Below are 56,615 nucleotides of genomic sequence, written 5' to 3'. Positions count from 1 at the left end.
GGCAATCTCGAAACCATGGTCGATGATCGAATCGTGCAGCGCGCGATGCTCGCTGTCGGTATTGCCCACATCGATCGCCGCGAGGATCACGCCACCGCTCCACGGGGTGGAGGTTTTCACCAGCAGCACCGGCGTTGGGCAGTAGCGCAGCAGTTTCCAGTCCGCCGGGGTCAGCAGGGCCTTTTTCAGTGGGCTGTCGGGCATGTGCTGCTTGATCACCAGACCGCAGCCCTCGGCCTGCTGCACGTCGATGATGGTTTCATGCAGGCTGTCATTCCACGCCTGTTCGGTGGTGACGCTGTAGCCGTCCTCGCGCAAGCCGGCCTTGAGCTGGCTCAGCAACGCTGAATGCTCGTGCCGCCTGTCGCACACCAGCAAGTGCAGGTGCGCGTCGGTCACGCCGGCGATCAGCCTGGCGCGCTTGAGGGCCAGGCTGTCGGCCTGTTCGGGCTCGATAACCACCAGGATGCTGCGGATGGCTTGCATGGTTGGCACCTCCAGGAACGTGGACTGCAACAACTATAGTCGCTGCCCGGTATTCGTCATCTTGATGCACATCAAGGTAGGCGGCTGGTGGTCTGCGGCGCGCTCGGTATAATCGGCGCCCTTTTGTGATCCTTTGCCCGTGAGCCCGATGAACCTGCCCGACATCCACCAATTCCTCGGTTGCCGCACCCCCGATGCCTGGGTCCAGGCCGCGCTGGCCGATCAGGACACCCTGCTGATCGACCACAAGAACTGTGAGTTCAAGGCGGCCAGTACCGCCCTCAGCCTGATCGCCAAGTACCATGGCCATGTGGACCTGATCAACATGATGTCGCGCCTGGCCCGCGAAGAACTGGTGCACCACGAACAGGTGATGCGCCTGATCAAGAAGCGCAAGGTCGAGCTGCGCCAATTGTCGGCCGGCCGTTACGCCTCGGCGTTGCGCAAGGTGGTACGCAACCACGAGCCGGTCAAGCTGGTGGATACGCTGGTGGTCGGCGCCTTTATCGAAGCGCGCAGTTGCGAGCGTTTCGAAGCCCTGGTGCCGCACCTGGACGAAGAACTCGGCACGTTCTACTTCGGTTTGCTGAAAAGCGAGGCGCGGCATTTCCAGGGTTATCTGAAACTGGCGTATCAGTACGGCGACGCCGCTGACATCGCCCAGGTCATCGAACGGGTGAGGGCGGCGGAACAGGAGTTGATCGAGTCAGCCGATGTCGAGTTCCGCTTTCACAGTGGCGTGCCGGCCTGAGGCGACGGCCACGCCAATCCGGTGATCAAGGGTTGAGCGCGTTCAGGATTGAATGGGCGACTTTTACCCGTTCGGCGTTCGGATAGTTTTTATTCGCCAGAATCACCACGCCCATGCGCGCGCTTGGTACGTAGGCCACATACGCACCGAAGCCATTGGTGGAACCGGTCTTGTTCACCAGTGTGTCCCCATGGGGGGCTCGCGCGGGTGTCAGCCAATCGACCTTGTGCGGCTCGATGGCCATCTGTGTGGAGTTGCCGTCAATCAGGGCGTTCAGTTGGATCGGGTACGGGTACATTTCCCAGCCCAGACCCTGGGTCATGCCATTGACGGTGTAGTAGCCGGTATGGGTGAGCGCAATGGCCTGCCGGACGAGTTTTTCCTGGCCAGCGGGGTTCATGTTGACGTTGACGTAGTGCAGCAGGTCCGCCGCACTGGTCTTGATGCCATAGGCTTCACTGTCCATCGCGCCCGGGCCAACCCGTACAGGTTTTCCTTTGCTGTCATAGCCTTGGGCGTACAGGCTCATCTGATTTCGAGGTATTTTCAGGAAGGTATGCGAGAGCCCAAGCGTTGGGAGCAAGGTCTTTTCCATCAATTGATCGAACGGCTGACCCAGGCTTTGCGCCGCCAGATAGCCAAACAGGCCCAGGCTCGGATTGGAATACAGGCGCTGGGTGCCAGGGGCGAACGCGGGCTGCCACTGCTGGAAATAGTCGATCATGCGCTGGCCGTTATCCGCCTCCTGAGGAAATTGCAGCGGCAGGCCGCCAGCGGTGTACGTGCCCAGGTTGAGTACGCTGATGTGATCGAACCGGCCGCCCTTGAGTGCCGGCAGGTAGTGGCTGGCCGGCTGGTCGAGGGTAAGTTTGCCCGAGGCCACGGCGTAGCCGGCGAGGGTGGCGGTGAAGGTTTTGCTCACCGAACCGACTTCAAACAGGGTGTTCTCGCTGACCGGTTGCCCGCTTTGCTTGTCCGCTACGCCGTAGCTGAAATACTGCGCTTTGCCGTCCTGCAGCACCCCAACGACCAGACCGGGGATGGCTTGCTGTTGCATCAGCGGCTTGACGCTGGCGTCCACCACGGCGCGCAGATCGGTGGCGGCCAGGCAGTGGCTGGCGCCAATGAGCAGCGCAAGGGCCGTGACAGAGGGGATGAATCGAGGCATGGGTCGCTTCCATGGCAGATAAGAGGGTGGGCAAGTTTCGCAAATACCGGGTGTTTACCCCAGCCCTCGGGTAAAACCTTTTACGAAACATAATGAAACATTTGCCGGCCCGCGCAGCTCTATCGCTACACCCGTATCGAGTCCGTCAATGAAAACGCCGCGTCCTTCCGCCCGCATGCCGCACCTGACCCAACTGCGTAACCTCAAGATGGCCCGTTCGGCCCATGCCTACGTACGCGGCAGTACCGTCCAATTCTACGAGTGGCTGCACAGCCTGCCCGGTCGACGCTTGCCCAGCGGGCCGCCGATCTGGATCTGTGGCGATTGCCACGCGGGCAACCTGGGGCCGACCGGCGACAACAATGGCCGCATCGACATGCATATCCGCGATCTCGACCAGACGGTGATCGGCAACCCGGCCCATGACCTGGTGCGCTTGGCGTTATCCCTGGCCACTGCCGCGCGGGGCTCGGACCTGCCCGGGGTGACCACGGCCCGCATGCTCGAAGAAATGATGCTGGGCTACGCGCAGGCCTTCAAGGACAAGCCGGATGAAGTGCCGCCACGGCCGTCCCAGGTCAAGGCCGGGATGCGCAGCGCGGTGGAACGCACCTGGAAGCACCTGGCCCGCGAGCGCATCGATGACGTACGCCCGACGATCCCTTTGGGCAAGCACTTCTGGGCATTGTCCCGTGCGGAAAAAAGCGCCCTGCAGGCCTTGTGCGGCTCCGATGAGCTGCATCACCTGGTGACCTCGCTCAAGGGACGGCCCAAGGACGCCAAGGTCGAATTGATGGACTCGGCCTATTGGGTCAAGGGTTGCAGCTCGCTCGGCCTGCTGCGTTACGCGGCGCTGTTGCGCGTTGGCGACAAGGACGATCAGGAATACTGCCTGATCGACATCAAGGAGGCGGTCGGCGCAGCGGCACCGCGCGCAGCCCGCGCAAAAATGCCACGGGACAACGGCCGGCGCGTGGTGGAGGGCGCCCGTCAGCTGTCACCGGGGTTGGGTGAGCGCATGTTGGCGACGCGTTTTCTGGACCATGGTTTTTTCATCCGCGAGCTGCTGCCCCAGGACATGAAGCTGGAGCTGGACGAATTGAGTGAGATCGACGCCATGCACGCCGCCGGTTACCTGGCGCGCGTGGTCGGCATCGCCCATGCCCGGCAAATGGATCGGGCGACGCGCAGGGACTGGATGGCCATGTTGCAAGAGAACCGCTCACGGCAGCTGGATGCACCGTCCTGGTTATGGACCAGCGTGGTGCAACTGGTGGGCAGCCACGAGCAGGGCTACCTCGACCATTGCCGGCGGTATGCGCTGGAACACTGATCAGGCCAGGTATTTATTGAACCAGCCCAGGGTGCGCTCCCACGCCAGGTTCGCCGCCGCTTCGTCGTACCGTGGCGTCGAGTCGTTGTGAAAGCCGTGGTTGGCGCCCTTGTAGATGAACGCCTCGTAATGCGTGCCGGCCGCTTTGAGCGCCTGTTCATAGGCCGGCCAGCCTTCGTTGATCCGCGTATCCAGCTCGCCGTAATGCAGCATGAGCGGCGCCTTGATGCGCGGCACATCCCTGGCCTCGGGCTGGCGTCCGTAGAACGACACGGCGGCGCCCAGTTCCGGGTAGGCCACTGCCGCCGCGTTGGTCACGCCGCCGCCGTAGCAGAAGCCGGTGATGCCGACCTTGCCGGTGCTGCTGTCGTGGTGCATCAGCCATTCGATGGCGGCGAAGAAGTCGTTCATCAGCTTGGTCGGATCGACGGTTTGTTGCAGCGCCACGCCTTTTTCATCGTTGCCGGGGTAGCCGCCCACGGAGGTCAGGCCATCGGGCGCCAGGGCGATAAAACCGGCCTTGGCCAGACGTCGGGCGACGTCTTCGATGTAGGGGTTGAGGCCTCGGTTTTCGTGAACCACCACCACCGCCGGCAACTTGCCTGCAGCTTTCGCAGGGCGCACCAGGTAGCCGCGCACCGTGCCGTTGCCCTTGGGTGAGGGGTAGGTGATGTAGTCGGCCACAATGTCCGGGTCGGTGAATTTCACCTGCTCGGCCAACGCATAGTTGGGGCTCAGCGCCGCGAGCAGCGCCGAAGCGGTCAGGCCGCCGAAGGTGAACAGCGCGGCGCGGTCGAGAAACTCGCGCCGGTTGAGCTTGCCATGGGCGTAGCCGTCGTAGAGTTCCAGCAGTTCGGGGGCAAAGTCTTTGGCGGTGAGACGAGTCATCGGTGCACTCCTCGATTGGCGATGGCAAGCACTGTAGACCACTGCGGGTAGTGCCTGCGTTAACGCGCAAACTTTTTCGCCCCGGCCACGCAGCCGATCACGGCGACCGTTACCAGCAACATGCCCAGGCTGACCTGCTCGTGCAGCAGGCCCGCCGCCAGCGCCAGGCCAAAAAAAGGTTGCAGCAGTTGCAACTGGCCGACCGCCGTGATGCCGCCTTGGGCCAGCCCGCGATACCAGAACACAAAGCCGATCAGCATGCTGAACAGCGCAACATAGCCCAGGCTCAGCCAGGCCGGCAGGCTGATACCGCTGAACGTGGCGGGTGCCAGAATCAGGCTCAACGGTGCCACCACCGGCAGCGACAGCACCAGTGCCCAGCAGATCACCTGCCAGCCGCCCAGGCTGCGCGAAAGTTGGGCGCCTTCGGCGTAGCCCAGGCCGCACACCAGCACCGCCAGCAGCATCAGCAAATCCCCGAAGGGCGCGGCGCTCAAGCCTTGGGCAAACGCGTAGCTCACCACCAGCAGGCTGCCCAACAGCGAAAACAGCCAGAACACTAACCTCGGACGCTCACCGCCACGCAGCACGCCAAACACTGCCGTCGCCAGCGGCAACAAGCCGATAAACACGATGGAGTGGGCGGAGGTAACGTATTGCAGCGCCAGCGCGGTCAGCAATGGAAAGCCGATGACCACGCCAAGCGCGACGATCACCAGCGGTACCCATTGCGTGCGCGCCGGACGTTTTTCCCTGAACAGCCACAGCAGGGCCAACCCTAGCAGGCCGGCGAGCGCGGCGCGGGTGACGGTCAGGAACACCGGGTCGAATTCCATCACCGCCACGCGCGTGGCCGGCAGTGAACCGCTGAAAATCACCACGCCGATAAAACCGTTGATCCAGCCTCGGGTGTTGTTGGGAGACGTGCGTTGCATGAGTGGCTGTCCGAAAAAAGCAAAGGTTGCGTTGTAGCCATCCTAGGCAGCAGCATTGAGACAATCAAAAAATTGTCATGGATACATCGCTCATGCCCCGTGCGCGCTACAAGTCGCTGGTCGACAGCTTTGCTCAGGCTATCCGCTCTGGCCGGATGCCGGCGGGAACACGTCTGCCCACCCATCGCCAGTTGGCCGCCGACCACCGTCTGGCGCTGGCCACGGCGAGCCGCGTGTACAGCGAACTCGAAGCCATGGGCCTGGTCAGCGGCGAAACCGGGCGCGGCACCTTCGTGCGTGAGATCGCCCTGCCGCCGGGGCAGGGCAGTGGGCAGATGCCGGTCGCGAGCGACCTGCTCGACCTGAACTTCAACTATCCGTCGCTGCCGGGTCAGGCGGACCTGCTGCGCACGGCGTTACGCCAGTTGGCGCTGTCCGGCGACCTGGAGGCGCTGCTGCGCTACCAGCCCCATGCCGGGCGCCTGCATGAACGTGCAGCGGTAGCGCGCCACTTGCTGAGCCGGGGCCTGTCGGTAGCGGCCGAGCAGGTGCTGGTGGTCAGCGGCGCGCAGCATGGGTTGGCCGTCAGCCTGATGGCGTTGCTCAAGCCCGGCGATGTGATCGCGGTGGATGCCCTGACGTACTCGGGCTTCAAGGTGCTGGCCGAAACCTTGCATCTGGACATCGTCGCGATGCCGGTCACCACCAGCGGGCCAGACCTGGACTACTTGCAAGGTCTCTGTCAAAGGCGCCTGGTCAAGGCCGTGTACAGCATGCCGACCCTTCACAACCCGCTGGGTTGGGTGATGGACATGGCGCAACGCGAGCGACTGGTGGCGATTGCCCGCCAGCACAATCTGATGATCATCGAGGATGCGGCCTACGCCTTTCTGGCTGAACAAGCGCCGCCGCCGCTGGCGACCCTGGCCCCGGAGCGCACGCTGTATGTGGGCGGGCTGTCCAAAAGCGTCGCCACCGGTTTGCGTGTGGGTTTCATCGCGGCGCCTGCGGCTTGGGTGAGAGGATTGGAGCGTACCCTCATGGCTACCACCTGGAACGTACCCGGGGTGATGAGTGCGATTGCCGTGGCCTGGCTCGAAGACGGCACGGTGGCGCAACTGGAAGCGCAAAAGCGCGAGGATGCTCGGGCGCGACAGGCCGTGGCCGCGCAGGTGTTCAAAGGGCTGGTGACGGTAAGCCACGCCTCGTCGTATTTCCTGTGGCTGCCCCTGGCGGACAACCTGCGCGCCGATCAGGTGGCAATGACGCTGCAGGGCAAAGGTGTGTCCGTGTCCACCGCCGAACCGTTTGCCGTTTCGGCGCAAGTGCCTCACGCATTGCGCCTGGCCCTGGGCTCGGTGCCCATGCCGGCGCTGCGTGATGCGCTGATGACGGTGCGTAAGGCTGTAGCGTGGTGAGCCCAATCAGTACTTGTAAGCCTGACGACCGATCAACAGCCACTTGCCTTTCTGCTTCTGCCAGACCTGGAAGTTGTCGATATCGGTCGGCACGTCGACGCCGCTGTTCACTGCCAGGGCGTGAAAGTGATTGCGCACCAGGGCGGTGTCACCGTTCAGGGTGATGGTCTGGTTCTGCATTTCGAGGGTTTTGAACGCGCTGACGTGGTTTTCCAGGTCGGCGATAAATTGCGCCTTGGTCTGCACCTTGCCGCTGGAGTGGCCGTAGGTGAGGTTATCGGAGGTCAGCGCGTTGAGCTGCTTGAGGTCCAGGTGCAGCATGGCCTGGGTCAGTTGATCGACGGCCTGGGCAACCTCTTTTTCGGCAGGGGCTGGCGCAGCGGCGACGTAGCCGGCGAACAGGCACAGAAAACCGATCAGCACTTTGAATTTTTGCATGGGGGTTCCTTATTGTTGTGGGGGCGCACGCTCACCAGGTGAGTTGTCGTACAACCATGCAATAGATTCGAAAGCGAAGGAAAGTGAATTTTTGAAATATCTTGAAAGGACTATGCTGATGCCCAATCACCCGACGCCTGCGAGAGCCTGAATGGAATTTAACTGGCACAGCGACCGACTTACCCGCGCCACGCCTGTCACCTCAGGCTACAAGAACACGCAGAACGTACGCCGGTTCATGCTTGAGCAGTGTGGTACGGCGTTCAAGTTTGATCGGCCGTTCATGGCCTGGATCCGCAACGGCACGCCCAAGACACTGGGGGATGCGGTGGACGAGTGGCAACGCCGGCAAGCCGACGTTTAAACCTCTGCAAACAGGGCTCTTGTGGCGAGCGGGCTTGCTTGTGGCGAGCGGGCTTGCCCCGCGTTGGGCTGCGAAGCAGCCCCAGTAAAGACGAATGCGCTGTATCAGGCACTCCTTGGCCTGGTTTTGGGGCTGCTCCGCAGCCCAACGCGGGGCAAGCCCGCTCGCCACGGGGCGTTTCGCGATCCTCGAATTTGCATTTAGCCTGTCATTCAGTCGCCAACGGCGGGGTACGCGGCGGCACCGGGCGACGGCTGCCGGTGGCTTAATACGCCGCAGCAAAGCGCAGCAGCTAAACCCTGGTAAACAGGGCTCTTGTGGCGAGCGGGCTTGCCCCGCGTTGGGCTGCGAAGCAGCCCCAGTAAAGACGAATGCGCTGTATCAGGCACTCCCTGGGGTTGGTTTTGGGGCTGCTCCGCAGCCCAACGCGGGGCAAGCCCGCTCGCCACGGGGCGTTTCGCGATCCTCGAATTTGCATTTAGCCTGTCATTCACTCGCCAGCGGCGGGGTACGTGGCGGCACCAGGCGACGGCTGCCGGTGGCTTCATACGCCGCAGCAAAGCGCAGCAGCGCCGAGTCGTCGTAGGCGCGGCCGGCAAAGGTCAGGCCGACCGGCATGCCGATGTCCGCCATCACGCCCATCGGCACGGTGACGGTGGGCACGCCCAGGTGGCGGATGGCAAGGTTGCCGTTGGCCACCCACACGCCGTTGCTCCAGGCGAGATCGGCGGACGCTTCGTTCACGTCGGCATCCGCCGGGCCCACGTCGGCCACGGTGGGGAACAGCACGGCGTCGAGTCCGCGTGCGTCCATCCAGTCTTCCAGGTCTACCCGGCGCGTGTGTTCCAGACCGCGCAGGCCATCGGGCAAGGTCGCGATTTCGTTCCAGGGCGTGATGCCGCGCTGGGCCATGCGCACGTATTCGTCCATGCCGGCGGCCAGGTCGTCTTCGCGGTTGGGCAGCGTGCCTGGGTCGTGGGGGAAAATCTGCGGGCCGTCCACATCGGCCAGGCGGTTGAGCGCCGGATCGCCGTTGGCACGCAGGAAGTCATCAAAGGCCCAGGCCGACAGTTCCCACAACTCATCGTGCAGAAATGCCTCGGATACCAGGCCACGGGTAAACACGGTCGGCGCGCCGGGGCGGTCGCCTTCGCAGTTGGACACCAGCGGGAAATCTACATCGATCACTTCGGCTCCAGCCGCTTCCAGCGCCTGGCGTGCGGCGTGCCACAGGTCGATCACCGATGCGCGGGTGTTGATCTTCTGCCCGGTCGGGCCGCCGATGCCGGGTTTTTCACTGGTGCCGGCCTCGGGGTCGGCATTGATGTACATGCGCGGCACGCCAAAGCGTTTGCCGGCGAGGGCGGCGCTGTCGGTAGCGAGTGCCGCGTAGGACGCCGGGCGCACCGCGCTGACGCTTGGGATCGGTACCCACGGTTGCAGACGCCACAGGTCGCCACGGGTGTCGGGGTCTTCGGCCACCACCACGTCGAGCACTTCCAGCAGGTCGGCCATGGTGCGCGCGAACGGCACCACCACGTCCATGGTCGGGGTCAGCGGCCAGTTGCCGCGCACCGAAATCACCCCGCGCGACGGCGTGTAGGCGCACAGGCCATTGTTCGACGCCGGGCCACGCCCGCTCGACCAGGTTTCCTCGGCCAGCCCGAACGCTGCAAAGCTCGCCGCCGTGGCCGTGCCGGCACCGTTGGACGAGCCGGACGCAAAAGGCGCCGTCAGGTAATCGGCGTTGTACGGGCTCTCGGCACGGCCATACACGCCGCGCTGCATACCGCCATTGGCCATCGGCGGCATGTTGGTCTTGCCCAGGCAGATGGCGCCACCGCCACGCAGCCGTTCAATGGTAAAGGCGTCACGCTGGGCGACCAGCCTGGCAAACGCCGGGCTGCCGGATGCAGCGGTCAGGCCCTTGACCAGATAACTGTCTTTGGCGGTATAGGGAATGCCATCCAGCGGCCCGAGTGTTTCACCCCTGGCCCGGCGCGCATCGGACGCCTTGGCTTCGTCGAGCGCATCAGGGTTGCGCACCACCACGGCGTTCAACGCGGTGGCGGTGTGCGGGCCGTCATAGGCATCGATCCGCGCCAGGTACGCCTTGACCAGTTCAACGGCAGTGGTCTGGCCGGACTCAAGCGCAGCGCGCAATTGGGCAATCGAGACTTCGGTAACTTGCATCAGATTTTTTTCGCCGCCTTCACGTGGGGGTATGGCGGCAGTCTACGTACAGATATTTCACAGTGCCAGCTTGCTGCTAAGGTGAGCGCTTTGATGATTCACGCTCCAAGGAGGAGAAGATGCCAAGACCCTATATTGCCCTGATCGCTCTGGTCGGGTTTTCGTTGTACACCGTGGCGACGATGTTAACCGCCGAGCAATCGCTGCTGGCCTTCGGGCGCGAGTTGATGTCGCGCCCCGACACCGCCCAGGTGGTGATTGACCTGTACCTGATGGCGGCGCTGGCCTGTGTGTGGATGTACCGCGATGCCAAAGGGCGAGGGCGCTCGGTTGTCTCACTGCTGCCGTACTTTTTGCTGACGGCACTGTTCGTGTCGGTGGGGCCGTTGCTCTACATCGTCGTAAATGGATTTTCACGACGCTAGCGCAGGCCGCCCGCGCCGGTGCGGTCTACCAGTTGCAGGCTGTCACGCCCGCCGCGCTTGGTTTCGTAAAGCGCGGTGTCGCCCAGTTCGATCACCGCCGCCAGCGAGGCAGGTGGCTGGTCGAACAGGTTGGCGCCGATGCTCAAGGTGACCGGTGCGGGCGTGGTGAAGGCTTGCGCGGCGCGTTGCTGGAATTGCTCGCGCAGGTGACTGCCCAGTTCGATGATCTGCTGCGTGGAGGTGTTGCTCAGCAGGATTACGAACTCATCGCCGCCCAGGCGTGCCGACAGCGCGCCCTGGGGCGTCGCGCTGCGGATCAGTTCGCTAAGGTCGATCAGCAGGCGGTCGCCGGCGGTATGGCCGTAGAGGTCGTTGACCAGCTTGAAGTTGTCGATGTCGATCAGCAGCAGCGCCCCGGGTTGCGTGGACGACACCTTGGCCAGCAGACGCGGTGCCCGCAGTTCCAGGGCGCGGCGATTGTAGAGGGCGGTCAGCGGGTCACGGGCGGCGAGCCGGGCGATCTGCTGTTCGCGGCGATGGCGCTCGGAGCCGGTCATCGACAGCGCAATCAGCATGATCGCCATGGCGCCTTCCACCAGTGAAATCTGGATGATCTCGCCCTTGAACGAAGCCAGGTCGATCAGCGCGCCCGGTATCAACACCGACAGCGCTTTGACCACATAAAAGCCGCCGTGAAACCGCAGCACGTAGCGCAGCTGTACCGCGCCGATGCTCAGCGAGCTGCCGTGGGGCCGCAGCAGGTAGCTCGCCCGTAGCGTCGGCAACGCCACCAGCAGCGACTGCACGCCCAGCATGGCCTTGGACCATGGCAGGTCGGCGGGCAGCGTCAGCATGCCGAACCACACCACAAGCATCAGCAACCAGGCCCGCGAAAGCTTTACCTGAGTAAACCGTGCAACGCCAAGCAGAAACAGCACGTGCGCGCTCACCAGCATGCCATTGGCGAGCCAGATGCCGATCATTAAAAAACCGTTGATGCGCAGCAAGGCCAGGGTGGAACCGACGCCGATGGTGGCGAAACCGCTGGCCCAGAACAACAGCGAGGGTTCGCGCACGCTGTGCCATTCAATCGCAAGGTAAAGGGCGGCAGCGGCTGCCAGGGCAACGGTCAGTGCCAGAATCGTAGGAGGGTCGAGCGTCATGTTGGTGCCGGGGTTGCCTGGGTGTGCGTTTAAAAACGCGATTGTAAGCGCACACGCAGGGTTTTCGGAGCTTTCAGAGTGATGGCGCAGTGATATCAGATAGCCGGTTCATCAAACGCCTTTGGTCGACGGCAACAGGATCGTCAGGATGCCCACCAACGGCAGGAACGAGCAGATCTTGTACACGTACTCGATACCGTGATTGTCCGCGAGCAAGCCCAGCAACGCCGCGCCGATCCCGCTGAAACCAAACATCAGCCCGAAGAACACCCCCGCGATCATGCCCACATTGCCCGGCACCAGTTCCTGGGCGAACACCACGATGGCCGAAAAGGCCGAGGCGAGCACGAAACCGATCACCACGCTGAGCACGGCAGTCCAGAACAGGTCGACGTAGGGCAGGGCGAGGGTGAACGGCGCCGCGCCGAGGATCGAGAACCAGATGACTTTCTTGCGGCCGATCCGGTCGCCAATCGGGCCGCCGGCGAAGGTGCCCACGGCGACGGCGCCGAGGAACAGAAACAGGTACATCTGCGAGCTGGACACCGACAGCTGGAATTTTTCGATGAGGTAAAAGGTGAAGTAGCTGGTCAGGCTGGTCATGTAGAAGTATTTGGAAAACACCAGCACCGCCAGCACCACCAGGGCAAAGGTCACGCGGCCTTTGGACAGGCCGTGGGTGGCCTTGCCGCCTTGCTTGAGCTTGAACAGGTTGAGGTGGTTGCGGTACCAGCGGCTCAGGCCGTACAGCACCAGAATGGCGAACACGGCAAACAGGCCGAACCAGGCGATATGGGTCTGGCCGTAGGGAATGATGATCGCCGCCGCCAGCAACGGGCCGAAGGCGCTGCCGGTGTTGCCGCCCACCTGGAAGGTCGATTGCGCCAGGCCGTAGCGTCCGCCCGAGGCCAGGCGCGCGACGCGGGACGTTTCCGGGTGGAAGGTCGACGAGCCCACGCCCACCAGCGCCGCCGCCATCAGGATGGCGGGGAAGCTGCCGACAAACGCCAGCATCAGGATACCGACCAGGGTGCACACCATGCCGGCCGGCAGCAGCCAGGGCTTGGGGTGACGGTCGGTGTGGTAGCCGATCCAGGGTTGCAGCAGCGAGGCGGTGAGCTGGAACGTAAGGGTGATCAGGCCGACCTGGGTGAAGCTCAGCCCGTAGTTGGCCTTGAGCATCGGGTAGATCGACGGCAGCACGGCCTGGATCAGGTCGTTGATCAGGTGAGCGAGGGCGCAGGCGCCCAACACGCGCATGACCAACGGGCTTATCTGGGGCGCAGGGGCGGCAGCGGAGGGTGTGGCGGTAACGGTCGACATGCAGGCATTCCATACAAGGCAGCTAACAGGGGCTGACAGTACTTCAGCTGGCAGCTCATTTCTAATTGTTTCGAGACCTGTGCTGCAGGCATTCCGTTACTGCTCGGACACCGACAGGTTTGCGTAGAAAATGCAGCCGATCAAGCGTGCGAACAGGCTCAGGGTTTCCGGCAGGTTGGGGTCTTCAAACAGCATTGCGCGCGAATCCAGGGCGCACAGGGCACCGTAGAGACGGCCATCGGGGAGGAAGATCGGCGCGCCGGCGTAGCTTTCAATGTCGAACTGTTTGACCACCGGGCGTACCGCGAAACGGCCGCTCTTGCTCACTTGCGGGATGAACAGGGTCGTGGGGTTGACGCAGAATTCGCTGCACAGGGTGGTTTCCAGGTCCAGCACGTCGTTGGCGTTGATGCCCATTCCCGAAGGGTCGTAGACCGAACAGACCACCCACTCGACGTCGGTGAACTTGGCGATCCCGGCAAAGCGCATGCCGGTCAGGCGGGTGACCAGTTGCAGGATGCTGGTGGTGGCTTCGATTTCGGCAATGGCAGCGCGCTCGTCCGCGCTGAGCAATGATTGTGGGGCGATGACGCTTGGAACCATTTGGAACACTCCAAAGACGTGGCGACCGAGGCCGCCACGTGCAGGCAGGTACTAGTTGATGCGTGGATGCTGTTGTACCAGATTGTTGCGCTTGGCTTCCAGTGCGGCGATCTCGGCATCGATATCTTCGATCTTCTGCTCGATATTATCGTGATGTTCCTGCAACAGTTCCTTGGCTTCTTCCATGTCCGAAGCCGCGGGCGCCGCGCCGCGCAGGGGCTTGTTGGCGGTTTCCTTCATGGTCAGACCGGTGATCAGGCCGATTACCGCGAACACCATCAGGTAGTACGCGGGCATGAACAGGTTGTTGGTGCTTTCCACCAGCCAGGCCACCGCCGTCGGGGTAACCCCCGCGATCAGTACCGACACGTTGAACGCACTGGCCAGGGCGCTGTAGCGCAGGTGAGTGGGGAACATCGCCGGCAAGGTGGAAGCCATCACGCCGATAAAGAAGTTCAGCACCACCGCGAGGATCAACAGGCCGGCGAAAATCAGCCCGGTCTTGCCGCTGGTGATCAGCATGAACGCGGGGATCGACAGCAACAGCAGGCCGATGCTGCCGGCGATGATGAAGGGCTTGCGGCCGATCTTGTCGCTGACAAAGCCGATGAACGGCTGCACGAACAGCATGCCCACCATGATTGCGATGATGATCAGCACGCCGCTGTTTTCGGCGTAGTGCAGGTTATGCGACAGGTAGCTGGGCATGTAGGTGAGCAGCATGTAGTACGTCACGTTGGTGGCCGCGACGATACCGATGCAGGTCAGCAGGCTGCGCCAGTGCTTGGTGGCGATCTCCTTGAATGACACTTTGGGGCCATGGGTCAGGCCTTCGCGGTCGCCCTGTTCGAGCTTGTCGACGTGCTGTTGAAAGGCCGGGGTTTCTTCCAGCGCATGGCGCAGGTAGAGGCCGATCATGCCCAGGGGCAGGGCCAGGAAGAACGGCAGACGCCAGCCCCAGGCTTCGAAGTCCGCCTCACCCAGCACGGTGGAAATCAACACCACCACGCCCGCGCCCAGCACGAAACCGGCAATCGAGCCGAAGTCCAGCCAGCTGCCGAGGAAGCCACGCTTGCGGTCAGGAGCATATTCGGCGACGAAGATCGACGCGCCGGTGTATTCACCGCCTACCGAGAAGCCCTGGGCCATTTTGCAGAGCAGCAGCAGGATCGGTGCCCAGATGCCGATGGAGGCATAGCCGGGAATCAGGCCGATGGCGAACGTGCTCAGGGACATGATCACGATGGTGGCGGCGAGGACTTTCTGTCGCCCGTATTTGTCACCCAGTGCGCCGAAGAACAGGCCACCCAGTGGACGAATCAGGAAGGGAACGGAGAACGTGGCCAGGGCTGCGATCATTTGCACGCTGGGGGAGGCATCCGGGAAGAACACCTTGCCGAGCACATAGGCGACGAACCCATACACGCCAAAGTCGAACCATTCCATGGCGTTACCCAGTGCGGCGGCGGTGATCGCCTTGCGCATCTTGGCATCGTCGACAATGGTGATGTCTTTCAAACCGATGGGTTTGACGCTTTTCTTACGTAGTTTCATGCAGGCCACTCTAAACAGAACAGGGGGAGTGCCATCGTTGCAGTGGCACCGCTGTGCTGCTTCAGATACACGCGGACACGAAATAATTCACCTTGTTGCATATTTTTTTGCCTTTTCCGCCTGCAGGCGAGAAGGCCATCGAGTGAAGCGCGGCTGTCATCCTACAACCTGTTGCGGCTGCCGTTTTTCATACCCCTTTAAATCCTTGCCCAATCGGCAATATTTCAGATTGACACCCTGTAGCCGTCCCGATATAAAAGCCATAGTTGTACGACGACATATGACGTTACATATGTCCTACCTAACAAAAATAAAAAAAGTGATGCCATGAATCTGAACGAGCCCATCAGTGCCCATCGTGTCGGCCAGGCGGTCGGCAATTACCGCTGGACCATCTGTGCGATGCTGTTCTTCGCCACCACCGTCAACTACCTCGACCGCCAGGTGCTCAGCCTGTTGGCGCCGCAGTTGTCGACGCAATTTGGCTGGAGCAACACCGACTACGCCAACATCGCGGCGGTGTTCCAGTTTGTCTACGCGATTTCCATGCTGTTTGCCGGGCGTTTTGTCGACAGGATCGGCACCAAGGCTGCTTACGTCATCGCCATCGGCATCTGGTCCAGCGGTGCCATCCTGCACGCGTTCGCGGTGCCGATGGGTGAGGGGATTGCGGCGGTCAGCGGCGCAATCGGTCTGGCGGTGATCCCGGTGTCGATTGCCGGTTTCATGCTGGCGCGTGCGGTGCTGGCGATTGGCGAGGCGGGTAACTTCCCGATCGCCATCAAGGCCACCGCCGAATACTTTCCGAAAAAGGAGCGCTCGTTCGCCACCGGTATCTTCAACTCGGGTGCCAACGTGGGCGCGATCCTGGCGCCGATCTGCGTGCCACTGATTGCCGGCATGTGGGGCTGGGAGGCGGCCTTCATGGTGATCGGCATGCTCGGCTTCGTGTGGGTGGCGATCTGGGCCGCCGTGTATGAAAAGCCGGACCAACAAAAACGCCTGTCGGCCGAAGAGCTGGCCTACATCCGCAGTGACCAGACCGCACAGCCGCTCACCCCGGCGCCTGCCGGCAGCGTCGCAAAGAAAGTCTCCTGGTTCAAATTGCTCACCTACCGCCAGACCTGGGCCTTCGCCTTCGGCAAGTTCATGACCGACGGCGTGTGGTGGTTCTTCCTGTTCTGGTTGCCCACCTACCTGTCGGCGCAGTACGGCATGAAAGGTGCGGATATCGTGATGCCTCTGGCCGTGCTGTACAGCATGACCATGGTCGGCAGCATCGGCGGCGGCTGGTTCCCCAGCTACTTCATGGCCCGAGGCGACGCACCTTACGACGGCCGCATGAAAGCCATGCTGGTGATCGCACTGTTTCCGCTGGTGGTATTGCTGGCGCAGCCGCTGGGCTACATCAGCTTCTGGATACCGGTATTGCTGATTGGCGTGGGCGCGTCGGCGCACCAGGCGTGGTCGTGCAACATCTTCACCACCGTGTCCGACATGTTCCCGCAGAAGACCGTGGCCTCGGTGGTCGGCATCGGCGGCATGGCCGGCGGCCTGGGCGGTGTGGTGATGACCAAGATCGGCGGCTGGGTGTTCGACTATTACAAGTCGATCAACGACATCCACACCGGCTACATGATCATGTTCGCGATCTGCGCCCTGGCGTACCTGGTGGCATGGAGCGTGATGAAGACGCTGGTGCCGCGCCACAAGGAAATCACGGACCTCTAAAAGCGGCGGCGATCAAGTGTGGAAGGGGGCTTGCTCCCGATGGCGGTGGGTCAGTCAATGCAGATGTTGACTGAAACACTGCCATCGGGAGCAAGCCCCCTCCCACATTTCGATCGCCGTTTATCAGACTAGGTTACGGGTTGCGCGTGATTCGCCAAATGGTATTGGCCAGGTCATCGGCAATGATCAGCGCGCCTTTGGGGTCAACTGTCACGCCCACCGGGCGGCCGCGGGTCTTGCCGTCATCGCCGCGAAAGCCGGTGGCGAAATCAATCGGCTCGCCAGCCGGCTTGCCATTGCTGAACGGCACGAAGATCACTTTGTAGCCCACCGGGTTGGGACGGTTCCAACTGCCGTGTTCGCCCACGAATACGCCGTCGGCAAACCTGGCGCCCATGGCCGGGATGGAAAAGTCCACGCCCAGCGCCGCCACGTGGGAGCCGAGGCTGTAATCCGGCTTGATCGCAGCGGCCACCTTGGCCGGGTTTTGCGGTTGCGCACGTGGGTCGACGTTCTGCCCCCAATAGCTGTAGGGCCAGCCGTAGAAGGCGCCTTCACGCACCGAAGTCAGGTAGTCCGGCACCAGGTCCGGGCCCAGTTCGTCGCGCTCGTTGACCACCGTCCACAATTGCCCGGACCCCGGTTGAATGGTCAGCGCGGTCGGGTTGCGCAGGCCGGTGGCGTAAGGCTTGTGCGCGCCAGTGGCGGCGTCGATCTGCCAGACCATCGCGCGGTCGATCTCCACTTCCATGCCACGTTCGGTCACATTGCTGTTGGAGCCGATGCCCACGTAGAGCTGGCGCCCGTCCTCGCTCACGGCCAGGGACTTGGTCCAGTGATGATTGATCTGCGCCGGCAGGTCGGTGACCTTGGTCGGTGCGCCGCTGGCTTTGGTCTGGCCGTCGGCATAGTCGAAGCTCACCAGCGCATCCTGATTGGCCACATAGAGCTTGCCGTTGGCGAAGGCCAGGCCGTAGGGCGCGTTGAGGTTGTCGGCAAACACGGTCTTGAGTTCGTACTTGCCATCGCCGTCTGCATCGCGCAGCAGGGTGATGCGGTTGCCGCTCTTCACCTTGGTGTTGCCTTCGGCCTTGATCAGGCTGGCGATCACGTCCTTGGGCTTGAGCTTGGCGGCGCTGCCACCGCGACCTTCGGCCACCAGAATGTCACCGTTGGGCAGCACCAGGGTCTGGCGCGGGATCGCCAGGTCGGTGGCAATGGCGGTCACACTGAAGCCTTCGGGCACCGTGGGCTTGCGGTCGCCCCAGGGGGTCGGCTCGGCAATCTTCATGCTCGGCAGCAGGCTGCTTTGCTGTTCCGGCAACTTGGGATCCGGGCCACGGGCCTGGGTCTTGTCGCCTTCGCCACCGCAGGCAGCCAGCAGCAGTGCGGCGCTCAATAAGGTGAGGGTGTGGGACGTTTTCATTTGCCACCTCCGGCGCGCAGGCCAGTCCAGGTTGCCGCCAGGGTCAGCAGCAGCACGATGGCCGACAGCACCAGGCCGGCGGGCATGGCGGCGTAGGCATCCTTGGCGTGTTGGAAGGCATTGACCAGGCCCAGGACCCAGGTGGCCAGCAACAGCAAAACGTACAGCAGCGGTGCCCCGGCCTTGCGCTCGGCGCGTACCAGGTTGACCAGCGCGCACAACAGCGCCAAACCGCAGAACACCAGCGCACCGGCGATCAGCCAGGAGGCAAAGTTGGCCCACTGAATCTGGAAAGTCTGGGTGTAGGCGATGTCACTGAGCAGGGCGCCGAGAAACAGCGGCACGGTGCCGGCGAGCAAGGTCGCATGCAGCGGCCCGGGGGTGATGCGTTGATACGCGGGAAGGGTAGTCATGGGGGAACGGCTCCTTGTTGTACAACGCCCCAGGTTCGGGGCAGCGCATAGGAAAGGAACGCAGCGTTTGTCAGAAAGTTCAGCGCATCTCGTGTCTAAATATTATGAACCGCCAGGGTCAGCCGCCGGCCCAACACCTTACAATCCTGCTCAATACTTCCACGCCAGGCCCTTCCATGACCCACCCTCGCATCGGTTTTGCGTGCCAGTACCGGCACCCAGAACGCCTGCTGTCCAACAGCGCCCTCAAGTTGATCGAAGGCCCGTACAACCCGCGTACCACCACGTTGCGCTGGATGGACGGGGTGGCGCCAGAGGTCGCCCGCGCCAAGCTGGTCGAGGTAGTCACCCATAACCTGGCGGCCCAACTGCGTCTGCTGGCCTACGTTGCCGACCTGCCACCGACCCTGCGCATGCTGCGCTTGAGCAGCGACCTGCTGCCGTTCTACAGCCACCCGAAAGTCGCCGTCTTCTACCAGGACCCGGCCATTGCCAGCCAATTGCTCGAAGGTTTTGCCGCCATCGGCGACCTGGCGCGCGCGTCTGACATTCGTTTGTCATTCCATCCCGGCCAGTACTGCGTGCTCGGCTCGGAAAACCCCGGCGTGGTGGAAAACAGCCTGGCCGAATTCGAATACCACGCCGACATGATCCGCATGATGGGCTATGGCCGGCGCTTCCAGGACCTCAAATGCAACGTGCACATCGCCGGTCGCCTGGGCGTGGCGGGCACGCGCGCGGTGTGGTCGCGTTTATCGGAAGTGGCGCGCAACTGCATTACGTTCGAAAACGACGAAAAGACCTACGGCCTCGATCACTGCCTGCAAGTGGCCGACCTGGCGCCCGTGGTGCTGGATATTCACCACTGCTGGATCAACGAAAACGACTACATCGACCCCGATTCGCCACGGGTTGCCCGCGTGATCGAAAGCTGGCGCGGCGTGCGCCCGACCCTGCATTACTCCCAGCCTCAGGAGGTATTGCAGGAAATGGGCTTTGACGCCGAGCACAAACTGGAAATGGATGCCTTGCTGAAGGTGGTCTCCAAGCGCGACCTGTACGCCCACAGCGCGCAAATGTGGAACCGCTGGACCAACGATTACGCGCTGCAGTTTTTTGATCGTTTCGACATCATGCTCGAAGCCAAGGACAAGAATGTGGCTGCGCTGGCGTTTTACGAGCATTTCAAAAAAAGCTCAGCGGCCTGCAGCTGACACAGCTTCTCCGTGAGGAGCGGGCGTGTTGTGGCTAGCGAGCTTGCCCTAATGCCGTTCAGTTAAGCCAACGTGATGCTCGAAGCAACGAGCGGTGCGACTTTTCGGTGTACATATCGGTTGTGCGGTAACGGCGGCTTAGGGTTCCGCCCTTACGGCGGCTCACTTTTGAAAAGCGCAAAAGTAAGCAAAACGCTCTTGCCCCAACACTCGGCACCTCGCCCAGGCTCGGTGTGCCCGAACGCTGTAAAAAATGTGGGAGGGGGCTTGCTCCCGATGGCGTCGGCCCAGCAAACATTGATGTTGAAGACCCACCGCTTTCGCGGGCAAGTCGAATCGTCGCACCGCAGCTCTTATCAAACACAAAATAACTTATTGATTTTAAACCTGAAGTTTCAGGCGGCCACAAGGGTTCGCTCTATACAAACGGTTAATCAGTCCCTAGGACTTGAACCGTCCCACCAACCCATTCAACTCGTCCGACAGTTGCGACAACCGCCCCGAGTCGTCCTGCGCCGAATGGGCCAGGCTTTCCACCAGCCGTGCTTCGTCGTAGATCTGCTGGATATGCCGATTGATCTCTTCGGCCACGCTGTGTTGTTCTTCGGCGGCGGCGGAGATCTGCAGGTTCTGGTCGCGGATTTCGTTGACCGAGGTCTGGATGCCTTCGAAGCTGTCGCGCGCGCTTTCGATGGATGACACGCTGGCGCGGGACAAGTCCATGCAGCTGTTCATCTTCTGCGTGACTTCCTCGGTCTTGCTGCCGAGGGAGCCCAGCAGGTGCTCGATTTCGCCGGTGGAGTCGGACGTGCGCTTGGCCAGCGCGCGCACTTCATCGGCCACCACCGCAAAACCACGGCCCTGGTCACCGGCCCGGGCGGCTTCGATGGCGGCGTTGAGCGCCAGCAGGTTGGTCTGTTCGGCAATCGCGCGGATGGTGCCGAGGATCTGGTTGATGCTGCGGCTGCCGGCTTCCAGCTCGACCATGGCCTGGGACGATTCGCTCAGGCGCCGGCCCAGGCGGTTGACGTTGTCGGTGGTCACTTCGATCTGCTGTTTGCCCTCGGCGACACGACGGTGACCGTTTTCGGCCGACTCGGCCGCGCCGCTGCAGGAACGCGCCACCTCGTTGGCGGTGGCGACCATTTCATTGAACGCGGTCGATACCAGCTCCACAGCCTCGCGCTGGCGCCCGGCCGCTTCGTTCATGTTGTGCGCCACTTCGCTGTTGACCCGTGAGGCGTCCTGCAAATTGGTCGATGCCGACCCGATGCGCTGGATCAGATGGCGAATCGCGGCAAGAAACTTGTTGAACCAGCCGGCCAGTTCCGCGGTTTCATCCTTGCCCTGCACGTGCAGGTCATGGCGCAGGTCGCCTTCGCCCTCGGCGATTGACTGCAAGCCACTGCTGACCTGGCCGATCGGCTTGACGATCACCTTGGAAAACGCCGCCGCGAGCAGCCCGAAGATCAGCACCAGCACCACCACGATCACGGCCGTGATGTAAGTCATGCGGGTCGCGGCTGCCATCACTTCGTTGTATTCAATCAGTCCCACATAACGCCAGCCCAGACCTGGCGAGGTCCAGATGTTGGCCATGTAGCGCACGCCGTCGATCACCACCTCGGTGGAGCCCTGAGGGGTGTTGGCCAACTGCGCGTACGGCGCGCCGAGGTCCTTGAGCGGCTTGAAGTTGTGCGCGGCATCGCGCGGGTCCACCAGCACCACGCCGTCTTCGATCAGCATCACGTAGCCGCTGTCTCCCAGCTTGATGCTCTTGAGCAACTCGGTGAGATTCTTCAGCGACACACTGACCACGAACACGCCCTTGGGCTTGCCGGCGTTATCCAGCAACGTGCGCGCAGTGCCCACCAGGGCCACGTCATCTTTATCGTAATAGTAAGCCGGGGTGCGCACGGTCTTGCCGGGGCTGGCCATGGCGGCCTTGTACCACGGGCGGGCGCGCGGGTCGTATTTGGCCAGTTGCGGATCGTCAGGCCATTTGACGTAGGTGCCGTCCTCAAGGCCAATGGACAAGATGGCCGCCGCCGGGTGAGTGGTGCCAAAGCGAGCAAACTGCTCGATCACGCGCTGGGCCTGGGGCGGCATCGGTTGGCTGGCCGCATCGGCGCCCTGGTAGTTCTTCAGTGTGTCAACAGAGGTGTATACAGGATCGGCGGCCATTTGGTCGACGTTCTGCACCGTGCCATCGAAGAACTGCCGGATATTGCCGTCAATCTGACGAATCTCGCGGGTGCTGCCATCGATGAACTGATCGACCGCCTCGGTGCGCGTGTTCATGACAGAGATCACCGCGACCAGGCTGACCGGGATAAAAGCGACGCAGACGAACGCGAGCACCAGCTTGTTCTTTATTTTCATGGAGACGACCATCAGCGGGGAGGGCGGCCAAATCGTCTGCCCTGGGTGGGCACGGCGACTTGATTTCACTGACTGTTTCGGCCTGATGGTGGTAAAGCTTTAGCGTTATTTTGTGTACAACTCGTCGCTGCCGAGTGGCGCCTTCCCTGGCGCTCTTTTCACCCGTTTATTGCGCCTGGCTGCAGTCGCGCGGGGTGATGCCTTTTTCCTTGGCGTACTGCTTCGCCGAGGCCTCGATGATGGGGCGCAACAGCGCGCGGTCGGCCTGCACCCAGTCGCTGATCAGGTTCCAGCGCTGCCCGTCCCATTGTTGGAAACGCACCGCGCCGCCGCCTTCATGGTCGGCGCAGGACAGCTTCAGCGGCTGCACCAGGCCCTTGGCGCCCAGCGCCTGCAACCGCGCATCGTCCAGGTTCAGGTGCTCGAAGCCCCAGCGCACCTGCTCGCCGGTCAGGGGTTGGTGGCCGTATTTCTCCTGGGCCAGGCGCACGGCTTCGACGTTGAGAATGCCGTTGACCACGCCCAGGTTGTAATACACGGTGCCAAAGCGCTTGGGGTCGGCGAGGTTGCCCTTGCCCGGGTCGATCACGCTGTGCTGAATGCCTTGCAGCACGGGAAAGTCGGTGCCCGAAGGGTGAGTGGTGATGGCGATGAAACCCTTGGCGGCGCTGCCGGCCGGCACCACGTCTTCTTCCGAATTGCTCCAGATGTTGCCGATGATGTGATCGGCCGGGTAGCCGACTTTTTGTGCCGACTTGAGCGCCACCGGGTTCATCACGCCCCAGCCGCGCAGGATCACCCAGTCCGGCTTGAGGCGGCGGATGTTCAGCCATTGCGATTGCTGTTCGTTGCCCGGGTGGGGCACTTCGAGCAGGGTCAGTTCGAAGCCGGCATTTTTCGCCAGAGTCTCCAGCACGCCGTTGGTTTCCTTGCCATACGGCGAGCCGTGATAGAGCACGGCGATTTTCTTGCCCTTGAGCTTGTCGGCGCCGCCTTCACGCTGGCCGATGTAATTGATGATCGCCGAGACTTCTGAATACGGGTTGAGCTGCAACGGGAACACATAGGGGAAGACGCTGCCGTCGGTGGAGTCGGTGCGGCCGTGGTTGATGGTGATCAGCGGCAGCTTGTCGGCGCTTGAGCGCTCCAGCGTGGCATAGGCGATGCCCACTGACAGCGGGTTGGTGGCCGCTGCCGGCGCACCGTTGAGCCCGCCCTTGAGGCGCTCGTAGCATTCGACGCCTTTTTCCACCACGTACTCGGTTTCGCATTCGCTCCAGGTCAGCTTGACGCCGTTCACGCCGCCCTGGGCGTTGACGTATTGCAGGTAGTCGATGAACCCGCCGAAGAACCCGCTGCCACCAGCGGCATAAGGGCCGACGCGGTAGCTTTGCAAAGGAAAGTATTGTTCGTTGGCGGCCTGGGCCGCGGCCGTGAACCCGGCGGTCATCAAGGCCAGGCCAAGTGCCAGGCGGCGCAGCGATAAGCGGTGGGGCATAGAGGCGATTCCTTGAGCAGTGATTGAATGTCAGTAACTGAATTCAGTAACGCAGCGGCCACACCCTGGCCCGTTGACGAAAGCGCTGCCACAGCCGGGCCAGCCCCTCCGGTTCCTTGATCAGGAAGGCGATGATCAGCGCGCCGAACAGCATCTTCTGGATATTTTCCAGCTGGCCCGCGTCCATCAACCCGGCAGGCAGCAGCGCGAAGAGATTGCCCAGCAGAATCGGGAACAGCACGATGAAGGCCGCGCCGAGAAGGTTGCCGAGCACACTGCCCAGGCCGCCGATAATGATGATGAACAGCACCTGGAACGAGCGGCTCAGGTCAAAACCGTGGGGCTCCACGGTGCCCAGATAAGCGAATGCCCACAGTGAGCCGGCGATGCCCAGGTAGAAGCCGCTGATGGCGAACGCCAGCAGCTTGGCCTTGTACAGGCGAATGCCGATGACGGCGGCGGCGGTGTCCATGTCGCGCACCGCCATCCAGTTGCGGCCCAGTTCGCTGCGCACCAGGTTCTTGCCCAGCCAGAACAGCGCCACCACCACCGCCAGGGTCAATACGTAGCGACCCCGAGGCGAGCTGAAGTCCAGCCCGGCAATCAGCAGCGGTGGCGAGGTGATCACGCCGGACGCGTTGTCATTGGTAAACCAACTGAAGCGGGTGAGCACCCACTCCACCACGAACTGTGCGGCAAGCGTCGCCACCAGCAGGTAAAAGCCTTTGATGCGCAGGCTCGGCAAACCGAACAGCACCGCCACCAGCGCGGCGATCACACCGCCCAGGGCGAAGCTCACCAGCAGCGGCAAGCCGGGCACGCGCAATTGCAGGTTGTAGGCGGCAAACGCGCCCACTGCCATGAACGCCGCCGAGCCCAGCGACAGCTGCCCGGCGTAGCCGGTAAGCAGGTTCAGGCCAAGGCCGGCCAGCGACAACACCAGCAGCGGCACGAGGATCGCGCTGAACCAGTAGTCATTGCCCAGCCAGGGCACGCCGACAAAGGCCAGCCCCAGCAGCAGCCACAACGCGATGCGGTCCTGGCGCAGGCGGAACGTGCGGCGCTCGGCCGCGTAGGAGGTACTCAGTTGACCGACTTCTTGATACAGCATGCAGGCATTTCCTCAGGGCAATCAGACCCGTTCGATGGCGCGTTCGCCGAACAACCCTGCCGGGCGCACCAGCAGAAACAGCATGGCGAGCACGTAGGGCACCCAGTTCTCAATGCCACTGCCGATAATCGGGCCGAGGTAGATCTCCGCGACTTTCTCGGTGGCACCGATGATCAAACCGCCGACAATCGCCCCACTGATCGAGGAAAACCCGCCGATGATCAGCACCGGCAAGGCCTTGAGCACCACCAGCGACAGCGAGAACTGCACCCCCAGGCGCGCGCCCCACAGCAACCCGGCCACCAGCCCGACAAAACCGGCCACCGCCCACACCAGCGCCCAGATGCGTGGCAGGCGGATACCCACCGCCATCGAGGCCAGCGGATCATCCGCCACCGCGCGCAACGACAGGCCGATCCGCGTCTTGTTGAACAGCAACGACAGCGCCACCACCAGCACGGCGGCGGTGCCGGCGGCAAACAGGTCGAATTGCGACAGCAGCATGCCGCGGATTTCCAGCGGTTCGTCGGCAATGCCGAGGTCGAGGCCATGCACCTGCGCACCCCACAAAAACTGCGCAAACCCTTCGATCAGGTAGGACAGGCCCAGGGTGGCCATGAACAGGATGATCGGCGGGCGATTGACCAGTGGGCGCAGCACCACTTTTTCGATCAGCAGCGCCAGCACCACCATGCTCGCCAGCGTCGCCACGAAGGCCCAGGCAAACGGCAGGCCGCGCTCGAGCAGGCTGACAAAGGTCAGCGCGGCGAACAGCACCATGGCGCCCTGGGCGAAGTTGAACACCCCCGAGGCCTTGTAGATCAGCACAAAACCGATTGCCACCAGCGCATACATCACGCCCGCCAGCAGGCCGCCGATCAGCACTTCGAAGAAAAACTCCATGCTCAGCTCCCCAGGTAGGCAGCGATAACGTCAGGGTTGGCGCGCACCTGTTGCGGGGTGCCGTCGCCGATCTTGCGACCGTAGTCGAGCACCACCACGTGGTCGCACACGCCCATGACCACGCCGATATCGTGTTCGATCAACACCACGGTGGTGCCGAACTCGCGGTTGATGTCGCGAATGAACTGGCTCATCTGCACCTTCTCCTGGGCGTTCATGCCGGCCATGGGCTCATCCAGCAACAACAGCGTGGGTTCGGCGGCCAGGGCGCGGGCCAGCTCGACGCGTTTTTGCAGGCCGTAGGGCAGGGTGCCCACCAGCGCATGGCGCCAGGGATGGATCTGCAAAAAGGCGATGATCTTTTCCGCGTATAGACGGTGGGCGTCGTCTTCGCGTGGCGCGCGGCCCAGGCGCAGCATCTGTTCGATCCAACTGCTGCGGCGCTTGAGGTTGCGACCGGTGAGTACGTTATCGAGCACGCTCATGCCCTTGAACAGCGCGATGTTCTGGAAGGTGCGTGCAATGCCGCCTTCGGCCGCCTGATGCGCCCGCATGCGCTGGCGCGTCTGGCCGGCGTAGTGAATGCGCCCGCTCTGCGGCGTGTAAACGCCGTTGATCACGTTGAGCAGCGAGCTTTTACCGGCGCCGTTGGGGCCGATCAGCCCGCAGATGTGGCCGGTCTTGACCTCGAAACTGATCGAGGTAATGGCCTTGACGCCCTTGAATGATAAGGAGATGTCATCGAGCCGCAGTAATACCGAATCAGTGAAAGGGCGCATGGTGGGCTCGTCAGGCAGATTGGGAAAGCATGGAGTCGGTGGCTTCGAGGCGCGCAGCGGGTTCCTGCCAGTGGCCGGGATGAATCCCCAGCGCAGCGAAGAACGTCGCGCTGTGTGGGCTCAGCGCCGGCCCCACCAGCAACGGCACGCGCAGTCGGCTCATGCCCAGCACATCGAGCAAGGGCCGGCGCACCAGCCAGTGGCCCAGCCAACGGCGCACGGGTGATTCGCTCGGCTTTAGGGCCCAGCGGTACAGCGCATGGCTGACAGTGCCCGGCAGCGGCAGGCGTTCACGCACCCAGTGCTCCAGGCGCGCGTAGGATTCGCGGGTGCCCAGCACCAGCGTCGGGCCCAGCTCGCGGCGGTCGGTGTCGCGGGTGGCCAGGGCTTCGGGGAAGTTCAGACGAAAGCCTGCGTGCAGCCAGGGCGCGAGCAGGTAGCGCGCCTGGCCGCTGGCGGCGAATACCCGCGCGGCCAGGGCCTCTTCGCCTGCGCTGAGCCGTTCGCGCTCGACCAGTGCGCGCGCGTCGGCCAGTAACTGCGCGTGGGTCAGGCCCAGCGCGGTGCCTGCGTGAAAAACGAAGGCGGTCGCATCGGATTGGCGTGCGCAGGGTGGCGCAGGGGCGTCGGTGCGCAGGTCGGCGTAGGCGATCAGGTTGGCGTTGAGGTGCTGGCTCAGGCCTCGTCCGTCGAGGTACACAATCACACTGTGCCCGCTCAGTTGCTGCAGCGCGTCGAGGTTCTGCACGAGCACGAAGCGCGGTCGCAGCCCGTTCAGCAATGCGCGGTGGTCACGGTCGGGGTCAAGCAGGGTGACGCTGGCGCCCAACCACTGCGCGGCCAATGCCATCAGCAGCGCTTCGGGATGCGCCTGGCTGATGATCAACAGATCATCGTTGCGCCCGAACTGGCGCTGTTGCAGGGCGGCGGCGAGCTGGCCGACGTCCCGGGCCAGTTCGCTCCAGCTGCGTTCATGCCAGATACCCAGGCGCTTGTGGCGCAAAGCAATCGCCGAGCCACGGGTTCGGGCCTGGTGCAGCAGCGCCTGGGGCAGTGTGTGGGGCATGGCGGCATCCTTCGAAGGGTATGCGAAGGTATTTGCACGCGCCGTGCCAGGCTGATAACTGCTTTTATATCAAATGGATAGACGTTACTCCTAAGGTGATTTGTCTGTGTTGATTCAGCACAGGCTGTCCGCGCAGTGTTGTTGGGCCAACAGTGCCGCTAGGTCGGGATCAGCCCCGCGTCCCGGTAGGTTTGCACCAGTTCGTCGTAGAGGTCGATGTCGGCGCGGCTGCGCGCGATCAATTGCGCGCCGGCGATGGCGGTGTAGATGGCACGTGCGCGGCGTTGGCACACGTCGGCCTCGCCGGTGGCGAGTTGTGCGAGCAGGTCCGCGAGCCAGGCGATGTTGATGTCGGCAAACGTCAGCACTTCTTGCTTCACGGCTTCCGGTAAATCCTGGTATTCGGCCGCCATGAAGCTGGACAGGCACAGGCGGTTGCCGTCTTCGAGGGTCCTGCGAAAGATGTTCGGGTAGTGCTGCAGGCAGTCCAGCGGTTGTGGGTGGTCACTGCGCAGGGTGTCGAGGGCCGTTGCCGTGTCCTCCCAGTAACGCCTGGCCACCGCGGCGCCGAGGTCGGCCTTGCTGGCGAAGTGGTAGTAGATGCTGGCGTTCTTGATCCCCACCGTCTCGCCGATGCTGCGAAAGTTGATGCCGTTGTAGCCGTAGTGCTGGGCCGAAATCCTCGTGGCTTCGAGGATGGCTTCGCGTGCATTGACGCTCACAGGTGGATTCCTTGGTCGAGGGACAGGGATCGGATTCTACGCCCACAAGCATTTGCCTGCCAACTGGTAGGTAGTGCTTGACAGGGGCTGACAAGGCGCTCAGTCTTTACCTACCACTTGACAGGTAGGTGTTCTGGTCAAGCCTTTCAACACCCTTTGAGCGAGAGATCCCCCATGAAAATTTATGACTGGTACAACGGCCCTTATCCTGCCCGTGTTCGTATTGCACTGGCGGAAAAGGGCTTGCTGCCCAGCATCGAATTCGTTTCGGTCAATTTGTGGAACGGTGAGCATAAAAAGCCCGTTTTTCTGGCCCTTAACTACTCCGGCACCTTGCCGCTGCTGGAACTCGACGACGGTACGCTCATCGCCGAATGCACGGCCATCACCCAATACCTGGATACGCTGCACGGCCATCCGACGCTCACCGGCAAGACGCCGACCGAGCAGGGCCTGATCCATATGATGACCAAGCGCGCCGAAATCGAATTTATGGACGCGGTCAGCGTGTACTTCCACCACGCCACACCTGGCCTCGGGCCAGAGGTTGAGCTGTATCAGAACGCCGAATGGGGCAACCGCATGGGTGACAAGGCGATCAGGGGCATGCGCTATTTCGACGGCCTGCTGAAGACTCGCCCGTTTGTTGCCGGTAATGAGTTTTCCATGGCCGACATCGCCGTGTTGGGCGGCATGATCTTCGCCGACCTCGTGAACCTGCCCGTCCCGCAGGACTGCGAGTCGCTGCTGGCCTGGCACGCCAGGGTCAACGAGCGCCCAAGCGTTCAGGCCTGGCGCGCGATGGTGGCGCAGCCGCAGTAACGCAATCATCCGGCTCTGGCGAGCTAGCTTGTTTGTGGCCAGTGGGCTTGTTGTGGCGAGCGGGCTTGCCCCGCGTTGGGGTGCGAAGCGCCCCCGTCAAGGCCGAGTGCGGTGTGCCAGATACGCCGCAGACACAGGTTTTGGGGCTGCTGCGCAGCCCAACGCGGGGCAAGCCCGCTCGCCACAAGAAGCCCGCTCGCCACAGGGGATGCGCTCGCCTGAGGTTCTTGCTGACCGGCCCCCACAGCGGGCTTTACCTCAGCCGCGCCTCAGCGATTGAACCGCTCAACCAGCGCGTACTGCGTGGCTGCGGTGTTGGTCAGTTCCTTGCTCAGGTCGGTGGATTGATGGGCCTGCAATGAGGTCTGGTCGGCCAGCTCGGCGATGGTGGTGATGTTGCGGCTGATCTCTTCGGCGACCGCGCTTTGCTCCTCGGTGGCGGCGGCGATCTGGGTGGTCATGTTGGTGATATTGGCCACCGCTTCGCTGATGCCGACCAGCGCCTGGTCGGCTTCGAGCACCCGGGCCACGCCTTCCTCGGCCTGGCGGTGGCCGTTCTGCATGCTGCTGACCGCGTTATTGGACGAGGCCTGAAGCTGGGTGATCAGGGCGTGGATCTGCGTGGTGGATTGCGATGTGCGTTGCGCCAGCTGGCGTACTTCGTCGGCCACCACGGCAAAGCCGCGTCCTTGCTCGCCGGCGCGCGCCGCTTCGATGGCGGCGTTGAGGGCCAGCAGGTTGGTCTGGTCGGCAATGCCTTTGATCACATCGACCACGCTGCCGATTTCGTCGCTGTCGCGGGCCAGCTGCGCCACGGTGGCGCCGGTTTCGCCGACCACGGCAGACAAACGCTCGATGGCTTCGCGGGTATCGCGCGCCACTTCACGACCACGACCGGTGAGCACATTGGCCTGCTGGGTGGCGTCGGCGGTGCGTTGTACGTGGCTGGCGACTTCCTGGGTGGTGGCGGCCATCTGGTTGACGGCTGCCGATACCTGTTCGGTTTCAACACGCTGGCGGTCCAGGCCCCGGGCGCTGGCAGTGGCCAACTGGTCGGACTGGCCGGCGAGGGCGCTGAGCTGCTCGGCGCTGTCCTGCAGGCGCGTCAGGCAGGTTTTCAGGCGCGCGGTCTGGCTGAGGAACGCGGTTTCCAGACGTGCCTGGGGCCCGCGCGCGTCGCTGTACATCTGCGCGATCAACGCATCCGAGGTCGACGGTTCCACACCCGCCAGCAGGCGCAGTGTGCTGCCTTGGCGCCAGCGCGCGCAGAGCACGCCCACCGGCACGGCCACGGCCAGCGCAACGGCAATCGCCACCGGAGCGCCGAAAAACATCCCGGCCACGCTGCCGGCCAGGCCCGTGGCCATGTACGGCACGCACGCCACGGCCGTCGGTAGCCAGGCATCCTGGCGCGGTACACCGGGTTTGCCTCGGCTGATCCGCTGGTACAGCGCCTGGGCCCGGCGGATTTCATCGGCGGTGGGTTTTACCCGCACCGACTCGAAACCGACGACGCGGCTGCCGTCGTATATCGGCGTGACGTAAGCGTTGACCCAATAGTGATCGCCGTTTTTCGAACGGTTCTTGACGATGCCCATCCACGGCTGGCCTTGCTTGAGCGCGCGCCACATGTGCGCAAACACCGCCGGCGGGACATCGGGGTGACGCACGATGTTCTGCGGTGCGCCGATCAGATCGGCGCGGTCAAAACCGCTGATATCGACGAACGCGTCGTTGCAGTAAGTGATCATCCCCTGAGTATCGGTGGCGGAGATGAGTTTCTGCGACGGCGCGAGGGAAATCTCACGCTGTGTTACGGGCTGGTTGTTGCGCATGGTGCTGCTCCCTGAAGTGCCAGACAGGTCATCGGCATCACCTCGAATAAGTTGATGGCCGATTTTTTGCCAGGCACTGCGGGGCGGCATTCAGGGGCGTGAGGCGACCTCATCGAGGTGGTCGAGCAGGTCCTGCGGGTCTTCGTAAACCCGCAGCGCGCCCGCACGTTCCAGTTCGCCGATGTCATAGCCCCCCGACAGCAGGCCGATCCCGGTGGCCTTGGCACGCCGCGCGGCGAGCATGTCCCACACGGCGTCGCCGATCACCAGGCACTCGTCGATCGGCACCTTCATATGCCGCGCGGCGGCCAGAAACAGGTCCGGGTCGGGCTTGCCGTACTTCACATCGTCACGGGTGATGATGTTCACCTCGTCAATGTCCAGTTCCAGCGCCTTGAGGTTGATCTTCGCGGTGTCCAGGCCGCCGCTGGTGGCGATGCACCAGTTGAGGCCGGCCTGGCTGAGGTGGTCGAGCAGCGCGACGGCGCCCGGCAGCGCGATGATCTGCCCCTGCAGTCGCGCATACGCCTCGGCATGCAGTTTGCTCAGGCGTTCGGCTTGGGGCTCGCTGATGTCGAGCCCGGTTTCGCGGGACAACGACTTGAGCATCAGGCCGCCGCTCATGCCGATCCTGCGGTGGATGCGCCACATCGCCAGCGGGATGCCTTCGGCGTCGAGGGCTTCTTTCCAGGCGGCTACGTTCTGGTAAACGCTGTCGGTGAGGGTGCCGTCGAGGTCGAAAATAAAGGAGGTTTGAGGTCGCATGGGGCTGTTCTCCAATCAGAAAAAAGATGATGGGACATCAGCTTGAGTGACATCACAGGGTTTGGAGTGCCCCGTGGTTTTGCCGTTCGATTTTTTGCTCATTCGCGCAGGCTTTGGCAAAAGCCTGAAACTTTCCGGGGAAAAACCTCATAATGGCGGCCATTTTTGTTCAGCCGTTATTCTGGTGTGCCCCCATGGAAATCAAGGTCAACTTTCTCGACAACCTCCGACTTGAAGCGAAGTTCGATGACTTCACGGTGATTGCCGACCAGCCGATTCGCTACAAGGGCGACGGTTCGGCGCCGGGGCCCTTTGATTATTTTCTCGCGTCGTCGGCACTCTGCGCGGCGTACTTCGTGAAGCTGTATTGCCAGACGCGCAATATCCCCACGGAAAATATCCGCCTGTCGCAGAACAACATCGTCGACCCGGAAAACCGTTACAACCAGATCTTCAAGATCCAGGTCGAGTTGCCCGCCGATATCTCCGACAAGGACCGCCAGGGCATCCTGCGCTCCATCGACCGCTGCACCGTAAAGAAAGTGGTGCAGGCAGGTCCCGAGTTCGTCATCGAGGAAGTCGAGAACCTCGACGCCGACGCCCAGGCCCTGCTGATGCCAGGCTCGACTGCAGGCGCCGGCACCCGCATCGCCGGCAAGGACCTGCCGCTGGAGCAGACCATCGCCAACATGTCCGCCATCCTCGCCGGGCTTGGCATGAAGATCGAGATCGCCTCGTGGCGCAATATCGTGCCCAACGTGTGGTCGCTGCATATCCGCGATGCGCAGTCGCCGATGTGCTTTACCAACGGCAAGGGCGCCACCAAGGAAGGCGCGCTGGCGTCGGCCCTGGGCGAATTCATCGAGCGGCTCAACTGCAACTTTTTCTACAACGATCAGTTCTGGGGCGAGGAACTGGCCAATGCGCCGTTCGTGCATTACCCGGATGAGCGCTGGTTCCAGCCCGGGCCCAACGACGAACTGCCGGGGGAAATCCTCGATGCGTACTGCCTGAAGGTCTACAACCGCGACGGCGAGTTGCGCGGTTCGCACCTGTTCGACACCAACTCCGGCAACGAAGCGCGCGGCATCGTTGCGCTGCCGTTTGTGCGCCAGTCCGATGGCGAGGTGGTGTATTTCCCGTCCAACCTGATCGAGAATCTCTACCTCAGCAACGGCATGAGCGCGGGCAATACCCTCGCCGAAGCCCAGGTGCAGTGCCTGTCAGAGATTTTCGAGCGCGCTGTTAAACGCGAAATCATCGAAGGCGAATTCGCCTTGCCGGACGTGCCGGCTGAAGTGCTGGCCAAGTACCCCGGCATTCTCGCGGGCATTCAAGGCCTGGAGGCCCAGGGCTTCCCGGTGCTGGTCAAGGATGCGTCCCTGGGCGGCGAGTTTCCGGTGATGTGCGTGACCCTGATGAACCCGCGTACCGGCGGTGTATTCGCCTCGTTTGGCGCGCACCCCAGCCTGGAGGTGGCGCTGGAGCGCAGCCTCACCGAGCTGCTGCAAGGCCGCAGTTTCGAAGGCTTGAACGATTTGCCGCAGCCGACCTTTGAAGCCCAGGCGGTCACCGAGCCGAATAACTTCGTCGAGCACTTCATCGACTCCAGCGGCGTGGTGTCGTGGCGCTTTTTCAGCGCGCAATCGGATTACCAATTCGTCGAGTGGGACTTCTCTGGCCACGGCGAAGACTCCAATGCCGAGGAAGCCGCGACCCTGTTCGGCATCCTCGAGAGCATGGGCAAGGAGTCGTACATGGCGGTGTACGAGCACCTGGGCGCCACTGCCTGCCGGATCCTGGTGCCCGACTATTCGGAAATCTACCCGGTAGACGACCTGATCTGGGACAACACCAACAAGGCGCTGTTTTTCCGCGAAGACATTCTCAACCTGCACCGCCTGGATGACGCGCAACTGCACGCGCTGGTCGAACGCCTGATCGAAAGCGAGCTGGACGACTACACCGATATCACCACCCTGATCGGCATCGAATTCGACGACAACACCGCGTGGGGCCAGTTGACCATTCTGGAGTTGAAGCTGCTGATCTTCCTCGCTCTCAAGCAGTACGAAGAAGCCAAGGAGTGCGTGGAGATGTTCCTGCAGTACAACGACAACACCGCCGAACGCGGCTTGTTCTACCAGGCGCTGAACGCGGTGCTGGAGATGGAGCTGGACGACGACCTGGCGCTGGCAGACTACGAGGCCAATTTCCGCCGTATGTTCGGCAACGAGCGCATGGACGCGGTGATCGGCTCGGTCGCCGGCAGCGTGCGCTTTTATGGCCTGACGCCGACCAGCATGAAGCTTGAAGGGCTGGACCGGCACTTGCGTCTGATCGAGAGCTACAAGAAGCTGCACAGCGCGCGGGCCGGGGTTACCTCAGTCTAAGACACGGATTTCGTGTGGGAGGGGGCTTGCTCCCGATGGCGGCGGGTCAGTACTGGATTGCTGACTGATTCACCGCCATCGGGAGCAAGCCCCCTCCCACATTTGATCGTTGCTGCCTCAAGTCTTTAGATATGAGCCAGGGCCTGGGCCAGGTCGGCACGCAGGTCTTCTACATCTTCAACCCCTACCGACAACCGCACCAGCCCGTCGCCAATCCCCAGCTGCGCGCGGGTGGCCGCCGGGATGCTGGCATGGGTCATGATCGCCGGGTGTTCGATCAGACTTTCCACGCCGCCCAGGCTTTCGGCCAGGGCGAAGAGATTGACGTTTTCCAGAAAACGTCTGGCACCGGCCAGGTCGGTATTCAAGTCCACGCAAATCATCCCGCCAAACCCGTGCATCTGCTGTTGCGCCAGGTCGTGCTGTGGGTGGGATGTCAGGCCGGGGTAGTGCACCCGCGCCACTTGCGGTTGCTGCTCCAGCCAGGTCGCCAATTGCAGTGCGTTGCTGCAATGGCGCTCCATGCGCAGGGCCAGGGTCTTTACACCGCGCAGGGTCAGGAATGCATCGAACGGCCCTGCAATGGCGCCAACCGAGTTCTGCAGGAAGCCCAGGCGCTCGGCCAGCGCCGGGTTGTCGCCGACAATCGCGATGCCACCAATCACGTCCGAGTGACCGTTGAGGTACTTGGTGGTGGAATGCACCACCACATCAAACCCCAGCTCCAGCGGGCGCTGGATCCATGGGCTGGCGAAGGTGTTGTCGGCCACGCAAAGGATGCCGCGCGCACGGCAGATACGCGCCACGGCGCGCAGGTCGGTGAGGCTCAGCAGGGGATTGCTCGGGGTCTCGACCCAGACCATGCGCGTGTCGTCTTGCAACGACGCTTCAAACGCCGCCACATCGCTCAAGTCGACATAGCTGAACCGATGCCCGGCACTGCGTTGGCGCACCTTGTCGAACAGGCGGAAGGTGCCGCCGTACAGGTCATTGCCGGAGACGATATGCGCGCCGGCATCGAGCAATTCCAATACGGTGGAGATCGCGGCCAGCCCGGAAGCGAAGGCGAATGCCTGAGTGCCGCCTTCTAGGTCCGCTACGCAGCGCTCCAGAGCAAAGCGCGTCGGGTTGTGGGAGCGGCCATAGTCAAAGCCCTTGTGCACACCGGGGCTGTCCTGCAGGTAGGTGGAGTTGGCGTAGATCGGCGGCATCAGTGCGCCCGTGCTCGGGTCGGGCGCTTGCCCGGCGTGGATGACACGGGTGGCGAACGCGTTTTTATCGGGCTGGCTCATGCAAGGGACCTCCGTAAATGGTTGAGCAGGTCGACACGGGTGATCAGGCCATGGAAGCCCGACGCGTCGGCAATGATGGCGACGAGGCCGCGATCCAGCTCGGCCTGCAGTTCGGCCAGGCTGGCGCTGGGGTCGAGGGTTCGCAAGGTGTCGGTCATGGCGCTGGCAACGATCATGGAAAAATCCGCAGCGTCATGGTGCAGGCCCAGCAGGATGTCGGACTCGTCGATCACACCCACCAGTTCCTGGCCGTCCACCAGCACCGGCAGTTGCGATACGTCGGCCAGGCGCATGCGCTGGAAGGCGGTGAGCAGGGTGTCGTCGGGGCTCACGCTGATGACGCGGCCGTCCTCGAAACGACGGGCGATCAGGTCGCGCAGGTCGCCGTAATGTTTGTACTGCAACAGGCCGGCGTCATTCATCCATTGGTCGTTGTAGACCTTCGACAGGTAGCGCGTGCCGGTGTCGCACACAAAGGTCACCACGCGCTTGGGCTCGGTCTGTTCGCGGCAGTAGCGCAGCGCGGCGGCGAGGAGGGTGCCGGTGGACGAGCCGCCGAGAATGCCCTCGGCCTTGAGCAACTGGCGCGCGTGGTCGAAGCTCTCTTCATCGCTGATGGAGTAGGCGTGGCGCACGCTGGAGAGGTCGGCAATCGACGGGATGAAGTCCTCGCCGATGCCTTCCACCGCCCACGAGCCGGGCGTTTCCATGCGGCCGCTGCGGCTGTACTCGGCCATCACCGAGCCCACCGGGTCGGCCAGCACCATCGCCAGCTCCGGCTGCACGCGCTTGAAAAACCGCGTGAGCCCGGTGAGCGTACCCGCCGAACCCACGCCCACCACAATCGCGTCGAGGTCATGCTGGGTTTGCGCCCAGATTTCCGGCGCGGTACTGGTCTCGTGGGCCAGCGGATTGGCCGGGTTGTTGAACTGGTCGGCGAAAAACGAGCCGGGAATGTCCTTGGCCATGCGCGCGGCCACATCCTGGTAATACTCGGGATGGCCCTTGCCCACGTCCGAACGGGTGATATGCACCTCGGCGCCCATGGCCTTGAGGTGCAGCACTTTTTCCGTGGACATCTTGTCGGGCACCACCAGCACCACGCGATAGCCCTTGGCCCGGCCGACCAGCGCCAGACCCAGGCCGGTGTTGCCGGCAGTGGCTTCGATAATGGTGCCGCCGGCGCGCAGACGACCATCGCGCTCGGCGGCGTCGATCATCGCCAGGCCGATACGGTCCTTGATGGAACCGCCGGGGTTCTGTGATTCGAGCTTGAGAAACAGGGTGCAGGGGCCAGTGTCGAAACGGCTGACGCGAACCAGCGGCGTATTGCCGATCAGCTCGAGCACGGCGGGGCGGGAGGGTGTGGGCATGTCGTCACCTGAGTGCGGAAGGGGGACAGCAAATGCAAAACATGCCTTGGACCATAGGTCGAGATCGTGCCACTCGCAACCGGGCGGTCGGGTGGATGTCTTTTTTTGGCGCATGGCGGATCGGGACGTCTTCAGCCACCCAGACGCAAAGCCTGCATCAGTTGCTCAACAACGAAGGCTTCGACGGCACCTTCACTGGCACCCGCCTCAAAAGCAGCACAACACGCCGATTTTTCGCCAGCGCAGAGCCGGTAGACAGCAATGACACTGCCGGGTCCGCCGCCCGTGTGTCCACACAGGGAATACCCCCCGTCAATCGTCCCCTGCATCACGCCAAGGCCATAACCCGGCGTGATCCAGGGGCGACCGCGAATCGGACCGCCCAGGGCGCGTGCTGTCTGCATTTCCTCAAGCAGGCTCGTGGAGAGCAGCAGGTCTGCACAGAAGAGTCGGTCCAGAAATAACGCGGCCTGCGAAACCGGACCGATCAACAAGCCGTGGTAAACCCATGCGGGGTCATACTGTGCGGGACTTCCAGAATAGGTTGTTTGCAAATCCGCCCGCGTTTTTGCAAAGCGAACGTTCGATAGGCCCGAAGGAGAAAGCGCCCGTTGAACCACCGCTTCCTCAAGCGTCAGATCGGTCAGCCGTTCAATCAGCCTGCCGATGAGCAGGTAGCCGACATTCGAATAACGCCAACCCGTTCCGGGACTGTATCGAAGCCGAGCGCCGTCAAGGCGCCGCATCATTTCATCGGCTGGCCAGGCTGGCTCATTGTTCTTGACAGCGGCGTGATAGGTCGCCAGTTCGCCATAATCAGCCAGACCTGCTTCGTGCCGCAGTAGCTGGCGTAACGTAAAAGGCTGATCAGGAATGGCGTCGTCTAATCCGATCAAGCCGTCACGTACCAACGATAGGGCTGTCGCAGCCAGGACTGTTTTCGTAAAGCTCCACCAGGGTGCCACCGGTTCTGACCGGTCAGGGGTCAGGGGTTGACCATTCGATAGGAGGGAACTGAACATTGGCTTGCCTGTGTTGAGTGGATCGACAGCCCGACAAGTGTGAGAGCAGCCATGAAGATTGCAACCAGCATAATCGCTTTAGGCATGGCGTACGCCGCCTGCTCATCTGTTTACGCTTATCCAATTGAAGTGGCTGCGAAGCAGATGCCCGACCGTCACTTGATCTGCGGCTCGCCGGCGGCGCAGCAGTTGGCGGGAAATGGCGGAGCAGGCGGTAATGGCGGCGCTGGTGGGAGTGCGGGTGGAAATGGAGGGGCGGGCGGTAATGGTGGGAGTGGCACTGTTCCGGTAAAGGAGGTTCCGGCGGCGCTGGAGGAACGGGTGGTACGCCAGGCGCAGATGGCGCGCCAGGTTCGGAAGGTGCAAAAGTCCCCGGCAATGAGCCTGATAAAAAATCACGCACCTGAAGTGGCTTGAGCCCCTGCACCGCAGAGGCAGGTTTCCTTGACTGAATAGAACATTCTCAGGACGGAAGGCTATACGGGTATGGCCTGCGCCTAGCCGTATTTGCTCAGGTTACGATTGGACCGCCGGTTCGACGTAGCCGTCTTGAAAGCTACCGGGCAGTTCATCTGATCTCCGATTTAAAATTCTTACGACTGATAGCTTTGGGTCGGTTCCGGTCTTTCGCGACCGTCTACAATCGACCCATAGCTGCCCTTGATTGAGGGCAGCAAACGGCAAGAAAGCGGCTTTCATTCAGGGCTGCTTCTTGCGCTTTACAGATGATCGAAGACGCCTACGAAATCAGGGTCGATTCACACAGACCATATTCCAGGTCCTGACCATTGCTGTCAGAGCACTCGAGGTGCTAACACTTCGCTTAATGGCAGCGAACACCATCCAGTCCAATGGGTACATTGGACTGCCAGCAAGGCTAACAACTTCCATGCCTAGCGTAAGCAGCGCGTCCTTGTCTCGTTCCAGCGCCTGCAAAAGCGCTTCGACGTGCTCGCTCTGGATGGTGTGTCCATGTCTAAAATTCTCACGATTCAATTAGGGGTGATGCGTTCACTTTTCTAAAACAACGTGTCGAGTTAAAAAAAGGACGGCCAAAAACCACTGGAGACTAGCAGCAAATCACCGAGCCCTCTGCCACAGGGGCAAGCGGCCAGCGGTTCATGGACCGCTGGCCGAAAGAAGCTGTTCGCTTCCGACCCAGAGCAGACTGTCATGGGGTCGGGAGAACCAAATCTGCTCAGTCCACAATGAAGAAAATACCGGATCATCGCGCGCGTACAAAGCTCTTAAAACTTGAAAAATCAAGCGATTCAACTGAGCCGGTCGCTTCTATCACACGCTCCATTTGTATAGGCGTCGCTATCTCCCCAGCTAGAATGCGGAAGCGCAGCATTAGCTTTCCAGGAGCTGAAGGGACTATGGCAAAAGTGTCAACTGACCATCCTTCCTCCCCCGGCAATAGTGAGCCAAAACGCACGAGGCATCGTGGCGCGTTACCATTCTCGTCAACAATTAGACGCGGATTTTGACTAGCTAACACCTCGGGTAATGTGCGAAGTCCCATGGTGAAGTCGTGCTTGCTGCTCGGCTCTTCTGGAAGGTCACTTCCCGCGAGTAGGTGGACGGATTGCCCCTCCTGAGGCTCGACCAACACCTCAAGTTTAGCGTTGGAGAGCTGCACCTCGGAGCGATTATGGAGCACAAACTGCATCTGAATGACCGCCTCGCTGACTTGAATATATTCTGCGTACTCTCTCCAAAAATTACGGTTGTCTCCTGACATAGGTGACCTTATGTCAATGTCGAAGGGGCCTAAGGTTCGCCGAGGGCTCTCATAGTTCGGGAATTTTTCGGTGAATTGGAGATAGCGGTGTGCACTCCTAGTTGGGAGTTCGTCGTTATGTATGGTAAGAATCGAAAGATCCACGCTGACTTCCGCGCGGCCACTATCCGCGATCGCCATTGCTGCAATTTCTGGAGGCTCTGCCTCGTCGGTACTGCTGCCGCGTCGAACGTATACGACATTACTTTTCAGTTTTCCGTAAGGATTAGAGAGGTAGAAGCTTCGCTTTTGTTTTGGAATAGTAATGACGCCAACAGTCTTACCGTCATATAGGTGCTCTTCGTAGTGAAATGTCAGTTTGGGTTTCACTTTCCCATGGACGAATTGCTGCATCGCCGCGTCATCAATGCTTCCCGAAATACCAACGATCTCAGCAGGATGAGGGCGCTGATCTTTAAATCCTAAGAGGATGTATCCGTTACCATCCCGCCAAGAGTTAGCGATTGCAAGTATGTCCTTGAGCATTTCACCCTTGTCGTTCTCACTCCCGCCCACGAAACGGTACTGCGCGGATTTGAAATCAATGTCAGTGCCCTCACTCTTGTAGCGCAACGCAGTAATCATATCTTCTATCAAGGCGCATTTTCCTTTCGTGTTTGAGAACAGATTCTGACTAGACGAAACTCACCTCCTTACGGTCAATCCCGCTGCGCCTCCAAGGTCTAGCGCGACAGTAAATCACCCAGCGTTTGGTGCATAGCCATCGCTGGCGAAAGCCTATGCTAGATAAGCAAAGAGGGCTTACGGATTTTTATAGTTTTCATGCCCTCGCAAGGGTCAGTAGTGGGATCATGGATGGCTACGTCGGCCCTTAGTGCCCGTTGCTGGCTGGCCGATCCTTGTCCTCCATCACGTGGAGCACAAGCCATGTACACAATGCTACCTACTGCCATCAGTCTTCGAACAATGAAAAGCTGGCGGGGGAAAAAGCCCCGATGCGCGGCCATGGCCTTGTTACTGTCACTGGGCTGGGCTTTGCTCGCCCCTGCGGTTGACGGCACGATTTGCAGCGAAATACCTGAGCAGAGCTGGCCGGTTGTCAAACCTTGACCGATACTCGGTCGCTCAAGGATATGGAGGCAGGCCATGGTAATTCCCGAATTAAAAGCAGAAGTCAGCGTTGACCTTAGCAAGGTTGCGGAAGATTTTTATACTGAGGCCGCAAAAGACTCCATCAAGGAAGCATCCAAAATCGGCGTGGATGCGGTCAAAACTATTCGGCTAGCACTATTGCCTTTGCAACTCACTGCTGCCTACCAAGATCGCGTGGCACGCTGGATTGATAAAACAATCAGGTCTGTCCCAGAACCTCGAAGAGTAGCGCCAATTCCATCATTGGCATTGCCAATTATTGAGAAACTAAAATATTTTGATGATGGCGAATTACTTGGAAATATGTACAGTGACCTGTTATCGAGGACTTTCGATAGGGATAGATTACGCGAAGCGCACCCTGCATTTGTCAACGTGATAAGCCAGCTTTCACCTGATGAGGCGAACCTGATAAATATTTTGTCTTCTGAAACGGGAAAGGTCTACTTTGGTTTGTCTGCTCAAGAATGGACCGTAAGTTTTGACCTAATTGCCGCTGAGCTTCAGCGATGCGGCTTTCCAGGGGAGCCGAGGCAGTGGCTTCCCCGGTTTGCAGTCGACCCGGAAGCTTTGAATTTTCCAAGTTATTTGCAAATGTACGTTCATCACCTCCAGTCGCTTGGTCTGATAACATACAACAATACTTCTGATCCAGAGTTCTTCAGTGTGATTGGAAATCATGAGTGGGGAAAGAAGTGGTGGACTATTGAGCTTACTAGTTTTGGCCGTTTGTTCCACTTGGCTTGTATCAAAGACTCCTTGGAAAGCGGATTGAGAGCTAATAGAGACTGAACATTTTTAGGCCCGCTAAGCACGGGTTTTTTTGTCGGAGCAAACCTACCGACTACCGATAACTCACCGGTTGCCCGTCTGGTTACAGATCCGAATGGCCGAACTGCTGCGCTCATGGATAAGGCGTTCGCTGCTCACCGGCGGCGAAAGTTCGATTTCGAAGCATTGTCCAATATGTTGGGGTTCGTTGATCCTGCACGGGCGCGGCTCGAACATGAGCAGGCTGGCGTAGCGACATAATGGGAGAGTTTTTGCCATTCGTGACGGGCAGCAATTGGCCGATTGCAGCCCTTCATAAAAGCCAGCAATCAGCCAATAACCACGCTCCTGTTACGGCACCGATATCCCATACTCAGCCAGCTTGGCCTTGTGCTTCTCCTCCACGTATTTCTTTTTGACGATCTGCGAGAACTTCAGGAAGTCAGCCTTGGCGCTGTCCCTGTCTCCCAGATGGTCGTACGCGATGCCGCGCGCGTAGTAAGCCCAGGCAAAGTCCGGCTGGCGTTGAAGGCCGGTGCTGAATGCTTCAGCGGCTTCCCGGTACTGGCCCAGGTCTGTCAGTGCAAGGCCCAGGTGATAGTAGGTCGGCATGTGGAAGCCCGAGCCTTTTCCGGCTTCTCCCAGGCCGTTGTCCAGGTTGTACTGCACCAGTTCAAGGGCTTTTTTCGGGTTGCCAGCGTCGCGATACATGGCACTCAAGTCCAGGTTGGCGCGTGGGTCAGGCTTGGTCGCCAATTGCAGGGATTTTTCCTTGGCTGTAACGGCTTGCGCAAATTGCTTGAGGTTGCTGTAGGCGTCGGCCTGCAACGCGTAAACCAGACTTTGCAGTGAGGCGGGCAGGGTGTTTTTCTGCAGGCACAAATCACCCTCTTGCAGCACCAGAGGGTAGTTCTCGGCTTTGTAGGCCTTGAACTGAGTTGCGCAGTGCGCAAGGTTGGCTTTTTGCGGGTTCTGCATTCCGGCACATCCGGTGAGAATGAAGACGCATGCGATGAGTGCGGGCCAGCGAATAGTCATGAAAAACTTCCTTGTCAGTCAAACAGCCGAGCGTTGAGGTCAGGGCGATAGACCTGCAAAAGCGGTGCGGTCACGGTGCCTTGCAGCGAGCAGAACACAGTGGTGTGTCCCTTGAGTGGCGGTGTCGCGTCGCCCTTGTCGACCATGAACACGCGGTCTACGAAACCAAACGGCGTGGCGACGCCAGGGCCGGTCAAGCCTTCGGTGCGCCATTGGCCGATGGGGTCACCGACGCGGCGAATTTCGGCGCGGGCAATGGCTTTGCCCTCACTGACAAAGCGTGCGTTATCGACAATCAGCGGCTTGAGTTTTTCGGCCACCTCTTGCGGCAGACCATCGGCTACGAAACCCCAGAACAGAAAGTTGCCGACGTCGTTCATGGTTTGTGCCTGGTTGTAGTAGCCGATCAGAGGCACGCCGTTGACGATCAGGGGCTTTTCGAAGCGTTGATAGGTGCCACCTTCCTGCAACGGGTTCATGATGGTCGGCGCCTTGACCGAGCCGTACTGACTCAGGCGCAAGGTATCTGCCGGCAGGCGGGCGTCGCGCAGGCTCTCGAAGAAATGCGCATCGCAGCGAGAGAACTCGGTCAGGAGCTGTTCGGGCGTGGTGACGGTCTGAGCCTGGGCGGCATTACAGGCAGCGGCGACGGCGAGCAAGGCAGCGCCGGAAAAAACGGATCGGAACATTTGAAATCATCCGTGAAGTAGGAACAAAAACTGTCGGCTTGTCAGTCGCGAACTTTAGCAAAACGGCACTGCGAACAAAACGGAGCAATCACATGCTGAACATCGGAATACTAGGCGTCGGCGAGCTCACCGAGAAAGTCGTGATCGGCCTGCGCCGCAGTGGCTTCACCGGGCAAATTCTGCTGTCTGCGCGCAACCATGAACGTGCCCAGGCGCTGGCCAATCGTTGTGCCTGCGAGGTGATGGCCGACAATCAAGCCGTCGTCGATGGATCGGACCTGCTGTTCCTCGGCGTGCGGCCTGATGCGGTCGCGCAGCTTGCTGCGCAGGTGCAGCTCAAGCCTCGGCAGACGCTGGTCTCGCTGGTCGCCGGGTTGACCCTCGGCGACCTCGCCGGGCACTTTCCCTCAGCACTGCCGGTGCGGGCGATGCTGTCGTATGCGGCGCAGATCAACCAGTCCACGGTGGTGATCAGCCCAGGTGGCGAGCCCCATCAATCGGTACTCGGCGCGCTCGGGCAATTGGTCGTGCTGGACGATGAGCCCGAGTTCGAACTGGCCACGGTCGCGGCCTGCATGAACGGCTGGTTCTATTTCCTGGTGCATGACCTTCAGCAGTGGTTTACCGCCAGGGGGTTGTCCGAGGAGCAGGCGCGGCAACTGGTGATGGGCAATCTGCAGGATTGCCTGGCCAGTGCCCGCCACCAACCCGACACCAGCGTGAAAGCGCTGGGCGAAGCGATTGCGACGCCGGGCACCTTTACCCGTGCGGGGCTGGAGGTGCTGAGGGAGCAGGGCGCCACCCAGGCCTGGGCTCAGGCGTGTGACGAGGTGTTGGCGCGTTTGAAGAAACGCTGATTGTCACGCGGCGTCAGGCAATGGTGGAGGCGTCTTTATCCAGCGCTATCTTTACCTGGAACACCGTGCCCCGATCCGCGTCAGAGCTGACCTCGATCGTTCCACCATGTGACGCCACGATTTCCGACGCGATAAAAAGACCCAGGCCCAAGCCCTCCGTGGGGCCGTGATCAATCGCCGTGCGTTGGGAGAAACGGCCCATCGGGTTGAAGATGAACGGCAGCACGTCCTCGGGTATCGCCTCGCCGTTGTTGTGCACCGAGAACACGGCGTGGTGCTCGTGAGTCGTCAGCTCGACCTTGATAGGCCGGGCGGTGTCGCCGTGCTGCACCGCGTTGCTGATGATGTTCGAGAAGACCTGTTGCATCCTCGCGCCATCGAACAGCCCGGCGACCGGTGACGGTGTTTCGAGCACGATCCTGGCCTCGGGATGAAACGCCTGGATTTCTTCAACCACACGCTCGCAGAGCGGTGCGAGGTCAACCGCTGCGGTTCTGACCGGAATCCCCGGTCCCATCTGGCAGCGGGTCAGGTCGAGCAGGTCGCCGACAATCTGGCTCGCGCGCCGCACGCTGGTGTAGATCTGATTGGCGACTTTGGTCGAGCGGGCGCCGGCGCCTTCCAAACGCCTGAGAGTGTCGGCACCCAGCATGATTGCGCCAAGCGGGGTGCGCAGGTCGTGACCGAGAATGCCGAGGAACACGTTGCGCGAGGCCTCGACCGCACGCGAGTAACTGGCGATGGATTCGGCGAGTGCCTGATCGATGGCCTCGTGGAAGCGGGTCATGTCGTCGACGTTGATCGGCGTGCCGTCCTGGACCTGGCGCATCCACTGGCTGACCACACTGGTTCTGAGGGCGCGGTATTCCGAGACCATCTGGTCAATGGTGAAACCTGCCATCAGCCGCGTGATGGCGTGGGTTTCGGCGGCGGTTTCCTGCTCATCCACCGGGCCATGGCCCTGGGCCTTGGCCGTTTGCTCGCGACGGGTCTGCCGGGTGCGCAGGTCCGACACGATGGCCCGCAGCATCTGCTCGGCGTGATCGCGCAGCGCCAGGCTGTCGAGCTCGGCGCCCGGCGTCTTGATGGTTCTGGCGAAATCTTCCCAGGCCTGCAGAATCGGCTCGAGGTGTTCGAGGATGAAATCGGGCAGGCGCATGTCGTGAATCCTGGTGGGAGGCGATGCAGAGGCGCGCAGAGTAACCCATGTGGAGAGGGGGCTTGCCTCCGATTGCGGTGTATCGGCCAAAGATGTACTGGCTGGCCCACCGCAATCGGGAGCAAGCCCCCTCCCACAGGTTGATTGTCAGGGGTGAAACCTGCGCCCCAGCGCGTCCAGGCGCACGGCAATCGGCGGCAGGCGCTCGCTGCTGCGCGCCAGGGTTTCCACGTCGTCGGCGGTGCTTTGCGCGATGCTCTGCACCGACTGCAGGCGTCCGACGATCTCAAGGTTCGCCGAAGACTGGTCGCGGGTGGTGCTGACGATGCGCCCGTTGAGCGCGTCGATCTGCGCGATGTCATGGCCCACCGCCTGCAGCATCTCGACGGCCAGCCGGCTGTCTTCCACACAGCGTTCCACGCCTTCGCGGCTGTCGTGCATGGCGGCGACGGCCTGCCGGCTGCCGTGTTGCAGGCCTTCGATGATGGTCTTGATTTCCTGGGTGGAGAGGGCGGTGCGCTGGGCCAGGCTGCGCACTTCATCGGCCACCACCGCAAAGCCGCGGCCTTGCTCGCCGGCGCGGGCGGCTTCGATGGCGGCGTTGAGGGCGAGCAGGTTGGTCTGGTTGGCAATGCTGCTGATCACCTCGAGCACCGAGCCGATCTGTTCGGCCTGGGCGGCCAGGGATTGGACGGTGGATTCGGTGCCGTTGATGTGCGAGGCCAGTTGGTTGATCTCCTGGCGGGCGCGGCTGACGCTCTCCTGACCGCGCACGATCTGGCGGCTGGCCTGACCAGCGTGCTCCACGGCCTGTTCGACCTGCACCGTGATGTGGCCCATGGCGTCTTCCATGCGCTGCATCGAACCGGTCATCTCGGTGATCTCGGCCAGTTGATGCCGAGCGCCTTTTTCCAGGGTGCCGCTGGCGCTGGCCAGTTCCTGGCCGAGTTGCCCCAGGCCATGGGAGTCGCGGGCGACGCCGTCGATCAGGAGGGTGAGCTGTTGCAGGAAGTGGTCGAACCGTTTGGCCAGGGACACATGCACCTTGCCTTCGGTGTGCGCGCTTTCGGCGGTGAACTGCGAGGTCACTGCGAGCATCTTGTCGAGCATTTCCTGGCTTTCGACTGCTTCGGCCTGGCTGTGCACCGCGAGATAGAGCAGTGCGATCGTTTCCATGACCACGTAGAACGCGTGCACGAAGACCATCGTCCAGCCGCCGTGATGCTCCATCACGAACACCGGGAAGCCCTGATGCTGCAAGGCGTGGAACACCACGTGATGCACGGCGATGGTCGCCGCGGCCACCAGGATCGGCAGCCAGTCACGGTAAAAGGTCAGCACTGCCAGCAGCGCGAAGATCCCGAAGTGGGATTCGATCACGCCCTGAGCCTGGTTGATATGCAGCGCGGCCATCACCATCAGGCCGGCGCCCAGTGCGCAACGCATCAACCGGCTGCCACCGATGGCGCGGTACAGCACGGTGAGCACCAAAGCAGTGCCGCCGCCGACCAACAGCGCCTGTATCAGGGTGTCATGCCAGAACGCCAGGCCCAGGGAAAACAGGAACATCAGCCAGATAAGCGCCAGCATGATGCGGTCGGCCTTGCGGTAGTGCTCCAAAAAGGGGCTGGGGACGGGCATTCACGTTTACTCCTTGTGGTTTGGCCAGGAACAAAGCATGGGGCGTGCCACGACGGCCGCGTGCTGAGTGAAGCGGATCGTTGTTTTTTTGCGCTTCAGGCTGTTATCGGCAAGCCCGCACGGGACTTTAAGCCAGGAACGGCTGCCCGGGCGGGCAGCCGCAGGAGGGTCAGAAGCTGTACTTGGCGGTCAGCATCATGTTGCGCGGTGCGCCGTAGGAATCGCCGCCATAGTCCACGGAGTTGGCGATGGTCTCGTAGTACGTGCGGTCGAAGATGTTGTTGGCGTTGAGCTGCAGGTCCAGATGCTGATTGACCTGGTAGCCGGCCATCAGGTCGGTGACGGCATAAGCGCCCTGTTTGAGCCGGTAGCGGCTGCCATCCGCGACGGTCAGGTCGTTGTACATGCGGCTCTGCCAGGAGATGTTGCCGCCCACGCGGAGTTTTTCCAGCGGGCCCTGGAAGTTATAGCGCGTGGTGAGCTTGAACAGGTGTTCCGGGGTGTCGGTGTCGAACTGCTTGTTCACGCTCTGCGGATTGGACGGGTCCTTGATCACGTGGGTGCGCGCGTAGGTGTAGCCACCGCCCACTTGCCAGTGTTCGGTAAGGGCGCCTTGCAGTTCGAAGTCGATACCCTGGCTGCGAATCTCGCCCGAGGCCTCAGCGCAGGAGGCCTGCGGGCAGTTCGGCACCACCACGTCGACGGCGCGGTTCTGCTGATCGACGCGGAACAGCGCGACGCTGGCATTCAGCGCGCCACCCAGGTATTCGCCCTTGATGCCCACCTCGTAGTTCTTGCCGACGATGGGCCTGACCGGGGTGCCGGAGGTGTCCTTGGCCGTCTGTGGGGTGAAGATATCGCTGTAGCTGGCGTACACCGAATGATGATCGTCCAGGTCGTAGATCAGGCCGGCGTAGCGGGTAACGTTACGGGTGACCTTGTAGTCGCCGTCGCCATCGTGGTTGTCGTAGTCGTACCAGTCCAGACGGGCGCCGAGGATCAGCTTCAATGGGTCGGCCAGGCTCAGGCGGGTGGTCACGTAGACACCGTCTTGGGTGGTGACTTCACGACCGTTGGCGGTGTGGGCGAACTCCGGCTTGCCCGCCGTGAGTGGCCAGTTCATGTCGTATGGCGAGTAGCTGTGAGTGGTCAGGTCGTAGACGCGACGGCTGGCGCCCACCACCAGCTCATGGGTGCGCCCGAGCGCCTGGAAGGGGCCGCTGACAAAGGCGTCGAGGCCCGCCTGGTTTTCATCCGCCGCCGACTGGTACACGGTGCGGGCCAGGGTGTTGTTGACCCAGCGCGACTGGTAGGAACCGGAAAAAAGGGCGTTCTGCTCGGCGTAGTTGGCGTTGACCTGCAGTTTCCAGTCGTTGGCCAGTTGCTGGCGCAATTCGGCAAAGACCGTGTTGATTTCCTGGTCCTTGTTCTCCCAACGTGTACCGGGGTTGTAGGAGCGCGACAGGTTCAAGTGGTGACCATCCTGGCCTACCATCGACGAGCCCCAGAAGTAGTTGGTCTTGTCCTTCTGGTTCGAGAAACCCAGGGTCAGGCGGGTGTTTTCACTGAGGTCGGCTTCGGTGACCGCATAGAACAGCCCGTGGTAATCCCCGACATTGTCGATAAAGCTGTTGGCATCGCGGTAGGAGGTGACCACCCGGCCACGCCAGGTGCCGCTGTCATTCAGCGGGCTGGAGGCATCCAGCTCGCCACGGTAGTTGTCCCAGGTGCCGGCCGCGCCGGTGAGGGTGACTTTCTGCTCGTCCAGCGGCCGCTTGCGGATCAGGTTGATGGCGGCCGACGGGTTACCCGCGCCGGTGACCAGGCCCGTAGCGCCACGCACCACCTCGACGCGGTCGAACATCGCCAGGTTCGGTTGGGCACCCACGTTGACGCCGTTGTAGCCACTTGGAATGCCGTCGTACATCAGGTTATCGATGTCGAAACCGCGCGCGGTGTACGACTGCCGGCCAGGGCCGTTGGAGAAGTTGAGGAATAACCCCGGGGTGGCGGCGACCACATCATTGATGCTGGTCATCGCCTGGTCGTCCATGCGCTGACGGGTGACAACGGTGACGGCCTGTGGGGTTTCACGCAGGGTCAGGGGCAGCTTGGTCGCGGTTTTCATCGCGCCCGTGGTGTAGGACTGCGTGCCCTCGGTGGTTTCGCCCAATTGCCCCTCGCCGGAAACTTGTGTGGCGCCCAGTTCGATAGGGCCGGAGGAGGGCTCGACCTCGGCGGCAAAGGCCGCGTGTGAGCTGGCGAGACAAATGGCCAACGCCATCAAGCTCGGTGCAAAAATGGTGTTGCCTTGTTGTTGCACAGACATGGAACAAGCTCTCCCCGATGCGCCTTCTGTAGCGAATAATAAAACGGTTGATAATTATTCGCATCAGTGTGACAGAAGGTGTCCGGGCAAAAAAGTCTTTGCAGAGAATTGGTTAACGAATTTTTCACATTAAGGATGATGTGTAAGCCGTCTGGGGTGAGGGCCAATGCCGTTTAGTTAAGTGCAGATTCGCCCGTGGGAGCGGCGGTGCGATTTGCCCGCGAAAGCGGAGGGTCAGTCAACATCAATGTCTGCCGGGCCGACGCCATCGGGAGCAAGCCCCCTCCCACATTTTGTACAGCGTTCGGCAGACCATTTCGGTCGGCTCTCAGGCCGCCACGCTTTTGCTTTTGCTTTTGATCTGGAAGCGCCCCGTCAACCACGCTGGCCGCACGCAGGCTTGAATCCGTGGGTAACCCGGCAGGACGCCGGGTTAGCCGCACTGGGCCAGGGATGGCCCATTGCGGCGGCCCACGGATTCAAGCCTGCGTGCGGGCACACCGAGCCTAGGCGAGGTGCCGAGTGGTGGGGCAAGAGCCCTTTGGTTACTTTGGGGCTTTTCCAAAGTGACCCGCCGTAAGGGCGGAACCCTAAGTCGCCGTCACCGCATCAACGGATATACACACCAAAAAATCGCCTTCACGTGCAAGTCGAACGGTCGCTCATTTGACCTTCGTCGCTTCAAGCACTGCGTTCGCATAACTGAACGACATTCGGGCGAGGGCACGCACCTCGCCTTCAATCCGGGCGCTAGACGAACACAATCTCGAACGGTTCGCGCATCCGCTCGAGCAGATCATGGGCGAGCATCGGCGGCAGGCCGATGGCGGGATCGCCGGCCAGCTGGCTGGCGAAGGCGTGGGCGGCGTGCAGCTTGCGCGCGACGCACCAGCTATCCAGGCGCACCTTGCGCGCGCGCAGCCAGGGAATCGTCGAGCCTTCGCGCACCGGACTGTGCCACGCCCACACCGGCAATTCGTACAGATGGGCGCCCACCAGGTTGCAGGCCGTCGCGCAGGCACGCCCAACGGCCTCGTGATCGGGCGTGCCGTCGTGGCGCCAGGTGGTGAAGGCCACGTCGCCGGGTTGCAGGTAACGCGCGATAAATTGGCTCACCGCGTGTTCATCGTCGGCCAGGCCGCCGTCACGAAAACCGCCGCGAATCCATTTAAGGCTGTGCAGCGGCATGCCCAGACGGCGTAACGCTTCCACGCTTTCCTGGGGCCGCACCACGCTCAACCGGCTGGCCGGCCACACCCGGGAACCTGGATGGCTGGCACTGCCGTCGGTGATCGAGATCAATTGCAGCGGGTGTTCCAGCACGCTCAGGCGCTGCAATAGACCACCACAGGCCAGCACTTCATCGCCCGGGTGCGGCGCAACCACTACCACGCGCGCACCTGGCGGTACCAATGAGTTGGGGTGAATAGTGGGGATCTGCGCCAATTGCGGCGCGCTGTTCCAGACTTGCGCAGGACCGCGGCGGCCGTCACGCAGGGAAGCAGGATTCATGGGGGACACATCCTTGTCGATTGAACTCGGTCGCCACCGCATGCGGTACGACACTTGGGTAACCGCCGCAGACTCCGTTGCGACGAATGCCTGGCATTCCAGCCCGGGAATCCCAGTCAGGCGTTGTCAGCATAGACAAGGATCCGCCGTTGTCACAGGGCACAACGACGATTTTTGAGGCGTTGCTATCATCGCAGGCCTTCGTGAGTGGCCACCGAGGTGCCGTCACGGCTCCACAGATCAAGGATTAAATCCGCTTCGTGGTGCATCAGCACGCGTGGCATCGCCAGGCGCTGGTCGAGCAGGGCATGCACCTGTTCGGCGGTCTGCGGGCAGCCGTCGATGGCCGGGCGCCAGTGGCAGGCGAGCAGTTGCCCGTTGGCGCTGAGCGATCCGAGGGCACGGTCGATCAGGCGGGAAAGGTCATCGGCATCCAGGTAGTAACACCATTCGCTCAATACAATCAGTTCGAACTGGCCCTCGGGCCATTCCTGCGGCAGGCGGCTTTGCTGCACCTGCACGTGGGGGAAGTCCTGCAGGCGCTTTTTTGCCAGGGCCACCGCCGCCGAGGCGGTGTCGCAGCACAATAACCGGTCACAGCGCGGCGCCAGTGCGGCGCTCAGCTCGCCGTTGGCGCAGCCGGGTTCGAAGATCGAGGCGTAGTGCGGGCGCGGCAGTACGGCCAGGGTCAGCGCGCGTTTGCGTTGCTCGTACCAGCGTTGGCGAAACGCCCAGGGGTCATCGTTACCGTCGAATAATTGGTCGAAGTAGGGCGTTGCGACACTCATACAAACACCACTTCAAACGGTTGCAGCAACCGTTCGACCACATAGGGCGCCAGGACTGGCGGCAGACCGATCTGCGGGTCACCCTCCAATTGGCTGGCAAACGCATGGATCGCGTGGCGCTTGCGAGCCACCGCTTCAGGGCTCAACGGGATCTTGCGCGCGCGGTGCCACGGCACCTGGCTGTCCTCGGGTGTCGCCCAGTGCCAGGTCCACACCGGCAGTTCGTACAAAGTTGCGCCTACGGCCTGGGCGGCCTTGGCGCTGGCGCGACCGACCGCTTCATGGTCGCAATGCCCGTCTTCGCGCCAGGTGGCGAACACCACATCATCAGGCTTGAGGTGGCGCTGGATGAACGCAACCAATTGCGCTTCGCCGGCAGCGACCTTGCTGTCGGCGAAACCTGCGCGCAGCCATTTAAGACTGTGCAAGGGCACACCCAGGCGATGCAGGGCCTGGGCCGACTCCTGCGGGCGCACCACGCTCAAGCGCTCCACCGGCCAGCGCTGCGACCCCGGATGACTGGCGCTGCCGTCCGTTACCGAAATCAGCTGAATCGCCCGGCCCAGCGCGGCCAAGCCTTGCAGCAGGCCGCCCGTACCGAGCACTTCATCGTCCGGGTGCGGCGCGATGATCACGGCGCGATGGCCCTCGGGCACCAGTTGTTCGACGCTTATCTGCGGCAATCCGGCCATGTGGGGTGAATTCTGCCATTGGTGCAAGGGTGTGCCCTGGCCGACAATCGGGTTGGGTTTCATAACTGCCAACTCCCGGACGGCTCGCCCGCCACCAGTTCGCCCAACGAGGCGAGGTCACGTTCGGCATGGCTTTGGCGCACGTACACCGGCAGGTCCGCCATCAACTGGGCAAAATGCGGATCCTTGCAATACGGCCCGGCGCCGACGGCACGTCCGACATGGTGGATCACCTGTTCGGTCATGTTTTCGATGCTGGCGCGGGTTTGCTGCGCCAGCAGGCGCGCGTCAGCCAGAGGCTCCTGGTCGATCTGCCAGGCACTGGCGCGCAGCACACAGGCCGCGCTGTTCAGCGCACTGTCGACTGCACCCAGATGGGCCAGAGCATGGGGTTCCGAGCGTTTGCCGCAGTGCTCGCGCAGCACTTCGGCCAGGCGTTGCGCGCCACCGTACCAGCATGCGGCAATACCGACGCCGCCGTGCCAGAAGCCCGGCCGCGCCAGGTAATCCCCGGGTTGGCCGATGGCAATGCCCCAGGCCTCATTGAAGACCACCTCGACACTGCCAGTGGCCGCCATGCCCACCGCGTTCCAGCCTTGATCCGTCACCGTGACGCCTGGCTGGTGCATTTCCACCGCCACCAGTTGCTGGCGATCATCCTCATCCCAGGCGGTGAGCAAGCCATGGCTGACCACCGCCGCGCCCGAGCACCAAGCCTTGCGCCCCTCCAGCAGCAGGCGCTGGCCCGCCTTGCGCACCCTTACTCTCGCATTGGGCGGTTCGGCGGCCCACATGCCCCAGGTGCTGCCCAGTGGCGGCAGCGGGCAGCGTAGCTCGGCAATGATCGCCAAGGCGTCGGTATGGCCCTCGAACAACTTGCACAGGCGCAGGTCGTGCCCGGCCACCTGCGCCAGGCGGCTGAACCGTTCCAGGGTCTGCCCGCTGCCGGGCAGCGGGAGTTGATCGAGTCCTTCTTCCTGAAGAGCCTTCACGGCGTCACCCAGGGCCTGCGTGTCCGCATAGCCCCGGTAGCCGCGAAGGAATCCGTGCAAAGCCATCTCACACCTCGTCGTCTCGCTGAAGTTCGAACAATAGCAGCGAACGACCGGTTACGGCGTACTCGTGTTCAAAGTCGAAGCGTTCCTGGCCGCGCACCGCCGGTTCGTTGGTGTCGAGCATGCAGGTCCAGAACTGACCTTCGGGCACGTGGGGCAGGCGGAAATTGACCAGGTCGTGATGGGCGTTCACCACCAGCAGCAACGTCGCATCGGCGCCGGCACGGCGAATCCCGGTTTCCTGGGCGCGGCCATCCATCAGCATGCCCAGGCAACGACCGTGGGCGTCCTCCCATTGCTCGGTGCTCATTTCGTTGCCATCCGGCGCGAGCCAGGTGACGTCCTTCACGCCGATGTCTTCGTTGTAGTCGCCCACCAGGAAACGCCCGCGACGCAGGATCGGATAGGCCAGGCGCAGCTTGATCAGACGCTTGACGAACTTGAGCAGGGCCTTGCCGTCTTCGTCCAGGTCCCAATTGACCCAGCCGATTTCGCTGTCCTGGCAATAGGCATTGTTGTTGCCGTGCTGGGTGCGGGCGAATTCATCACCGGCCACGATCATCGGCGTGCCTTGGGCCAGCAGCAGGGTGGCGAAGAAGTTGCGCATCTGGCGCAGGCGCAGTGCGTTGATTTCCGGGTCTTCGGTCGGGCCTTCGACGCCATGGTTCCAGGACAGGTTGTTGTTGCTGCCGTCCTGATTGTTCTCGTCGTTGGCTTCGTTGTGCTTGTCGTTGTACGACACCAGGTCGTGCAGGGTGAATCCGTCATGGGCGGTGATGAAGTTCACCGAGCTGTACGGACGGCGACCCCGGTGGTTGAACATCTCGCCCGAGGCGGTCATGCGCCCGGCAAAGTCAGCCAGTTGCGCGTCGTCGCCCTTCCAGAAGGCACGCACGGTGTCGCGGAAGCGGTCGTTCCATTCCACCCAGCCCGGCGGGAAGTTGCCCACCTGATAGCCGCCGGGGCCGCAGTCCCAGGGTTCGGCGATCATTTTCAACTGGCGCAGTATCGGGTCCTGACGGCAGGCCACGAGGAAACTGTGGCGCTCGTCGAAACCGTCGCGGTAGCGGCCAAGAATGGTGGCCAGGTCGAAGCGGAAACCATCGACGTGCATCTCGGTGGCCCAGTAACGCAGCGAGTCGGTGACCATCTGCAACACGCAAGGGTGGCTCAGGTCGAGCGTGTTGCCGGTGCCCGAATCGTTGATGTAGTAGCGCTTGTCGTCGGGCATCAAACGGTAGTAGGAGGCGTTGTCGATACCGCGCATCGACAGGGTAGGGCCGCGCTCGTTGCCCTCGGCCGTGTGGTTGTAGACCACGTCGAGGATCACTTCGAGCTTCTGCTCATGCAGGTGCGCAACCATCTCCTTGAACTCGGCGATCTTGCCGCTGGCCAGGTAGCGCGGGTCGGGGGCGAAGAACGCGATGCTGTTGTAGCCCCAGTAGTTGGTCATGCCTTTTTCCAGCAGGTGCTGGTCATTGACGAAGGCATGCACGGGCAACAGCTCCACCGACGAGACGCCCAACTGGCGAATGTGCTTGAGCACATCGTCTTCCATCAAGCCGGCGCAGGTGCCGCGTACCGATTCCTCGACCGAGGGGTGACGCATGCTGATGCCACGCAGGTGGGTTTCATAAATGATCGTACGGTCCCACGGCACCCGCACCGGCTGGTCGTTGCCCCAGGTGTGCGCCGGGTCGATGACCTTGCACTTGGGCACGAACGGCGCGCTGTCGCGTTCGTCAAAGCTGAGGTCGTCGTCCGGATGGCCGATGGTGTAGCCGAACAGCGCCTCGGACCACTTCAATTCACCCACGAGTTGCTTGGCGTAGGGGTCGATCAGCAGTTTGTTGTGGTTGAAGCGGTGGCCGTTGGCCGGGTCGTAAGCACCGTACACGCGATAGCCGTAGATCAGCCCTGGATGGGCGTCGGGCAGGTAGCCGTGGAAAATCTCGTCGGTGTATTCAGGCAGCTCGATACGCTCAAGTTCCACTTCGCCGCTGTCATCGAACAGGCACAGCTCCACTTTGGTGGCGTTGGCCGAGAACAGCGCAAAGTTGACGCCCAGGCCATCCCAGGTGGCGCCAAGCGGGAAGGGCAAACCTTCACGGATCCTCGACGGCTCATGGCTCGGCGTCGGAGGGTTTTTGTCGGGCTTGCTCATGATGTTGCTCCTGCAATGGTCTTTTTCAGGCCGAACGCGGCCGTACTGACGAAAATTCAGCTGACTGTCTGGAAGGTAAAAGCACCCCTTGCCGACGGTGTCGACAAGCGGTGTGGAGGTCAAGGCTTTGGTTTTTTCGGCGCTGGCGGCTTTTTCGCAGCCGGGGCAGCCGATTTGCTGTCGGCAGGTGGTGCCGGCTTGGGCTTGGGCGCCGCTTTAGGCCCCGCCTTGGGCACGGCCTTCGGGCCGGTTTTGGGTTTGTCCGCAGGCTTGCCCTTGCTCGGCGTCAGCGCCTCGGCTTCAGCCAGCTTGCGCGCCATTTCCCAATGCCGTGCGTCGTCACCGTGGGGCTTGCCTTCGGATTCCCAGATCTGATGCGCCAATTCGCGAATGCGTTTGTCTTCATTACTCATCACACGCTCCTCACAGAAAATGTTCAGCTTTCTTGAATATCAGGATTGATAAAGACATTGACCGGGAAATCCCCCAGGGCAGTGCTGATCAACAGCTCCTTGTCTGGTGTGACTGCGCCTGTATGAAAAAGTCCCTTCCAGTTTTGCGTTGGCGCGTTGAACGGTAATTTCACCCGTGTATCGCCCCAAACCTGCGCAGTGATGGTGGGATGCACACCTTTTTCAAGCAGGCGCTGCGGCCAGCGTGGCACCACCACCAGCACCTGTGTCCCGGCGTGCTCGCGGCAGAATGCAACCACGTGGGCGGCGTGTTGCCCGACCACTTCCAGCGGCGTGTAGCTGCCGCTGCGGAATACCTCGGGATGGGCCTCGCGCAAGGCCAGCACCTGAGCGATCAACGCTTGCTTGATCCGTCCGTCACGCCAGTTGAACAGCAGCTCACCAGGATCCGGCGGTGTATCCAGCGCCTCTTGCCGTGCGCTGAAATTCACCGGGCGACGGTTGTCCGGGTCCACCAGGCTGAAATCCCAGAACTCGGCGCCCTGGTACAGGTCCGGCACACCCGGTACGGTGACGCGAAGCAAGGTTTGCGCCAGACCATTCAAGGCGCCGGCCGGTGCGATGGCCTGAGCGGCGCTGCCGATGGCATCGCGCAGTGCGCGGCCTTCGTCGCTGAGCAACAGGCGCGAGAGGAATGCTTCCACGCCTTGTTCGTAAGCTTCGTTGGGCGCGCTCCAGCTGCTCTGCAACTTGGCTTCGCGCAGGGCCTTCTGCTGCCATTGCCACAGGCGTTGCTGGTAGTCGCTAAAGTCCGCGCCCATG

At 62.0% G+C, this 56,615-nt stretch carries 49 protein-coding genes and 2 pseudogenes (2 of these 51 running past the window's edge); 12 read left to right on the top strand and 39 right to left on the bottom strand.

Annotated features, from left to right (window positions below; all coding sequences use genetic code 11):
* Positions 1–486, bottom strand: the 5' portion of a protein-coding gene (gene uspL, locus ACXX81_RS11110) for a universal stress protein UspL (protein ID WP_231423745.1). 378 nt of this gene lie to the left of the window's left edge; the window shows 486 of its 864 coding nt (coding positions 1–486); its start codon is at positions 484–486; the stop codon falls past the left edge of the window.
* 148 nt (positions 487–634) lie between these two features.
* On the opposite strand from uspL, the gene ACXX81_RS11105 reads away from it, so the two are divergent.
* Entirely contained in the window at positions 635–1,237 is a 603-nt protein-coding gene (locus ACXX81_RS11105) for a MiaE family protein (RefSeq protein WP_209981636.1), read from the top strand.
* Positions 1,238–1,262: 25 nt separating this feature from the next.
* Here ACXX81_RS11105 and ampC read toward each other — a convergent pair whose 3' ends face one another.
* Entirely contained in the window at positions 1,263–2,405 is a 1,143-nt protein-coding gene (gene ampC / locus ACXX81_RS11100) for a class C beta-lactamase (protein WP_458571679.1), read from the bottom strand.
* Between the two features lie 148 nt (positions 2,406–2,553).
* On the opposite strand from ampC, the gene ACXX81_RS11095 reads away from it, so the two are divergent.
* On the top strand, positions 2,554–3,738 hold the full coding sequence (locus ACXX81_RS11095; RefSeq protein ID WP_057009270.1) for a DUF2252 family protein: 1,185 nt from the start codon (positions 2,554–2,556) through the stop codon (positions 3,736–3,738).
* On the opposite strand, the gene yghX is transcribed toward ACXX81_RS11095, so the two are convergent.
* Entirely contained in the window at positions 3,739–4,626 is an 888-nt protein-coding gene (gene yghX / locus ACXX81_RS11090) for a YghX family hydrolase (protein WP_231421154.1), read from the bottom strand.
* Positions 4,627–4,685: 59 nt separating this feature from the next.
* Positions 4,686–5,561 (bottom strand): DMT family transporter, encoded by an 876-nt coding sequence (locus ACXX81_RS11085; RefSeq protein ID WP_209981643.1) that lies wholly within the window; start codon positions 5,559–5,561, stop codon positions 4,686–4,688.
* Between the two features lie 92 nt (positions 5,562–5,653).
* Here ACXX81_RS11085 and ACXX81_RS11080 point away from each other — a divergent pair, with 92 nt between their 5' ends.
* Positions 5,654–6,979, top strand: a complete 1,326-nt coding sequence (locus ACXX81_RS11080; RefSeq protein WP_458572581.1) for an aminotransferase-like domain-containing protein — start codon at positions 5,654–5,656, stop codon at positions 6,977–6,979.
* A gap of 6 nt (positions 6,980–6,985) precedes the next feature.
* Here ACXX81_RS11080 and ACXX81_RS11075 read toward each other — a convergent pair whose 3' ends face one another.
* A complete protein-coding gene (locus ACXX81_RS11075; RefSeq protein WP_322213489.1) occupies positions 6,986–7,417 on the bottom strand; it encodes a nuclear transport factor 2 family protein in 432 nt (143 codons plus the stop codon).
* A 151-nt stretch (positions 7,418–7,568) separates the two neighbouring features.
* Between ACXX81_RS11075 and ACXX81_RS11070 the strand changes: the two genes are divergently transcribed.
* Positions 7,569–7,781 carry a DUF6434 domain-containing protein gene (locus ACXX81_RS11070; RefSeq protein ID WP_209981647.1) on the top strand — a complete coding sequence of 71 codons (213 nt, stop codon included), beginning with the start codon at positions 7,569–7,571 and terminating at the stop codon, positions 7,779–7,781.
* A 486-nt stretch (positions 7,782–8,267) separates the two neighbouring features.
* Here ACXX81_RS11070 and ACXX81_RS11065 read toward each other — a convergent pair whose 3' ends face one another.
* Positions 8,268–9,977 (bottom strand): amidase, encoded by a 1,710-nt coding sequence (locus tag ACXX81_RS11065; protein WP_458572580.1) that lies wholly within the window; start codon positions 9,975–9,977, stop codon positions 8,268–8,270.
* A 116-nt stretch (positions 9,978–10,093) separates the two neighbouring features.
* On the opposite strand from ACXX81_RS11065, the gene ACXX81_RS11060 reads away from it, so the two are divergent.
* Entirely contained in the window at positions 10,094–10,399 is a 306-nt protein-coding gene (locus tag ACXX81_RS11060; RefSeq protein ID WP_231421155.1) for a DUF2834 domain-containing protein, read from the top strand.
* Here the strand turns inward: ACXX81_RS11060 and ACXX81_RS11055 are convergent.
* From ACXX81_RS11055 to proP, 4 genes are all read right to left on the bottom strand, one after another.
* Complete coding sequence (locus ACXX81_RS11055; protein ID WP_458571678.1) at positions 10,396–11,562, bottom strand: GGDEF domain-containing protein; 1,167 nt, start codon at positions 11,560–11,562, stop codon at positions 10,396–10,398. The genes ACXX81_RS11060 and ACXX81_RS11055 overlap by 4 nt on opposite strands.
* 111 nt (positions 11,563–11,673) lie before the next feature.
* Positions 11,674–12,885, bottom strand: a complete 1,212-nt coding sequence (locus ACXX81_RS11050; RefSeq protein ID WP_209981651.1) for an MFS transporter — start codon at positions 12,883–12,885, stop codon at positions 11,674–11,676.
* Positions 12,886–12,981: 96 nt separating this feature from the next.
* Positions 12,982–13,488: a GAF domain-containing protein gene (locus tag ACXX81_RS11045; RefSeq protein ID WP_209981653.1), complete on the bottom strand. Its 507-nt coding sequence runs from the start codon at positions 13,486–13,488 to the stop codon at positions 12,982–12,984.
* Positions 13,489–13,539: 51 nt separating this feature from the next.
* Complete coding sequence (gene proP, locus ACXX81_RS11040) at positions 13,540–15,042, bottom strand: glycine betaine/L-proline transporter ProP (protein ID WP_209981655.1); 1,503 nt, start codon at positions 15,040–15,042, stop codon at positions 13,540–13,542.
* A 327-nt stretch (positions 15,043–15,369) separates the two neighbouring features.
* Here proP and ACXX81_RS11035 point away from each other — a divergent pair, with 327 nt between their 5' ends.
* Positions 15,370–16,773: an MFS transporter gene (locus ACXX81_RS11035; protein WP_209981658.1), complete on the top strand. Its 1,404-nt coding sequence runs from the start codon at positions 15,370–15,372 to the stop codon at positions 16,771–16,773.
* A gap of 133 nt (positions 16,774–16,906) precedes the next feature.
* On the opposite strand, the gene ACXX81_RS11030 is transcribed toward ACXX81_RS11035, so the two are convergent.
* Both ACXX81_RS11030 and ACXX81_RS11025 read right to left on the bottom strand, forming a co-directional pair.
* Complete coding sequence (locus ACXX81_RS11030) at positions 16,907–18,199, bottom strand: PQQ-dependent sugar dehydrogenase (RefSeq protein WP_458571677.1); 1,293 nt, start codon at positions 18,197–18,199, stop codon at positions 16,907–16,909.
* On the bottom strand, positions 18,196–18,612 hold the full coding sequence (locus ACXX81_RS11025) for a DUF2231 domain-containing protein (RefSeq protein WP_458571676.1): 417 nt from the start codon (positions 18,610–18,612) through the stop codon (positions 18,196–18,198). The genes ACXX81_RS11030 and ACXX81_RS11025 overlap by 4 nt, the downstream gene beginning before the upstream one ends.
* A 176-nt stretch (positions 18,613–18,788) precedes the next feature.
* On the opposite strand from ACXX81_RS11025, the gene ACXX81_RS11020 reads away from it, so the two are divergent.
* On the top strand, positions 18,789–19,826 hold the full coding sequence (locus ACXX81_RS11020) for a UV damage endonuclease UvsE (RefSeq protein ID WP_458571675.1): 1,038 nt from the start codon (positions 18,789–18,791) through the stop codon (positions 19,824–19,826).
* 441 nt (positions 19,827–20,267) lie between these two features.
* Here ACXX81_RS11020 and ACXX81_RS11015 read toward each other — a convergent pair whose 3' ends face one another.
* The 8 genes and pseudogenes from ACXX81_RS11015 to ACXX81_RS10980 form a co-directional block, all read right to left on the bottom strand.
* The gene (locus ACXX81_RS11015; RefSeq protein WP_413469471.1) at positions 20,268–21,035 is read right to left on the bottom strand and encodes a methyl-accepting chemotaxis protein; all 768 of its coding nucleotides are present in this window, start codon (positions 21,033–21,035) and stop codon (positions 20,268–20,270) included.
* 90 nt (positions 21,036–21,125) lie between these two features.
* Positions 21,126–22,127, bottom strand: a pseudogene (locus ACXX81_RS11010) (cache domain-containing protein); the annotation flags it as partial.
* 247 nt (positions 22,128–22,374) lie between these two features.
* Entirely contained in the window at positions 22,375–23,706 is a 1,332-nt protein-coding gene (locus ACXX81_RS11005; RefSeq protein WP_209981669.1) for an ABC transporter substrate-binding protein, read from the bottom strand.
* 43 nt (positions 23,707–23,749) lie between these two features.
* Positions 23,750–24,817, bottom strand: coding sequence for a branched-chain amino acid ABC transporter permease (locus ACXX81_RS11000; RefSeq protein WP_458571674.1), 1,068 nt, complete (start codon positions 24,815–24,817; stop codon positions 23,750–23,752).
* A 21-nt stretch (positions 24,818–24,838) separates the two neighbouring features.
* Positions 24,839–25,720: a branched-chain amino acid ABC transporter permease gene (locus ACXX81_RS10995; protein WP_458571673.1), complete on the bottom strand. Its 882-nt coding sequence runs from the start codon at positions 25,718–25,720 to the stop codon at positions 24,839–24,841.
* A 2-nt stretch (positions 25,721–25,722) separates the two neighbouring features.
* The gene (locus tag ACXX81_RS10990; protein WP_209981675.1) at positions 25,723–26,499 is read right to left on the bottom strand and encodes an ABC transporter ATP-binding protein; all 777 of its coding nucleotides are present in this window, start codon (positions 26,497–26,499) and stop codon (positions 25,723–25,725) included.
* Positions 26,500–26,509: 10 nt separating this feature from the next.
* Positions 26,510–27,565, bottom strand: coding sequence for an AMP-binding protein (locus ACXX81_RS10985; protein WP_458571672.1), 1,056 nt, complete (start codon positions 27,563–27,565; stop codon positions 26,510–26,512).
* A gap of 158 nt (positions 27,566–27,723) precedes the next feature.
* Positions 27,724–28,287: a TetR/AcrR family transcriptional regulator gene (locus tag ACXX81_RS10980; RefSeq protein ID WP_458571671.1), complete on the bottom strand. Its 564-nt coding sequence runs from the start codon at positions 28,285–28,287 to the stop codon at positions 27,724–27,726.
* A 174-nt stretch (positions 28,288–28,461) separates the two neighbouring features.
* Between ACXX81_RS10980 and ACXX81_RS10975 the strand changes: the two genes are divergently transcribed.
* Positions 28,462–29,109: a glutathione S-transferase gene (locus ACXX81_RS10975; RefSeq protein WP_458571670.1), complete on the top strand. Its 648-nt coding sequence runs from the start codon at positions 28,462–28,464 to the stop codon at positions 29,107–29,109.
* A gap of 269 nt (positions 29,110–29,378) precedes the next feature.
* On the opposite strand, the gene ACXX81_RS10970 is transcribed toward ACXX81_RS10975, so the two are convergent.
* The 3 genes and pseudogenes from ACXX81_RS10970 to ACXX81_RS10960 all read right to left on the bottom strand — a co-directional run bounded on the left by ACXX81_RS10970 (position 29,379) and on the right by ACXX81_RS10960 (position 31,709).
* Positions 29,379–30,476, bottom strand: a complete 1,098-nt coding sequence (locus ACXX81_RS10970; protein ID WP_458572579.1) for a methyl-accepting chemotaxis protein — start codon at positions 30,474–30,476, stop codon at positions 29,379–29,381.
* Positions 30,477–30,671: 195 nt separating this feature from the next.
* Positions 30,672–30,860 (bottom strand): annotated as a pseudogene (locus ACXX81_RS10965) (PAS domain-containing protein); the annotation flags it as partial.
* 174 nt (positions 30,861–31,034) lie between these two features.
* Positions 31,035–31,709 (bottom strand): HAD family hydrolase, encoded by a 675-nt coding sequence (locus tag ACXX81_RS10960; protein ID WP_231421163.1) that lies wholly within the window; start codon positions 31,707–31,709, stop codon positions 31,035–31,037.
* Between the two features lie 194 nt (positions 31,710–31,903).
* On the opposite strand from ACXX81_RS10960, the gene ACXX81_RS10955 reads away from it, so the two are divergent.
* Positions 31,904–34,102: an OsmC domain/YcaO domain-containing protein gene (locus tag ACXX81_RS10955; RefSeq protein WP_458571669.1), complete on the top strand. Its 2,199-nt coding sequence runs from the start codon at positions 31,904–31,906 to the stop codon at positions 34,100–34,102.
* 125 nt (positions 34,103–34,227) lie between these two features.
* On the opposite strand, the gene ACXX81_RS10950 is transcribed toward ACXX81_RS10955, so the two are convergent.
* The 3 genes from ACXX81_RS10950 to ACXX81_RS10940 form a co-directional block, all read right to left on the bottom strand.
* Positions 34,228–35,394, bottom strand: a complete 1,167-nt coding sequence (locus ACXX81_RS10950; protein WP_458571668.1) for a cystathionine gamma-synthase — start codon at positions 35,392–35,394, stop codon at positions 34,228–34,230.
* The gene (locus tag ACXX81_RS10945) at positions 35,391–36,767 is read right to left on the bottom strand and encodes a pyridoxal-phosphate dependent enzyme (protein ID WP_458571667.1); all 1,377 of its coding nucleotides are present in this window, start codon (positions 36,765–36,767) and stop codon (positions 35,391–35,393) included. The genes ACXX81_RS10950 and ACXX81_RS10945 overlap by 4 nt, the downstream gene beginning before the upstream one ends.
* Before the next feature lie 131 nt (positions 36,768–36,898).
* A complete protein-coding gene (locus ACXX81_RS10940; RefSeq protein WP_458571666.1) occupies positions 36,899–37,789 on the bottom strand; it encodes a serine hydrolase domain-containing protein in 891 nt (296 codons plus the stop codon).
* Between the two features lie 51 nt (positions 37,790–37,840).
* Here ACXX81_RS10940 and ACXX81_RS10935 point away from each other — a divergent pair, with 51 nt between their 5' ends.
* A complete protein-coding gene (locus ACXX81_RS10935) occupies positions 37,841–38,206 on the top strand; it encodes a hypothetical protein (protein WP_458571665.1) in 366 nt (121 codons plus the stop codon).
* Positions 38,207–39,014: 808 nt separating this feature from the next.
* Here the strand turns inward: ACXX81_RS10935 and ACXX81_RS10930 are convergent.
* Complete coding sequence (locus ACXX81_RS10930; protein ID WP_458571664.1) at positions 39,015–40,169, bottom strand: AlbA family DNA-binding domain-containing protein; 1,155 nt, start codon at positions 40,167–40,169, stop codon at positions 39,015–39,017.
* Between the two features lie 510 nt (positions 40,170–40,679).
* Here ACXX81_RS10930 and ACXX81_RS10925 point away from each other — a divergent pair.
* A complete protein-coding gene (locus tag ACXX81_RS10925) occupies positions 40,680–41,477 on the top strand; it encodes an Abi-alpha family protein (protein ID WP_458571663.1) in 798 nt (265 codons plus the stop codon).
* A 330-nt stretch (positions 41,478–41,807) separates the two neighbouring features.
* On the opposite strand, the gene ACXX81_RS10920 is transcribed toward ACXX81_RS10925, so the two are convergent.
* Both ACXX81_RS10920 and ACXX81_RS10915 read right to left on the bottom strand, forming a co-directional pair.
* The gene (locus ACXX81_RS10920) at positions 41,808–42,494 is read right to left on the bottom strand and encodes a tetratricopeptide repeat protein (RefSeq protein ID WP_209981731.1); all 687 of its coding nucleotides are present in this window, start codon (positions 42,492–42,494) and stop codon (positions 41,808–41,810) included.
* Between the two features lie 14 nt (positions 42,495–42,508).
* Positions 42,509–43,183, bottom strand: coding sequence for a hypothetical protein (locus tag ACXX81_RS10915; RefSeq protein WP_458571662.1), 675 nt, complete (start codon positions 43,181–43,183; stop codon positions 42,509–42,511).
* 92 nt (positions 43,184–43,275) lie between these two features.
* Here ACXX81_RS10915 and ACXX81_RS10910 point away from each other — a divergent pair, with 92 nt between their 5' ends.
* On the top strand, positions 43,276–44,040 hold the full coding sequence (locus ACXX81_RS10910) for a pyrroline-5-carboxylate reductase family protein (RefSeq protein WP_458571661.1): 765 nt from the start codon (positions 43,276–43,278) through the stop codon (positions 44,038–44,040).
* Between the two features lie 13 nt (positions 44,041–44,053).
* Here the strand turns inward: ACXX81_RS10910 and ACXX81_RS10905 are convergent, their stop codons facing one another.
* The 10 genes from ACXX81_RS10905 to ACXX81_RS10860 form a co-directional block, all read right to left on the bottom strand.
* Positions 44,054–45,199: an ATP-binding protein gene (locus ACXX81_RS10905; RefSeq protein WP_458571660.1), complete on the bottom strand. Its 1,146-nt coding sequence runs from the start codon at positions 45,197–45,199 to the stop codon at positions 44,054–44,056.
* 147 nt (positions 45,200–45,346) lie between these two features.
* Complete coding sequence (locus ACXX81_RS10900) at positions 45,347–46,039, bottom strand: methyl-accepting chemotaxis protein (RefSeq protein WP_458572578.1); 693 nt, start codon at positions 46,037–46,039, stop codon at positions 45,347–45,349.
* A gap of 970 nt (positions 46,040–47,009) precedes the next feature.
* Positions 47,010–49,169: a TonB-dependent siderophore receptor gene (locus ACXX81_RS10895; RefSeq protein ID WP_458571659.1), complete on the bottom strand. Its 2,160-nt coding sequence runs from the start codon at positions 49,167–49,169 to the stop codon at positions 47,010–47,012.
* A 750-nt stretch (positions 49,170–49,919) separates the two neighbouring features.
* Positions 49,920–50,681, bottom strand: a complete 762-nt coding sequence (locus ACXX81_RS10890; RefSeq protein WP_458571658.1) for a PIG-L deacetylase family protein — start codon at positions 50,679–50,681, stop codon at positions 49,920–49,922.
* A 188-nt stretch (positions 50,682–50,869) separates the two neighbouring features.
* The gene (locus ACXX81_RS10885; RefSeq protein ID WP_458571657.1) at positions 50,870–51,469 is read right to left on the bottom strand and encodes an SAM-dependent methyltransferase; all 600 of its coding nucleotides are present in this window, start codon (positions 51,467–51,469) and stop codon (positions 50,870–50,872) included.
* Positions 51,466–52,224, bottom strand: coding sequence for a PIG-L deacetylase family protein (locus tag ACXX81_RS10880; RefSeq protein ID WP_209981747.1), 759 nt, complete (start codon positions 52,222–52,224; stop codon positions 51,466–51,468). Before ACXX81_RS10880 ends, ACXX81_RS10885 begins: the two co-directional genes overlap by 4 nt.
* Complete coding sequence (locus tag ACXX81_RS10875) at positions 52,221–53,219, bottom strand: acyl-CoA dehydrogenase family protein (protein ID WP_458571656.1); 999 nt, start codon at positions 53,217–53,219, stop codon at positions 52,221–52,223. The genes ACXX81_RS10880 and ACXX81_RS10875 overlap by 4 nt, the downstream gene beginning before the upstream one ends.
* 1 nt (position 53,220) lies before the next feature.
* Positions 53,221–55,380: a glycogen debranching protein GlgX gene (gene glgX, locus ACXX81_RS10870; protein WP_209981750.1), complete on the bottom strand. Its 2,160-nt coding sequence runs from the start codon at positions 55,378–55,380 to the stop codon at positions 53,221–53,223.
* Between the two features lie 119 nt (positions 55,381–55,499).
* Positions 55,500–55,793 carry a DUF2934 domain-containing protein gene (locus tag ACXX81_RS10865; protein ID WP_209981752.1) on the bottom strand — a complete coding sequence of 98 codons (294 nt, stop codon included), beginning with the start codon at positions 55,791–55,793 and terminating at the stop codon, positions 55,500–55,502.
* Between the two features lie 23 nt (positions 55,794–55,816).
* Positions 55,817–56,615, bottom strand: partial view of a malto-oligosyltrehalose synthase gene (locus ACXX81_RS10860; RefSeq protein WP_458571655.1) — the final stretch only. It continues 1,952 nt past the right edge of the window; 799 of the gene's 2,751 nt are visible here — the last part of the coding sequence; its start codon lies beyond the right edge, outside the window; its stop codon occupies positions 55,817–55,819.

The sequence above is a fragment of the Pseudomonas sp. GNP013 genome, from assembly GCF_054343995.1.
This window is presented reverse-complemented; position numbering and strand designations above follow the sequence as displayed.

What these genes read in the sequence shown, in the direction of transcription:
- ACXX81_RS11105 (WP_209981636.1), top strand. Translation starts at nt 635, where the DNA reads ATGAACCTGCCCGACATCCACCAATTCCTCGGTTGCCGCACCCCCGAT.
- ampC (WP_458571679.1), bottom strand. Translation starts at nt 2,405, where the DNA reads ATGCCTCGATTCATCCCCTCTGTCACGGCCCTTGCGCTGCTCATTGGC.
- ACXX81_RS11095 (WP_057009270.1), top strand. Translation starts at nt 2,554, where the DNA reads ATGAAAACGCCGCGTCCTTCCGCCCGCATGCCGCACCTGACCCAACTG.
- yghX (WP_231421154.1), bottom strand. Translation starts at nt 4,626, where the DNA reads ATGACTCGTCTCACCGCCAAAGACTTTGCCCCCGAACTGCTGGAACTC.
- ACXX81_RS11085 (WP_209981643.1), bottom strand. Translation starts at nt 5,561, where the DNA reads ATGCAACGCACGTCTCCCAACAACACCCGAGGCTGGATCAACGGTTTT.
- ACXX81_RS11080 (WP_458572581.1), top strand. Translation starts at nt 5,654, where the DNA reads ATGCCCCGTGCGCGCTACAAGTCGCTGGTCGACAGCTTTGCTCAGGCT.
- ACXX81_RS11075 (WP_322213489.1), bottom strand. Translation starts at nt 7,417, where the DNA reads ATGCAAAAATTCAAAGTGCTGATCGGTTTTCTGTGCCTGTTCGCCGGC.
- ACXX81_RS11070 (WP_209981647.1), top strand. Translation starts at nt 7,569, where the DNA reads ATGGAATTTAACTGGCACAGCGACCGACTTACCCGCGCCACGCCTGTC.
- ACXX81_RS11060 (WP_231421155.1), top strand. Translation starts at nt 10,094, where the DNA reads ATGCCAAGACCCTATATTGCCCTGATCGCTCTGGTCGGGTTTTCGTTG.
- ACXX81_RS11055 (WP_458571678.1), bottom strand. Translation starts at nt 11,562, where the DNA reads ATGACGCTCGACCCTCCTACGATTCTGGCACTGACCGTTGCCCTGGCA.
- ACXX81_RS11050 (WP_209981651.1), bottom strand. Translation starts at nt 12,885, where the DNA reads ATGTCGACCGTTACCGCCACACCCTCCGCTGCCGCCCCTGCGCCCCAG.
- ACXX81_RS11045 (WP_209981653.1), bottom strand. Translation starts at nt 13,488, where the DNA reads ATGGTTCCAAGCGTCATCGCCCCACAATCATTGCTCAGCGCGGACGAG.
- proP (WP_209981655.1), bottom strand. Translation starts at nt 15,042, where the DNA reads ATGAAACTACGTAAGAAAAGCGTCAAACCCATCGGTTTGAAAGACATC.
- ACXX81_RS11035 (WP_209981658.1), top strand. Translation starts at nt 15,370, where the DNA reads ATGAATCTGAACGAGCCCATCAGTGCCCATCGTGTCGGCCAGGCGGTC.
- ACXX81_RS11030 (WP_458571677.1), bottom strand. Translation starts at nt 18,199, where the DNA reads ATGAAAACGTCCCACACCCTCACCTTATTGAGCGCCGCACTGCTGCTG.
- ACXX81_RS11025 (WP_458571676.1), bottom strand. Translation starts at nt 18,612, where the DNA reads ATGACTACCCTTCCCGCGTATCAACGCATCACCCCCGGGCCGCTGCAT.
- ACXX81_RS11020 (WP_458571675.1), top strand. Translation starts at nt 18,789, where the DNA reads ATGACCCACCCTCGCATCGGTTTTGCGTGCCAGTACCGGCACCCAGAA.
- ACXX81_RS11015 (WP_413469471.1), bottom strand. Translation starts at nt 21,035, where the DNA reads ATGAACGAAGCGGCCGGGCGCCAGCGCGAGGCTGTGGAGCTGGTATCG.
- ACXX81_RS11005 (WP_209981669.1), bottom strand. Translation starts at nt 23,706, where the DNA reads ATGCCCCACCGCTTATCGCTGCGCCGCCTGGCACTTGGCCTGGCCTTG.
- ACXX81_RS11000 (WP_458571674.1), bottom strand. Translation starts at nt 24,817, where the DNA reads ATGCTGTATCAAGAAGTCGGTCAACTGAGTACCTCCTACGCGGCCGAG.
- ACXX81_RS10995 (WP_458571673.1), bottom strand. Translation starts at nt 25,720, where the DNA reads ATGGAGTTTTTCTTCGAAGTGCTGATCGGCGGCCTGCTGGCGGGCGTG.
- ACXX81_RS10990 (WP_209981675.1), bottom strand. Translation starts at nt 26,499, where the DNA reads ATGCGCCCTTTCACTGATTCGGTATTACTGCGGCTCGATGACATCTCC.
- ACXX81_RS10985 (WP_458571672.1), bottom strand. Translation starts at nt 27,565, where the DNA reads ATGCCCCACACACTGCCCCAGGCGCTGCTGCACCAGGCCCGAACCCGT.
- ACXX81_RS10975 (WP_458571670.1), top strand. Translation starts at nt 28,462, where the DNA reads ATGAAAATTTATGACTGGTACAACGGCCCTTATCCTGCCCGTGTTCGT.
- ACXX81_RS10970 (WP_458572579.1), bottom strand. Translation starts at nt 30,476, where the DNA reads ATGGCCACGGGCCTGGCCGGCAGCGTGGCCGGGATGTTTTTCGGCGCT.
- ACXX81_RS10960 (WP_231421163.1), bottom strand. Translation starts at nt 31,709, where the DNA reads ATGCGACCTCAAACCTCCTTTATTTTCGACCTCGACGGCACCCTCACC.
- ACXX81_RS10955 (WP_458571669.1), top strand. Translation starts at nt 31,904, where the DNA reads ATGGAAATCAAGGTCAACTTTCTCGACAACCTCCGACTTGAAGCGAAG.
- ACXX81_RS10950 (WP_458571668.1), bottom strand. Translation starts at nt 35,394, where the DNA reads ATGAGCCAGCCCGATAAAAACGCGTTCGCCACCCGTGTCATCCACGCC.
- ACXX81_RS10945 (WP_458571667.1), bottom strand. Translation starts at nt 36,767, where the DNA reads ATGCCCACACCCTCCCGCCCCGCCGTGCTCGAGCTGATCGGCAATACG.
- ACXX81_RS10940 (WP_458571666.1), bottom strand. Translation starts at nt 37,789, where the DNA reads ATGTTCAGTTCCCTCCTATCGAATGGTCAACCCCTGACCCCTGACCGG.
- ACXX81_RS10935 (WP_458571665.1), top strand. Translation starts at nt 37,841, where the DNA reads ATGAAGATTGCAACCAGCATAATCGCTTTAGGCATGGCGTACGCCGCC.
- ACXX81_RS10925 (WP_458571663.1), top strand. Translation starts at nt 40,680, where the DNA reads ATGGTAATTCCCGAATTAAAAGCAGAAGTCAGCGTTGACCTTAGCAAG.
- ACXX81_RS10920 (WP_209981731.1), bottom strand. Translation starts at nt 42,494, where the DNA reads ATGACTATTCGCTGGCCCGCACTCATCGCATGCGTCTTCATTCTCACC.
- ACXX81_RS10915 (WP_458571662.1), bottom strand. Translation starts at nt 43,183, where the DNA reads ATGTTCCGATCCGTTTTTTCCGGCGCTGCCTTGCTCGCCGTCGCCGCT.
- ACXX81_RS10910 (WP_458571661.1), top strand. Translation starts at nt 43,276, where the DNA reads ATGCTGAACATCGGAATACTAGGCGTCGGCGAGCTCACCGAGAAAGTC.
- ACXX81_RS10905 (WP_458571660.1), bottom strand. Translation starts at nt 45,199, where the DNA reads ATGCGCCTGCCCGATTTCATCCTCGAACACCTCGAGCCGATTCTGCAG.
- ACXX81_RS10900 (WP_458572578.1), bottom strand. Translation starts at nt 46,039, where the DNA reads ATGGGCCACATCACGGTGCAGGTCGAACAGGCCGTGGAGCACGCTGGT.
- ACXX81_RS10895 (WP_458571659.1), bottom strand. Translation starts at nt 49,169, where the DNA reads ATGTCTGTGCAACAACAAGGCAACACCATTTTTGCACCGAGCTTGATG.
- ACXX81_RS10890 (WP_458571658.1), bottom strand. Translation starts at nt 50,681, where the DNA reads ATGAATCCTGCTTCCCTGCGTGACGGCCGCCGCGGTCCTGCGCAAGTC.
- ACXX81_RS10885 (WP_458571657.1), bottom strand. Translation starts at nt 51,469, where the DNA reads ATGAGTGTCGCAACGCCCTACTTCGACCAATTATTCGACGGTAACGAT.
- ACXX81_RS10880 (WP_209981747.1), bottom strand. Translation starts at nt 52,224, where the DNA reads ATGAAACCCAACCCGATTGTCGGCCAGGGCACACCCTTGCACCAATGG.
- ACXX81_RS10875 (WP_458571656.1), bottom strand. Translation starts at nt 53,219, where the DNA reads ATGGCTTTGCACGGATTCCTTCGCGGCTACCGGGGCTATGCGGACACG.
- glgX (WP_209981750.1), bottom strand. Translation starts at nt 55,380, where the DNA reads ATGAGCAAGCCCGACAAAAACCCTCCGACGCCGAGCCATGAGCCGTCG.
- ACXX81_RS10865 (WP_209981752.1), bottom strand. Translation starts at nt 55,793, where the DNA reads ATGAGTAATGAAGACAAACGCATTCGCGAATTGGCGCATCAGATCTGG.